Annotated in this window: 48 protein-coding genes and 3 pseudogenes (1 of these 51 cut by a window edge); 23 read left to right on the top strand and 28 right to left on the bottom strand. The window is 59.7% G+C overall.

Features of this window, described 5'->3' with window-relative positions; translation table 11 throughout:
- The first annotated feature begins 153 nt into the window (after positions 1 to 153).
- Positions 154 to 861 carry a TetR/AcrR family transcriptional regulator gene (locus tag JTY93_RS18110; RefSeq protein ID WP_169992513.1) on the top strand — a complete coding sequence of 236 codons (708 nt, stop codon included), beginning with the start codon at positions 154 to 156 and terminating at the stop codon, positions 859 to 861.
- A 152-nt stretch (positions 862 to 1013) separates the two neighbouring features.
- Positions 1014 to 2012, top strand: coding sequence for a beta-N-acetylhexosaminidase (gene nagZ / locus JTY93_RS18105; protein WP_205477427.1), 999 nt, complete (start codon positions 1014 to 1016; stop codon positions 2010 to 2012).
- 60 nt (positions 2013 to 2072) lie between these two features.
- Here the strand turns inward: nagZ and JTY93_RS18100 are convergent, their stop codons facing one another.
- From JTY93_RS18100 to mfd, 3 genes are read right to left on the bottom strand one after another with little or no spacing between them, the layout of a single operon-like run.
- The gene (locus JTY93_RS18100; RefSeq protein WP_205477416.1) at positions 2073 to 4766 is read right to left on the bottom strand and encodes a DEAD/DEAH box helicase; all 2694 of its coding nucleotides are present in this window, start codon (positions 4764 to 4766) and stop codon (positions 2073 to 2075) included.
- Positions 4767 to 4775: 9 nt separating this feature from the next.
- Positions 4776 to 5345 (bottom strand): CsiV family protein, encoded by a 570-nt coding sequence (locus tag JTY93_RS18095; protein WP_205477415.1) that lies wholly within the window; start codon positions 5343 to 5345, stop codon positions 4776 to 4778.
- A gap of 10 nt (positions 5346 to 5355) precedes the next feature.
- Positions 5356 to 8805 carry a transcription-repair coupling factor gene (mfd, locus tag JTY93_RS18090; protein WP_205477414.1) on the bottom strand — a complete coding sequence of 1150 codons (3450 nt, stop codon included), beginning with the start codon at positions 8803 to 8805 and terminating at the stop codon, positions 5356 to 5358.
- Positions 8806 to 9143: 338 nt separating this feature from the next.
- Here mfd and JTY93_RS18085 point away from each other — a divergent pair, with 338 nt between their 5' ends.
- Positions 9144 to 10607, top strand: a complete 1464-nt coding sequence (locus tag JTY93_RS18085) for a glyceraldehyde-3-phosphate dehydrogenase (RefSeq protein WP_169992503.1) — start codon at positions 9144 to 9146, stop codon at positions 10605 to 10607.
- Positions 10608 to 10769: 162 nt separating this feature from the next.
- Here the strand turns inward: JTY93_RS18085 and JTY93_RS18080 are convergent, their stop codons facing one another.
- A complete protein-coding gene (locus JTY93_RS18080) occupies positions 10770 to 12068 on the bottom strand; it encodes an MFS transporter (RefSeq protein ID WP_205477413.1) in 1299 nt (432 codons plus the stop codon).
- Positions 12069 to 12330: 262 nt separating this feature from the next.
- On the opposite strand from JTY93_RS18080, the gene JTY93_RS18075 reads away from it, so the two are divergent.
- Both JTY93_RS18075 and sthA read left to right on the top strand, forming a co-directional pair.
- Positions 12331 to 13344 carry an FAD:protein FMN transferase gene (locus JTY93_RS18075; protein WP_205477412.1) on the top strand — a complete coding sequence of 338 codons (1014 nt, stop codon included), beginning with the start codon at positions 12331 to 12333 and terminating at the stop codon, positions 13342 to 13344.
- Positions 13345 to 13534: 190 nt separating this feature from the next.
- A complete protein-coding gene (sthA, locus tag JTY93_RS18070) occupies positions 13535 to 14929 on the top strand; it encodes a Si-specific NAD(P)(+) transhydrogenase (RefSeq protein ID WP_029300105.1) in 1395 nt (464 codons plus the stop codon).
- A 42-nt stretch (positions 14930 to 14971) separates the two neighbouring features.
- Here the strand turns inward: sthA and JTY93_RS18065 are convergent.
- Positions 14972 to 15695: pseudogene (locus JTY93_RS18065) on the bottom strand (glycerophosphodiester phosphodiesterase).
- A 42-nt stretch (positions 15696 to 15737) separates the two neighbouring features.
- Positions 15738 to 16322, bottom strand: coding sequence for a PilZ domain-containing protein (locus tag JTY93_RS18060; RefSeq protein ID WP_205477410.1), 585 nt, complete (start codon positions 16320 to 16322; stop codon positions 15738 to 15740).
- Between the two features lie 94 nt (positions 16323 to 16416).
- Here JTY93_RS18060 and JTY93_RS18055 point away from each other — a divergent pair, with 94 nt between their 5' ends.
- Genes JTY93_RS18055 through JTY93_RS18045 form a run of 3 tightly spaced genes read left to right on the top strand, consistent with a single transcriptional unit; the run spans position 16417 to position 19663 of the window.
- Positions 16417 to 17667: a lipoprotein-releasing ABC transporter permease subunit gene (locus JTY93_RS18055; protein WP_205477409.1), complete on the top strand. Its 1251-nt coding sequence runs from the start codon at positions 16417 to 16419 to the stop codon at positions 17665 to 17667.
- Between the two features lie 7 nt (positions 17668 to 17674).
- On the top strand, positions 17675 to 18358 hold the full coding sequence (lolD, locus tag JTY93_RS18050; RefSeq protein WP_169992491.1) for a lipoprotein-releasing ABC transporter ATP-binding protein LolD: 684 nt from the start codon (positions 17675 to 17677) through the stop codon (positions 18356 to 18358).
- 60 nt (positions 18359 to 18418) lie between these two features.
- Entirely contained in the window at positions 18419 to 19663 is a 1245-nt protein-coding gene (locus tag JTY93_RS18045) for a lipoprotein-releasing ABC transporter permease subunit (protein ID WP_205477408.1), read from the top strand.
- 105 nt (positions 19664 to 19768) lie between these two features.
- Here JTY93_RS18045 and JTY93_RS18040 read toward each other — a convergent pair.
- Positions 19769 to 21134, bottom strand: a pseudogene (locus tag JTY93_RS18040) (heavy metal sensor histidine kinase).
- Positions 21131 to 21811: a heavy metal response regulator transcription factor gene (locus JTY93_RS18035; RefSeq protein ID WP_205477406.1), complete on the bottom strand. Its 681-nt coding sequence runs from the start codon at positions 21809 to 21811 to the stop codon at positions 21131 to 21133. Before JTY93_RS18035 ends, JTY93_RS18040 begins: the two are co-directional and overlap by 4 nt.
- 156 nt (positions 21812 to 21967) lie before the next feature.
- On the opposite strand from JTY93_RS18035, the gene copI reads away from it, so the two are divergent.
- A complete protein-coding gene (gene copI, locus JTY93_RS18030; RefSeq protein ID WP_205477405.1) occupies positions 21968 to 22492 on the top strand; it encodes a copper-resistant cuproprotein CopI in 525 nt (174 codons plus the stop codon).
- A 67-nt stretch (positions 22493 to 22559) separates the two neighbouring features.
- Entirely contained in the window at positions 22560 to 23390 is an 831-nt protein-coding gene (queF, locus tag JTY93_RS18025; protein ID WP_205477404.1) for an NADPH-dependent 7-cyano-7-deazaguanine reductase QueF, read from the top strand.
- A 130-nt stretch (positions 23391 to 23520) separates the two neighbouring features.
- Here the strand turns inward: queF and JTY93_RS18020 are convergent, their stop codons facing one another.
- Positions 23521 to 23787 (bottom strand): DUF4404 family protein, encoded by a 267-nt coding sequence (locus tag JTY93_RS18020; protein WP_038442151.1) that lies wholly within the window; start codon positions 23785 to 23787, stop codon positions 23521 to 23523.
- Positions 23788 to 23897: 110 nt separating this feature from the next.
- Entirely contained in the window at positions 23898 to 24491 is a 594-nt protein-coding gene (gene pcrP / locus JTY93_RS18015) for an HAD superfamily inactivated hydrolase PcrP (RefSeq protein ID WP_205518891.1), read from the bottom strand.
- 215 nt (positions 24492 to 24706) lie between these two features.
- Here pcrP and JTY93_RS18010 point away from each other — a divergent pair, with 215 nt between their 5' ends.
- Positions 24707 to 25393: an MlaA family lipoprotein gene (locus JTY93_RS18010; RefSeq protein ID WP_205480879.1), complete on the top strand. Its 687-nt coding sequence runs from the start codon at positions 24707 to 24709 to the stop codon at positions 25391 to 25393.
- 226 nt (positions 25394 to 25619) lie between these two features.
- Here the strand turns inward: JTY93_RS18010 and JTY93_RS18005 are convergent, their stop codons facing one another.
- The gene (locus tag JTY93_RS18005; RefSeq protein ID WP_205480877.1) at positions 25620 to 25916 is read right to left on the bottom strand and encodes a PilZ domain-containing protein; all 297 of its coding nucleotides are present in this window, start codon (positions 25914 to 25916) and stop codon (positions 25620 to 25622) included.
- A gap of 277 nt (positions 25917 to 26193) precedes the next feature.
- Between JTY93_RS18005 and rssB the strand changes: the two genes are divergently transcribed.
- A complete protein-coding gene (rssB, locus tag JTY93_RS18000; RefSeq protein WP_169992469.1) occupies positions 26194 to 27375 on the top strand; it encodes a two-component system response regulator RssB in 1182 nt (393 codons plus the stop codon).
- Positions 27375 to 27857, top strand: coding sequence for an anti-sigma factor antagonist RssC (gene rssC, locus JTY93_RS17995; protein WP_029293846.1), 483 nt, complete (start codon positions 27375 to 27377; stop codon positions 27855 to 27857). Before rssB ends, rssC begins: the two co-directional genes overlap by 1 nt.
- 117 nt (positions 27858 to 27974) lie before the next feature.
- Here rssC and JTY93_RS17990 read toward each other — a convergent pair.
- The 4 genes from JTY93_RS17990 to JTY93_RS17975 all read right to left on the bottom strand — a co-directional run bounded on the left by JTY93_RS17990 (position 27975) and on the right by JTY93_RS17975 (position 32916).
- Positions 27975 to 29197, bottom strand: a protein-coding gene (locus tag JTY93_RS17990) for an IS3 family transposase (RefSeq protein ID WP_205480962.1) whose coding sequence is annotated in 2 segments (ribosomal slippage) — positions 27975 to 28846 and positions 28846 to 29197 — 1224 coding nt in all. Because the reading frame shifts where the segments join, the coding sequence is not laid out codon by codon here.
- Positions 29198 to 29308: 111 nt separating this feature from the next.
- On the bottom strand, positions 29309 to 30235 hold the full coding sequence (tal, locus tag JTY93_RS17985) for a transaldolase (RefSeq protein ID WP_205478694.1): 927 nt from the start codon (positions 30233 to 30235) through the stop codon (positions 29309 to 29311).
- Positions 30236 to 30491: 256 nt separating this feature from the next.
- The gene (dusA, locus tag JTY93_RS17980; RefSeq protein WP_205478692.1) at positions 30492 to 31478 is read right to left on the bottom strand and encodes a tRNA dihydrouridine(20/20a) synthase DusA; all 987 of its coding nucleotides are present in this window, start codon (positions 31476 to 31478) and stop codon (positions 30492 to 30494) included.
- A 250-nt stretch (positions 31479 to 31728) separates the two neighbouring features.
- Positions 31729 to 32916, bottom strand: coding sequence for an MFS transporter (locus tag JTY93_RS17975; protein WP_092231583.1), 1188 nt, complete (start codon positions 32914 to 32916; stop codon positions 31729 to 31731).
- 490 nt (positions 32917 to 33406) lie between these two features.
- Between JTY93_RS17975 and mqo the strand changes: the two genes are divergently transcribed.
- Complete coding sequence (gene mqo / locus JTY93_RS17970) at positions 33407 to 35053, top strand: malate dehydrogenase (quinone) (RefSeq protein WP_169992455.1); 1647 nt, start codon at positions 33407 to 33409, stop codon at positions 35051 to 35053.
- A 108-nt stretch (positions 35054 to 35161) separates the two neighbouring features.
- Here the strand turns inward: mqo and JTY93_RS17965 are convergent, their stop codons facing one another.
- Positions 35162 to 36010, bottom strand: coding sequence for a LysR family transcriptional regulator (locus tag JTY93_RS17965; protein ID WP_205478691.1), 849 nt, complete (start codon positions 36008 to 36010; stop codon positions 35162 to 35164).
- 125 nt (positions 36011 to 36135) lie between these two features.
- Here JTY93_RS17965 and JTY93_RS17960 point away from each other — a divergent pair, with 125 nt between their 5' ends.
- Genes JTY93_RS17960 through JTY93_RS17950 form a run of 3 tightly spaced genes read left to right on the top strand, consistent with a single transcriptional unit; the run spans position 36136 to position 39022 of the window.
- Complete coding sequence (locus tag JTY93_RS17960) at positions 36136 to 37128, top strand: hypothetical protein (protein WP_205478687.1); 993 nt, start codon at positions 36136 to 36138, stop codon at positions 37126 to 37128.
- Between the two features lie 56 nt (positions 37129 to 37184).
- Positions 37185 to 38102 (top strand): 2OG-Fe(II) oxygenase family protein, encoded by a 918-nt coding sequence (locus tag JTY93_RS17955; RefSeq protein ID WP_240357225.1) that lies wholly within the window; start codon positions 37185 to 37187, stop codon positions 38100 to 38102.
- Positions 38099 to 39022, top strand: a complete 924-nt coding sequence (locus tag JTY93_RS17950; protein ID WP_205478684.1) for a DMT family transporter — start codon at positions 38099 to 38101, stop codon at positions 39020 to 39022. Before JTY93_RS17955 ends, JTY93_RS17950 begins: the two co-directional genes overlap by 4 nt.
- Positions 39023 to 39045: 23 nt before the next feature.
- Here the strand turns inward: JTY93_RS17950 and JTY93_RS17945 are convergent, their stop codons facing one another.
- From JTY93_RS17945 to ppnN, 4 genes are all read right to left on the bottom strand, one after another.
- Positions 39046 to 39420 carry a hypothetical protein gene (locus JTY93_RS17945; protein WP_205478683.1) on the bottom strand — a complete coding sequence of 125 codons (375 nt, stop codon included), beginning with the start codon at positions 39418 to 39420 and terminating at the stop codon, positions 39046 to 39048.
- 72 nt (positions 39421 to 39492) lie between these two features.
- Positions 39493 to 39888, bottom strand: a complete 396-nt coding sequence (locus JTY93_RS17940) for a type II toxin-antitoxin system VapC family toxin (protein WP_205478682.1) — start codon at positions 39886 to 39888, stop codon at positions 39493 to 39495.
- A complete protein-coding gene (locus JTY93_RS17935) occupies positions 39885 to 40142 on the bottom strand; it encodes an AbrB/MazE/SpoVT family DNA-binding domain-containing protein (protein ID WP_205478681.1) in 258 nt (85 codons plus the stop codon). The genes JTY93_RS17940 and JTY93_RS17935 overlap by 4 nt, the downstream gene beginning before the upstream one ends.
- A gap of 174 nt (positions 40143 to 40316) precedes the next feature.
- Positions 40317 to 41690, bottom strand: coding sequence for a nucleotide 5'-monophosphate nucleosidase PpnN (ppnN, locus tag JTY93_RS17930; protein WP_169992438.1), 1374 nt, complete (start codon positions 41688 to 41690; stop codon positions 40317 to 40319).
- A gap of 328 nt (positions 41691 to 42018) precedes the next feature.
- Between ppnN and fabV the strand changes: the two genes are divergently transcribed.
- Together fabV and JTY93_RS17920 are read left to right on the top strand one after the other, a co-directional pair.
- Positions 42019 to 43212 carry an enoyl-ACP reductase FabV gene (gene fabV / locus JTY93_RS17925; RefSeq protein WP_169992436.1) on the top strand — a complete coding sequence of 398 codons (1194 nt, stop codon included), beginning with the start codon at positions 42019 to 42021 and terminating at the stop codon, positions 43210 to 43212.
- Between the two features lie 209 nt (positions 43213 to 43421).
- Positions 43422 to 44045 (top strand): HAD family hydrolase, encoded by a 624-nt coding sequence (locus JTY93_RS17920; protein ID WP_205478680.1) that lies wholly within the window; start codon positions 43422 to 43424, stop codon positions 44043 to 44045.
- On the opposite strand, the gene JTY93_RS17915 is transcribed toward JTY93_RS17920, so the two are convergent.
- Positions 44042 to 44947, bottom strand: a complete 906-nt coding sequence (locus JTY93_RS17915) for a LysR family transcriptional regulator (RefSeq protein WP_205478679.1) — start codon at positions 44945 to 44947, stop codon at positions 44042 to 44044. The genes JTY93_RS17920 and JTY93_RS17915 overlap by 4 nt on opposite strands.
- A gap of 98 nt (positions 44948 to 45045) precedes the next feature.
- On the opposite strand from JTY93_RS17915, the gene JTY93_RS17910 reads away from it, so the two are divergent.
- Complete coding sequence (locus JTY93_RS17910; protein ID WP_205478677.1) at positions 45046 to 46212, top strand: aspartate aminotransferase family protein; 1167 nt, start codon at positions 45046 to 45048, stop codon at positions 46210 to 46212.
- Here JTY93_RS17910 and punR read toward each other — a convergent pair.
- Positions 46204 to 47121: a DNA-binding transcriptional activator PunR gene (gene punR, locus JTY93_RS17905; RefSeq protein ID WP_205478672.1), complete on the bottom strand. Its 918-nt coding sequence runs from the start codon at positions 47119 to 47121 to the stop codon at positions 46204 to 46206. The genes JTY93_RS17910 and punR overlap by 9 nt on opposite strands.
- Before the next feature lie 122 nt (positions 47122 to 47243).
- Here punR and punC point away from each other — a divergent pair, with 122 nt between their 5' ends.
- Positions 47244 to 48428 carry a purine nucleoside transporter PunC gene (punC, locus tag JTY93_RS17900; protein WP_205478671.1) on the top strand — a complete coding sequence of 395 codons (1185 nt, stop codon included), beginning with the start codon at positions 47244 to 47246 and terminating at the stop codon, positions 48426 to 48428.
- On the opposite strand, the gene JTY93_RS17895 is transcribed toward punC, so the two are convergent.
- Both JTY93_RS17895 and JTY93_RS17890 read right to left on the bottom strand, forming a co-directional pair.
- Entirely contained in the window at positions 48425 to 49258 is an 834-nt protein-coding gene (locus JTY93_RS17895; protein WP_205478670.1) for a nucleoside-binding protein, read from the bottom strand. The genes punC and JTY93_RS17895 overlap by 4 nt on opposite strands.
- A 140-nt stretch (positions 49259 to 49398) precedes the next feature.
- Positions 49399 to 50349 carry a LysR family transcriptional regulator gene (locus tag JTY93_RS17890; RefSeq protein WP_205478669.1) on the bottom strand — a complete coding sequence of 317 codons (951 nt, stop codon included), beginning with the start codon at positions 50347 to 50349 and terminating at the stop codon, positions 49399 to 49401.
- 172 nt (positions 50350 to 50521) lie between these two features.
- Between JTY93_RS17890 and JTY93_RS17885 the strand changes: the two genes are divergently transcribed.
- Complete coding sequence (locus tag JTY93_RS17885; RefSeq protein ID WP_205478668.1) at positions 50522 to 52033, top strand: nucleobase:cation symporter-2 family protein; 1512 nt, start codon at positions 50522 to 50524, stop codon at positions 52031 to 52033.
- Between the two features lie 163 nt (positions 52034 to 52196).
- Here the strand turns inward: JTY93_RS17885 and JTY93_RS17880 are convergent.
- The 4 genes and pseudogenes from JTY93_RS17880 to JTY93_RS17865 form a co-directional block, all read right to left on the bottom strand.
- A pseudogene (locus JTY93_RS17880) lies at positions 52197 to 52940 on the bottom strand (alpha/beta fold hydrolase); the annotation flags it as partial.
- A 142-nt stretch (positions 52941 to 53082) separates the two neighbouring features.
- Positions 53083 to 54357, bottom strand: a complete 1275-nt coding sequence (locus JTY93_RS17875; protein WP_205480933.1) for an MFS transporter — start codon at positions 54355 to 54357, stop codon at positions 53083 to 53085.
- Between the two features lie 183 nt (positions 54358 to 54540).
- Positions 54541 to 55695 carry an acyl-CoA dehydrogenase family protein gene (locus JTY93_RS17870; RefSeq protein ID WP_205478235.1) on the bottom strand — a complete coding sequence of 385 codons (1155 nt, stop codon included), beginning with the start codon at positions 55693 to 55695 and terminating at the stop codon, positions 54541 to 54543.
- 69 nt (positions 55696 to 55764) lie between these two features.
- Positions 55765 to 56541, bottom strand: a complete 777-nt coding sequence (locus JTY93_RS17865) for an IclR family transcriptional regulator (protein ID WP_375373162.1) — start codon at positions 56539 to 56541, stop codon at positions 55765 to 55767.
- Between the two features lie 361 nt (positions 56542 to 56902).
- Between JTY93_RS17865 and JTY93_RS17860 the strand changes: the two genes are divergently transcribed.
- Positions 56903 to 56999: the 5' end (the start) of a CaiB/BaiF CoA transferase family protein gene (locus tag JTY93_RS17860; protein WP_205478237.1), read on the top strand. Its footprint extends 1136 nt past the window's final position; only the first 97 of its 1233 coding nucleotides appear in the window; its start codon is at positions 56903 to 56905; its stop codon lies beyond the right edge, outside the window.

Genomic DNA, 56999 nt, shown 5'->3' with positions numbered 1-56999 from the left:
AAGCCTGGAGATAGCGCTGCCTACAGGCCGCTGAAGATGTGATTAAATAGGTACGAATCGGGTGACTGCCCGGCCGGAAAACGGACCTGCAGGCTTGACATTGCACAGGGTGAAACGTATGTTTCAAACAAGTGTTTGTCAGGCGGAGTACCCATGGCCCAGTCGGAAACCGTTGAACGCATTCTCGATGCTGCCGAGCAGTTGTTCGCGGAAAAAGGATTTGCTGAAACTTCATTGCGGCTGATCACCAGCAAGGCTGGGGTCAACCTGGCGGCAGTGAACTATCATTTCGGCTCGAAAAAAGCCCTGATCCAGGCAGTATTCTCACGTTTCCTGGGGCCGTTCTGCATCAGTCTCGACCGTGAGCTGGAGCGGCGCCAGACCAAGCCCGACAGCAAGCCGAGCCTGGAAGAGCTGCTGGAAATCCTCGTCGAGCAAGCGCTGGTGGTACAACCACGCAGTGGCAACGACTTGTCGATCTTCATGCGTCTGCTGGGCCTGGCGTTCAGTCAGAGCCAGGGCCACTTGCGGCGTTATCTCGAAGACATGTATGGCAAGGTATTCCGTCGCTACATGCTGCTGGTGAATGAGGCGGCTCCGCGTATTCCCCCGATCGAATTGTTCTGGCGCGTACACTTCATGCTCGGCGCCGCAGCGTTCAGCATGTCCGGGATCAAGGCTTTGCGCGCCATCGCCGAGACGGATTTCGGGGTCAACACCTCCATCGAGCAGGTCATGCGCTTGATGGTGCCGTTCCTGGCTGCTGGTATGCGCGCCGAAAGTGGTGTCACCGACCCGGCCATGGCTGCCGCTCAGTTGCGCCCGCGCAGCAAGTCCGTCCCTGTGGCTGCCAAGGTTTAACCACTGGCGTCTGGGCGCCACCGCTTGCATCCGCTAAGCTAGCCGCCCATGCCGATTTCAAATATTTACCCGTACCCCACCGCCTTGCCAGGCTTGACCTGGCGAGGTAGTGGAGTGCGCGCGTCATTCAAGGAAAATTTATGACTGCTGCCCTGCAAGGCTCTTTGATGGTGGACGTCGCCGGCACCTGGCTGACGGCTGAAGATCGCCACTTGTTGCGCCAGCCTGAAGTGGGCGGCCTGATCATTTTTGCGCGCAACATCGAGCATCCGCGCCAAGTGCGGGAGTTGAGCGCCGCCATTCGCGCGGTGCGCCCGGACCTGTTGCTGGCTGTCGACCAGGAGGGTGGCCGTGTCCAGCGCCTGCGCCAGGGGTTTGTCCGCCTGCCGGCCATGCGTGCGCTGGCAGACAATCCCAATGCCGAATACCTGGCCGAGCAGTGCGGCTGGGTCATGGCTACGGAAGTGTTGGCCGTCGGCTTGGACCTGAGCTTCGCCCCAGTGCTGGACCTCGACTACCAACGCAGCGCGGTCGTAGGCACGCGCGCGTTCGAAGGTGATCCCGAGCGTGCCGCGCTGTTGGCTGGCGCCTTTATCCGGGGCATGAACAGCGCCGGCATGGCGGCCACCGGCAAACACTTTCCGGGTCACGGTTGGGCTGAGGCAGATTCCCACGTCGCCATTCCCGTGGATGAACGCAGCCTGGAGCAGCTTCGCAGCCGTGACCTGGTGCCGTTCGCGCGCTTGAGCAAGCAATTGGCCGCCGTCATGCCGGCCCATGTCATCTATCCGCAGGTCGATAACCAGCCGGCTGGCTTCTCGCGTCGCTGGCTGCAGGACATCCTGCGCGGTGAGTTGCAGTTCGATGGGGTGATTTTCAGTGATGACCTGTCCATGGCCGGTGCCCATGTGGTGGGGGATGCGGCGAGCCGTATCGAGGCGGCCTTGAGCGCAGGTTGCGATATGGGTCTGGTGTGCAATGACCGTGCGGCCGCCGAGTTGGCCCTGAGCGCCGCCCAGCGCATGAAGGTTACGCCGTCGGCACGGATTGCCCGGATGCGTGGGCAGGCGATTGCCTCGACTGACTATAAGCAGGACCCGCGTTGGTTGGCAGCGCTCTGTGCGCTTCGGGAAGCGCAGTTGATCGAATAAGCCTGAGACAGGTGTCTGTGGCGTTCCGACAAGCCCGCTCGCCACAGGGACGGCTGACCGTCAACGCTTCTCTTGCTTATTGGGCAACGGCGCAAACAGCGCCTCGATATCTTCGTTGCCCAGCTTCCAGTCGCCAGTGGTGCGACCATCCAGCACGCCCGCCGCCAAGTCTGACTTCTCCTGCTGCAACGCCTGGATCTTCTCTTCCACAGTGCCGCGGGCAATCATCTTGTACACAAACACCGGCTTCTGCTGGCCGATGCGATACGCACGGTCAGTGGCCTGGTTTTCTGTGGCCGGGTTCCACCACGGGTCGTAGTGGATCACGGTATCGGCTTCGGTCAGGTTAAGCCCGACGCCGCCAGCCTTGAGGCTGATCAGGAAGATCTGCAGCTTGCCGCTCTGGAAATCCTTCACCGGCGTGCGCCGATCGCGAGTCTGGCCGGTCAGCAAGGCATAGGCGACTCCGCGTTTTTTCAGCTCGATCTCAATCAGGCTGAGCATCGAGGTGAACTGGGAGAACAGCAGGATCCTGCGCCCTTCGGCAAACAGTTCGTCGAGCATCTCCATCAGGCTGTCGAGTTTGCCGGAGCTGCTGCCGCGCGCCGGCAGGGTTGCATCGTTGACCAGGCGCAGGTCGCAACAGACCTGACGCAGCTTAAGCAGCGCTTCAAGGATGATGATCTGGCTGCGAGCCACGCCCTTGCGCGTGATCTCGTCGCGCACCTTCTTGTCCATGGCCAGGCGCATGGTTTCGTACACATCACGCTGGGCTTCATTGAGATCGACCCAATGGATGATCTCGGTCTTGGGCGGCAATTCGGTGGCCACCTGTTCCTTGGTGCGACGCAGCAAGAACGGTTTGATCCGACCATTGAGGTGCTGCAATCGCACGTCGCTGCCGCGTTTTTCGATGGGCACGCGGTAATCCCGGTTGAAGCTTTTTACATCGCCCAGCCAACCCGGCAGCAAGAAGTGGAACAGCGACCACAGCTCGCCCAGATGATTTTCCAGGGGGGTGCCGCTCAGGCACAGGCGCTGGCGGGCATTGAGCTCGCGGGCGGCCTGGGCGGCCTTGCTGGTGGGGTTCTTGATGTATTGGGCTTCATCGAGGATCAGCACATGCAGCGGCTGCGTGGCCAGTTGCTCGATGTCCTTGGGCAGCAGGGCATAGGTGGTCAGCAACAGGTCGTAATCCTGCAACTGGGTGAAGTGTTTTTTGCGCCCGGCACCGTACAGCGCCAGCACCTTGAGTTGCGGGGTGAAGTGCGCCGCTTCGTCGAGCCAGTTGGGGATCAGGCTGGTGGGCATCACCACCATGCACGGCCGGTCCAGGCGCCCAGCGATTTTTTCGCTGAGAATATGCGCCAGGGTCTGCAGGGTTTTGCCCAGGCCCATGTCGTCCGCGAGAATCCCGCCCACTTCCAGTTGACGTAGGGACTGCATCCAGCTCAGGCCTTCGAGCTGGTAGGGGCGCAACGTCGCGTTCAGGCCTTCGGGTGCTGCGCAGGTGAAGTCCTTGATGTCGCGCAGGCGCTGGGCAAAGTTGCGGATCTGCTCGCCGCCTTCCCATTGCAGCGGCAGGTCTTCCAGCGGATTGAGGCGAATGGCGTCGGCCTTGGCCAGGCGCAAGGCGGTGGTGCCGGGCTCTTGCAGGTAGAACTCGCCGAGGGTGGCCAGCACCGGTTTGAGCCGACCATAGGGCAGCGCCACTTGCAATGGGCCGTGGCCGCCATTGGGCAGGCCGGGGATGTTCACCAGGATCAGTTCGTCGTCGCGGCGGCGCGCGAGTTTTTCCGGGTTGAGGATTTCGGTGTGGGAGCGCATCAGGTTCAGCAGGATCGGCAGCAGGCTCAGGCGTTCGCCATTGACGATAATGCCCAGCTCCAGGTCGAACCAGTCGCGCTCCGGCACTTCATCGACGCTGGCGTACCAGTCGTCGACCGGGCTCAGGTCGAAGCCGAAATCCTCATCGATCTGCAACTCCCAGCCCTCGGCGCGTAGGCTCGGCGATGCGTTGAGGGTGAAGTTCAGCCAGGCACTGTCGTTGACCATCTCAAACAGCTCGCCGGCGCTTTCCGGCAAGGCCTTGCTCTGGCGCGTGGCGATCTTGAAGCCAAGCAGGCGCAGGTGTTCTCGAAAGCCTTGCTCCACCTCGGGGTGACGCTTGATCCGCAGGCTCTGGGTTTCCTGGCGCACAATGATATCGGCGTTTTTCTGGCCGCTGACGTAGTTACCCTGGTAATTGAACGACAGCGCCGCCCGGTGCTGGATATAGCGCTGCATCTTGCCGTTGCGCGGCTCAAAGGCGCTGAACTCGATACTGGCCAGCCACAGCCGGGGAATGGGCTGTACATCCTCGAGCACCACTTGTGGCAACACCACGCGGTTGTCCAGTACGGCCTGGAGCTTTTCCAACAGCTCGGCATCCTTGGCTGCTGCCGGATAGGCCAGGGTTTCCTGGACCTGCAGCAGCACCGCGGCAATGTGTTTGCAGTTGGTGTGTACGGGGCAGGTGCAGCGGCTGTCCACCAGGATCAAGGTGCCTTTGGCCGACTCGCGCAGGGAAATGGTCTGGCGGTAGACATTCCCTCCCGAGCCTTCGCAACTGGCGATGATGGTGCTGTCGCCCGACTCGACGATCCGCACTCGATTTTCCAGAGCGTAGCGCCGGCCACGTTCCAGGCTTTGCTCTTTGAAACGGTTGGCCCAGGAAGGCGCCAGGGGCTTGGTCAGCGACGACGGCAGGGACATGGCGCAGGATCAGTCCGCCAGGCCGGGCGGTGGTGCGCTCGGTGGCTTGGCGGTGAGGGAGGTGATCTTGATCAGCAGAGCCAGGTGGCCGCCGTCCAGGTAGTTGAGCTGGTTGTTCTTGGTGCGCACGTCCGGCTGGCTCAGGTGTTCGCTGGCAATCACGCTGCCATTGTTGTCGAACTGGTTGAGCCAGAAGCTTGCGTCAATACGGGTAAAGCGCCCCAGTTGCAGGTCCAGGGTGCCCTGGATGGGGAACTGGCCGAACTGCTCCTGGCCGTCGGTGATTTTCATCTTCACGGGCTGTTCGCCCAGGTTCTGCTCCCAGGCCTTGTGCAGCAGCACGGTGTAGTCGCCACTGGCCTGGAGTTTTTCGACGATGTTGTTCAGGCGCGGCGGGCTGATTTTCTCGATACTTTGGCGTGGGGCCCCAGAGGCCCAGTCTTCCGGGGCCGGCCGGCTGTTGATGACCGGCTCCGCATTCTGGCGGATCAGGATCATTTCCACCTGGTAGAGGCTGTCGGCAAACGCCGAAGGTGCGACTACCACCAACAACAGGCTCAGGATACGAAGCAGGCGCATGGGGCGTCCTTCAAGCAGATTTTGGGGTGAGGCGTTCAAGCAGCGCCTCCAATGTATTAAAGCGCTCTTCTGCACGTTCCATCGGCACCATGAATTTGAACAGTGTGGCGCCTTCGAATTTGTAGCGGTTGGGTTGGCCCTGGATCAACTTGATCAATACCAACGGGTCCACCGGTGTCTGCGCTTCGAACTCGATACGCCCGCCCTGGGGGCCCGCGTCGACCTTCTTGATCCCCAGTTGCTCGGCCTGCAACTTGAGCAGGGTCAGGCGCACCAGGTTTTTGGTCGGTTCCGGCAGCAGACCGAAGCGGTCGATCATTTCTACTTGCAGGTCCTTGAGACCTTCTTCGTCGGTGGCCGAGGCGATGCGCTTGTACAGGATCAGCCGTGCATGCACATCCGGCAGGTAGTCCTCGGGAATCAACGCCGGCAAACGCAGGTTGATTTCCGGGCCGCCGCCCAGGGGTTGATCGAGATTAGGTTGCTCGCCTTTGCGGATGGCCTTGACCGCTCGCTCCAGCATTTCCATATAAAGGGTGAAGCCCACGGCCTGGATCTGCCCGCTCTGGCCGTCGCCCAGCAATTCGCCGGCGCCACGGATTTCCAGATCGTTGGTGGCCAGTACAAATCCGGCGCCCAGGTCCTGGGTGTTGGCGATGGCTTCCAGGCGCTTTTCAGCATCACCGGTAATCTGCTGGCGCGGTGGCGTCAGCAGGTAGGCGTAGGCCTGGTGGTGACTGCGCCCGACCCGGCCACGCAGTTGGTGCAACTGCGCCAGGCCGAATTTGTCGGCACGCTCGATGATGATGGTATTGGCGCTCGGCACGTCGATGCCGGTCTCGATAATGGTCGAGGCGATCAGCACGTTGAAGCGCTTGTGGTAGAAGTCGCTCATCACCTGTTCGAGTTCGCGTTCGCGCATCTGCCCGTGGCCGATGCCGATCCGCGCTTCCGGCACCAGTTCGGCGAGGTCGGCGGCACATTTCTCGATGGTTTTCACATCATTGTGCAGGTAGTAGACCTGGCCGCCGCGCAGCAACTCACGCAGCAGGGCTTCCTTGATCGTGCTGTTGTTCTGCTCCATGACGAAGGTGCGCACCGACAAGCGTCGCGCCGGCGGCGTGGCGATGATCGACAGGTCGCGCATGCCCGACACCGCCATGTTCAGCGTGCGTGGGATTGGCGTCGCGGTCAGGGTCAGGATATCGACCTCGCTGCGCAGGGCCTTGAGCTGCTCCTTCTGGCGCACGCCAAAGCGGTGCTCTTCGTCGATGATCACCAGGCCCAGGTTCTTGATCTTCACGTCGTCCGACAGCAGTTTGTGGGTGCCGATGACGATATCGATCTTGCCTTCGGCCAGATCGGCGACAGCGGCATTCACTTCCTTGGCCGACTTGAAGCGGCTCATTACTTCCACGGTCACCGGCCAATCGGCGAAGCGGTCGCGGAAGCTGTTGTAGTGCTGCTGGGCGAGCAGGGTGGTCGGTACCAGGATCGCCACCTGGCGGCCTCCATGCACCGCGATAAATGCGGCGCGCATCGCCACTTCGGTCTTGCCGAAGCCCACATCGCCGCAGACCAGACGGTCCATGGGCTTTGGTGCGAGCATGTCGGCGCGCACGGCGTCGATGGTGGTTTGCTGGTCCGGGGTTTCTTCGAAGGCGAAGCCGGCGCTGAAGGTGGCGTAGTCGGCCTTCGGGTCGGCGAACGCATAACCTTCGCGGGCCGCGCGGCGGGCATAGATGTCCAGCAGTTCGGCGGCCACGTCGCGCACCTGTTCGGCGGCCTTGCGCTTGGCTTTCTGCCAGGTCTCGGAGCCCAGGCGATGCAGCGGCGCGAGGGCGTCGTCGCTGCCGGTGTAGCGTGCGATCAGGTGCAGGTTGGCCACCGGGACGTAGAGCTTGGCGCCCTCTGCGTATTCCATGGTGAGGAATTCGGCGGCCTGGTTGTCGATCTCCAGGGTCTGCAGGCCCAGATAGCGCCCCACACCGTGGTCGATATGCACCACCGGTGCGCCTTCGCGCAGTTCGGTGAGGTTCTTGATCACCGCGTCGTTGTTGGCGTCCGCACGTTTTTCACGGCGCCGGCGCTGCATCACGCGTTGGCCGAACAGCGGGCTCTCGGCAATCAGTGCCAGGGCCGGATCATCCAGTTGCAGGCCTTCATCGAGAGGCGCAATGGTGATCGCCAGGCGGTCCTTGCCGGCCACAAAGTCCGGCCAGCTGTCGACGGTTTTTGGCCGCAGCTTCAGGCGTTCCAGCAACTCCAGCAGCACTTCGCGGCGCCCAGCGGATTCGGCGGTGAACAGCACGCGGCCCGGGAAATCGCCAAGGAAGTCGGACAGTGCTTGGAGCGGCTGGGTGGCCTTGGCTTCGATGGCCAGGTTCGGCAGGGTTTGGGCCGGGAAGCGTGCGCGACCGACACCGGCTTCTACATCCTGCTGGCTGGCGACCACGCGCGGCCAGTTCTTCAGGCGGGCAAAGCAGTCTTCCACCGGCAAGAACAGCTCGGCAGGCGGCAATAAAGGCCGGGAGGGATCGACACGGCGCTCTTCGTAACGGTTGCGTACGTCGTTCCAGAAATTTTCCGCCGCCTGTTCGATACCGGGCAGCGAGAACACCTGGGTGTCCTGGGGCAGGTAATCGAACAGGGTCGAGGTTTCGTCGAAGAACAATGGCAGGTAGTACTCGATACCGGCGGGGGTAATCCCGCTGCTCAGGTCCTGGAAAATCGGGCAGCGGCGGAAGTCCACGTCAAAGCGTTCGCGAAAGCGCGCCTTGAAGCGTGTGACCGCGTCTTTTTGCAGGGGGAATTCCCGGGCCGGCAGCAGCTTGATCGATTGCACCTTGTCGATGGAACGCTGGTTTTCCGGGTCGAAGGTGCGCAGGGTCTCGATTTCGTCGTCGAACAGGTCGATGCGGTAGGGTAGTTTGCTGCCCATCGGGAACAGGTCGATCAGCGCGCCGCGCACGGCGAACTCTCCATGCTCGTACACCGTATCGACGCAGCGGTAGCCGCTGGCTTCCAGGCGGGTGCGCATTTGCTCTACATCGAGCTTCTGGCCGATATCCAACACCAGGCTGCTGCCCAGCAGGAACTTGGTCGGCGCCAGGCGGTGCAGGGCCGTGGTGATCGGTACCACCAGCACGCCGTGGGCCAGTTCCGGCAAGCGGTACAGGCTGGCGATGCGCTGGGAAATGATGTCCTGGTGTGGCGAAAACAAGTCGTAGGGCAGGGTCTCCCAGTCCGGGAAGTGCAGCACCGGTAAATCGGGGGCGAAGAAGCTCAGCTCCTGCTCCAGCCGTTCGGCACTTTGGCTGTCGGCGGTCAGCAGCAGGGTAAAGCGTTTGGCTGCACTGGCAGCCTCGGCAATGGCCAGGCTCAGGGCGGCACCGGGCAAATTGCCCCAATGCTGTTTACCTGCCTCGGCAGGGAGTAGCGGTAGACGCAGGACGGGCACGGAAGGTTGAGCTCCAGCGTTGCGACAAAGTCGGTAATTGTAACGGCCTGGAGTGCCGCCTGTCAGTTGCTGACTGTGCCTATTACGGTTTGTAGGAAATGTAGTGGCTAAGACAAACAATGTGCGGTTTTGACTCAATATGTAGTGCCAAAATGCACGTATGTTTCGGAGGGTTACGGACAAGACGTCCAGGTCTTTCTCCGAGGGGGTCGCTGGAAGCCGCGTGTTTACTGGCCTGTAGCGCGGTGAAAAATATTTGAAAGGGCTTTTGTTGCGTGGCGCGCATTGCTCCAGGGGCGGTCGGGCGGCATAATGTAGCCCCTTTTTTCAGCCCCTACATGTGGAAGGTTCCCGTGACTCAGAAGCCCGACCAGTGTCTTGGTGAATGGATCGACCGTGAAGCACTCGCAGAAGCGATGATCCCGCTTATCGGTCAGCTATACCGCAATAACAATGTGGTGAGCTCGATCTATGGCCGCAGCCTGATCAACCAATCAGTCATCGCGATTCTCAAGGCTCATCGCTTTGCTCGCCATCGTTCTGCCGACGATAGCGAACTCTCCGTCCACGAAACATTCCCTCTGCTTAAAGCCATGAGCGAGCTCAAGCTCGGCGCGGCCTCGGTGGACCTGGGCAAGTTGGCGTTCAAATTCCGCGCCCAAGGCAACGGCCGCAGCGCCGAGCAGTTCGTGCGTGAAGAACTGGCCGAAGTGGTTGGCCAGCAGAACGCCGCCGCCCGTAAAGGCACTGACGTTGTGCTCTACGGCTTCGGTCGTATCGGCCGCCTGCTGGCACGCATCCTCATCGAAAAAACCGGCGGTGGCGACGGCCTGCGCCTGCGGGCCATTGTCGTGCGCAAAGGCGCCGAAAATGATCTGACCAAGCGCGCGAGCCTCTTGCGTCGTGACTCGGTACACGGTTCGTTCAATGGCACCATCACCATCGACGAAGAAAACAACACCATTACCGCCAACGGTAACCTGATCCAGGTGATCTACGCGAAGAACCCGACCGAGGTGGATTACACCCAGTACGGCATCCAGAACGCTTTGCTGGTGGACAACACCGGCGTATGGCGTGATGCCGACGGCCTGGGCCAGCACCTGGCCTGCCCGGGTATCGACCGTGTTGTTCTGACCGCGCCTGGCAAGGGCAAGCTGAAGAACATCGTTCACGGTATCAACCACAACGAAATCACCGCTGACGACAAGATCGTGTCCGCCGCCTCCTGCACCACCAACGCCATCGTGCCGGTGCTCAAGGCTGTGAATGACAAGTTCGGCATCATCAATGGTCACGTCGAAACCGTTCACTCGTACACCAACGACCAGAACCTGATCGACAACTTCCACAAGGGCGATCGCCGTGGTCGTAGCGCCGCGCTGAACATGGTTATCACCGAGACCGGTGCTGCCACCGCTGCTGCCAAGGCCCTGCCTGAGCTGGCTGGCAAGCTGACCGGTAACGCGATCCGTGTACCCACGCCGAACGTGTCGATGGCCATTCTCAACCTCAACCTTGAGAAAGCCGCCACCCGTGAAGAGATGAACGAGTACCTGCGCTACATGGCGCTGCACTCCGATCTGCATAAGCAAATCGACTTCGTCAATTCCCAGGAAGTGGTGTCCACCGACTTCGTTGGCTCGCGCCACGCCGGTGTGGTCGATGCTGAAGCGACCATCACCCAGGATAACCGCGTTGTGCTGTACGTCTGGTACGACAACGAGTTCGGTTACAGCTGCCAGGTGGTACGCGTGATGGAAGACATGGCCGGGGTCAACCCGCCTGCGTTCCCGCGCTAAGCATCAGCGCTAAATGAAAAAGCCCCGACTGGTTCGGGGCTTTTTTATGCCTGGGGGGGTTGTGTTGGGTTTGAAGGCCTCATCGCGGGCAAGCCCGCTCCTACAGTTTGATTTGCGAATACATTCAAAGGTGGGAGCGGGCTTGCCCGCGATAGCGATCCATCAGGCGCCACCGACCACCGAAGCCTGCGCAGTGCGTAGTTCATGCCGGTTACCCTTGAACAGCACCAGGGTTGCAACCAACCCCAGCACCGCTGCCCCACTGAGCCAGATCCCCGGTGCTGCCTTGTTATCCAGCACATGGATCAGGTAAGTGCAGGCCGCCGGGGTAAAGCCGCCAAAGGTCGCGGTCGCCAGGCTGTAGGCCAGGGAGAAACCGGTGGTGCGCACCTCCACCGGCATGATCTCGGTCAGGGCTACCACCATGGCGCCGTTGTATGAGCCGTACAGGAACGACAACCACAACAGCACGATCAGCAGGTGACTGAAACTCGGGTTGACCACCAGCCACGACAGCGCCGGGTAGGCCGTAAGAATCGCCAGGATCGTCGCACCGAGCAGCAACGGCTTACGGCCGATCTTGTCGGACACCGCGCCCATCACCGGCAGCCAGATAAAGTTGGAAATACCCACGCACACGGTGACCAGCAACGCATCCAGGTCTGAGAGGTGCAACTCGGCCTTGCCGAAGGTCGGTGTATAGGCGGTGATCAGGTAGAACGACACGGTGGTCATCACCACCAGCGCCATGCCTGCCAAAACGATGCCGAAGTTCTGACCAATTGATCGGATGATTTCCTGCAGGGTAGGGCGGTGTTTGCGCGCCTGGAATTCCGGGGTTTCTTCCAGGGAGCGGCGAATCACGAAGATCACCGGCACGATCAGGCAGCCGATCAGGAACGGCACGCGCCAGCCCCATTCACCCATTTCCTCTGGGCTCAGCCAATGATTCAGACCCACGCCCAACAACCCGGCGAATACCACCGCAGCTTGTTGGCTGGCGGACTGCCAGCTGACGAAGAAGCCCTTGCGCCCCGGCGTGGCGATTTCCGCCAGGTACACCGAGACCCCACCCAGTTCCACACCTGCGGAGAAGCCCTGCAGCAACCGGCCAAACAGCACAATCAGCGGGGCGGCTACCCCGAGGGTGGCGTAGCCGGGTACGCAGGCAATCAGCACGGTACCGGCGGCCATCATGGCCAGGGTGATCACCAGGCCTTTTTTACGGCCGTGGCGGTCAATGTAGGCGCCGAGGAAAATCGCCCCCAGCGGGCGCATCAGGAACCCGGCGCCGAATGTCGCCAGGGATAACATCAGGGACGCAAAGGCGCTGTCGGCAGGGAAGAAGGTCTTGGCGATGGCCGTGGCGTAGAAGCCGTAGACCATAAAGTCGAACATTTCGAGGAAGTTACCGCTGACAACGCGAAAGATCGCCTTGCCTTTGCCCGTGGTGCTGGACATGTCATTTACTCAACTGGCTATCTTGTTGGAAGTCCCTGGTTGTTGTTCGTCCGTGCTGCAGAATCTGGGCGCGCGGCGGCGCCAAAGAGTTTTGTAACCATATGTGTATCCGTGGTGGCGAGCAACAAAAACCGTTAGCAAGCTGGCTATTTTCTGTGTGCCAGCCCTCGCCAGGCGACGACATGCCGCATAATGGCCCGCCCCGGAAATATGCTTGAGTGCGGCTCCATTCAGTTTCAGTAGCGATAAGGTTGTGTGGCTTATGGGCGGTTTGCGATACGCGGTGGTGGGGGGGTTGCTGGCGATCTTGGCGGGCTGCGGCAACGGTGAGGTGCTGGAGGCTTTTGGCGGCCCGACCATGGGCAGCACGTATTCGATCAAATACGTGCGCACCCCGGGCGCGCCGGTGGCCGGGGTGGTCCAGCCGCAGGTCGAGAGCATCCTTGCTGAGGTCGATCGGCAGATGTCGACCTATCGCAGCGATTCCGACATTGAGCGCTTCAACGGCCTGCCGGCCGACCGTTGTCAGCCGATGCCCGAGTCGATCCTGCATTTGGTGCGCACCGGCGAGCAGTTGTCCCAGGCCAGTGGCGGGGCGTTTGACCTGACGGTCGAGCCACTGCTGAACCTGTGGGGCTTCGGCCCCCAGGCGCGACAGATAAAGATCCCGGACCCGATGGCATTGGCCCAGGCCCGCCAGCAGGTGGGTCATCAGCACCTGCGTGTCGACGCTGGCCAGTTGTGCAAGGACGCGGCAGTGCAGGTGGACTTCAATAGCATCGCTGCCGGCTACACGGTGGACCGGATTGCCGAGCGGCTTGGGCAATTGGGCATTGAGCGGTACCTGGTCGAAGTGACCGGCGAGCTCAAGGCCGCCGGGCGCAAATCCGACGGCACGCCCTGGCGCGTGGCCCTGGAGGAACCCCGTGATGACCAGCAGGTAGCGCAGCGGATTATCGCGGTGGACGGTTTCGGAGTGTCTACTTCAGGTGACTATCGCAATTATTTCCAGCAGGATGGTCACCGCTATTCCCACACCCTCGATGCCCGGACCGGCGCACCTATCACCCACCACCTGGCGTCGGTCACGGTACTGGAGCCTTCGGCGCTGATGGCTGATGGCTTGTCGACTTTACTGTTGGTGCTGGGGCCGGAGGAGGGTTGGGACTATGCAGAAAAACAGCGGATCGCAGCATTTTTTGTGATGCGTGAGGGGGATGCTTTCGTCACACGCAGCAACAAAGCGTTCGAACAGCTGACGGCGGTCAAGCCGTAATCAATATTGTGTAGTAAAGGCAAAACTGGCCTACGACGCGACCAAGGGTTAATGTGCGCGGCGTTGAGCCTTATATAGACTGTGCCCCGGCTCACACACCTGAGCCTATTTGATCCTTCATGACCGCTGGCCGCGGCATGATTTAGCCAGGCGCCCAACCGTGCGCCCTGGCCTGTTCTGAGGAGTACGCATGGCTGTCTACAACTACGACGTGGTGGTACTGGGTTCCGGCCCAGCTGGAGAAGGTGCGGCAATGAATGCCGCCAAAGCAGGACGCAAGGTGGCGATGGTCGATAGCCGTCGTCAGGTCGGCGGTAACTGCACCCACCTGGGCACCATCCCGTCCAAGGCCTTGCGTCACTCGGTGCGCCAGATCATGCAGTTCAATACCAACCCGATGTTCCGGGCCATTGGTGAGCCGCGCTGGTTCTCGTTCCCGGACGTACTGAAAAGCGCCGAGAAAGTCATTTCCAAGCAAGTCGCCTCGCGTACCGGCTACTACGCCCGTAACCGTGTCGACCTGTTCTTCGGCACCGGCAGCTTCGCCGACGAGCAAACCGTCGAAGTGGTCTGCGCCAACGGCGTGGTCGAGAAGCTGGTGGCCAAGCACATCATCATCGCCACCGGTTCGCGCCCGTATCGCCCGGCGGATATCGATTTCCACCACCCGCGTATCTACGATAGCGACACCATCCTCAGCCTGGGCCACACCCCGCGCAAACTGATCATCTACGGCGCCGGCGTGATCGGCTGTGAATACGCCTCGATCTTCAGCGGCCTGGGTGTACTGGTGGAGCTGGTGGACAACCGTGACCAGTTGCTCAGCTTCCTCGACTCGGAAATTTCCCAGGCGTTGAGCTACCACTTCAGCAACAACAACATCACCGTGCGCCACAACGAGGAATACGACCGCGTTGAAGGCCTGGACAATGGGGTGATCCTGCACCTCAAGTCCGGCAAGAAGATCAAGGCCGACGCCTTGCTCTGGTGCAACGGCCGTACCGGCAACACCGACAAGCTGGGCATGGAAAACATCGGGGTCAAGGTCAACAGCCGTGGCCAGATCGAAGTGGATGAGAACTATCGCACCTGCGTCACCAACATCTACGGTGCGGGCGACGTGATCGGCTGGCCGAGCCTGGCCAGTGCCGCCCACGACCAGGGCCGTTCGGCCGCTGGCAGCATTGTCGACAATGGCAGCTGGCGCTACGTGAATGATGTGCCGACCGGGATCTACACGATTCCCGAGATCAGCTCCATCGGTAAGAATGAACACGAACTGACCAAGGCCAAGGTGCCTTACGAAGTGGGCAAGGCGTTCTTCAAGAGCATGGCGCGTGCGCAGATCGCCGGCGAGCCGCAAGGCATGCTGAAGATCCTGTTCCACCGCGAAACCCTGGAAGTGCTCGGCGTGCATTGCTTCGGCTACCAGGCCTCAGAGATCGTGCACATCGGCCAGGCCATCATGAGCCAGCCGGGCGAGCAAAATACCCTGAAGTATTTCGTCAACACCACGTTCAACTACCCGACTATGGCTGAAGCCTATCGGGTAGCGGCCTACGATGGCCTCAACCGGCTTTTTTGAGCGGCTCCGGCCGGTGGCCTGAGCCGGCCGGGGAGACCGATTTCAGTAATTCCCGAGAGTGGCAGTGGCCAAACCGGGAAAGTCTGTAATCAGGCTATCTACGCCGAAGTCGGCGAGCCTGCGCATCAGCGCGGGCTCGTTGACTGTCCATACGGACACGTGCAGCCCCTGGCGCTGGGCCTTGGCCAAGCGCTCTGGGGTACACAACGTCCAGTTCAACGCCAGCATCTCACAGCCATAGTTCTGCGCGACCTTCAGCGGGTCGAGCCAGGCGTATTCGGCCACCAGTCCACGGGACAGGTCCGGCGTCAGCTCCAGGGCGGCTTTCAATACTTCCCGCGAGCTTGAGGTTACGGTGACTTTGTCCAGCAGGCCAAAGCGCTGGGCCATTTCCCGAATCGCCAGTACTGTGGTCGCGGCGCGGGTGCGTGAGGCGCTTTTGACTTCCAGTTGCCAGTGGTCGAAATCGCACTTTTCGAACAGCTCTTCCAGGCGCGGGATCGGGCAGGGGGGTGACCCAGCCCGGGCCGCCCTTGCGCGCGTCCATCTTCACCAGGTCGGCGGCGGAGTATTCCACCACCTTTCCACGCCGGTCGGCGGTACGCTTCAAGGTCGGGTCATGGATCACCATCAACTCGCCGTCCATGGACAGGTGCAAGTCCAGCTCGCAACGACGCACGCCGTGCTTGAGGCATTGCTGGAAGCTGGTCAGGGTGTTTTCCGGTGCTTCGCCTTTAGCGCCGCGGTGGCCATAAATCAGGGTCACAGTTGCTCCTTTTCGCCAGATAATGGCTGGGTAATTACGAAATCAGGTGTCTTGGCCGTCGCTTTGTTCCCGGGCCAGGCGCCGTTCCTGGGCCTGTTTTTGCAATATATAGCGAGCCAGCAACTGGCGCTGGGCGTCGGTCATGGATTCGAACTCGGTACCAACATCGAAGCCGCTGCCTTTTGGGTCGCAATGGGTGACCTTGGCCCGCAGCAGAAGGCCAAGGGCCTGGGGCATCAGCACCAGCTTGACCGCCAGGTGGCTGCCGGGCGCGAGCAGTGTGGGGTGCTGGAAGTCGATGCCGCCTTCGGAAATGATCACTGGTTGCGGCGCGCCGATCTCACCCAGCAGGCTTTGCGCCATGACCTGGCTGAGCAAATCCATGCGTTTGTTCTGCACCTTGAGGAAGGCGGCGAGGGTGCGGTCGCGTTCGCCGAGCTGGCGCAGCAGGTGCTGGGACTCGAATTCGCTCAGGTGCAGTTCACTGAGCAGGTTGAACAGCGGGGAATCATCCAGCAACACTTCCTTGCTCGCCGCTTGGGGGGCAGACAGGCTTTTGATTTGGAGTGCGATCATGTCGTCGATACGGTAGTATTCGCGGCGATCTTCTTCATCTAATGTCGTCATGGCGAACCCCAGGTAACGGTAATGGTCTGAGTGTAAAGCTGCTTACCAGACCCCGCCACCGGGACGTCTTCTTTTCCTCCGAACAAGCCCCGACATGTTCAGACCTCTCTTCGTATTTATCGGCACGCGTTATACCCGTGCAAAGCGTCGCAATCATTTTGTGTCGTTCATTTCCCTGACTTCCATGATCGGACTCGCCCTGGGCGTGGTCGTGATGATCGTGGTGCTCTCGGTGATGAATGGCTTCGATCATGAGATGCGCACCCGCGTGTTGGGCATGGTGCCCCACGCGACCATCGAGTCCGGTGAGCCCCTGGGCGACTGGCAAAGCCTGGCCGACAAGGTCAAGCAGAACCCCAAGGTGCTGGCGGTCGCGCCGTTTACCCAAATGCAGGGGCTGCTGACCAACGATGGCAAGGTGCAGAAAGTCCTGCTCAATGCCATCGACCCGGCGCAGGAGCGCAAGGTCTCGATCATTGACCAGTTCATGCAGCAGGGCCAGCTCGACGCCTTGACGCCTGGCAGCTTCGGCATCGTTATCGGCGACCGCGCGGCGGCCAAACTGGGCGTGAGCATCGGCGACAAGCTGACGTTCGTCGCCCCGGAGGTCACGGTGACCCCGGCCGGGATGTTCCCGCGCATGAAGCGCTTTACCGTGGTCGGCATCTTTCATGTCGGCGCCGGCGAGATCGATGGCTTCCTTGGTCTGACCAACCTCACCGACCTGGCCCGCCTGCATCGCTGGAAGCCGGACCAGGTGCAGGGCCTGCGCTTGAAATTCAACGACTTGTTCGAGGCCCCGCGCGGAGCCTGGGAAATCGCCCAGCACCTGGGTGAAAGTCAGTACTACGCCCGGGACTGGACCCGTACCCACGGCAACCTGTACCAGGCGATCCGCATGGAAAAGGCCATGATCGGCCTGTTGCTGCTGCTGATTGTCGCCGTGGCCGCCTTCAACATCATCTCCACCCTGGTGATGGTGGTGAATGACAAGAAGGGCGATATCGCCATCCTGCGTACCCTTGGCGCCACGCCGGGGCAGATCATGGCGATCTTCATGGTCCAGGGCACGGTGATTGGCGTGGTCGGTACCTTGATCGGCACGGTGGTGGGCATTTTCGCTGCGCTGAATGTCAGCGCCGCCATCGCTGGCGTCGAAACCCTGATTGGCCACAAGTTTCTCAATGCTGACGTCTATTTCATCGACTACCTGCCATCCCAGGTGCAGAGCCAGGATGTGTTGATGGTCGGCGGCGCCGCGTTGGTCCTGAGTTTCCTTGCCACCCTGTATCCAGCCTGGCGCGCGGCACGTACCCAGCCGGCGCAGGCTTTACGTTATGAGTGAATCGGGCATGAGTGAAAAAGCAATCCTGAGCTGCCGCAACCTGGGCAAATCCTACGAGGAAGGCCCGGAGTCGGTGGTAGTGCTGTCCAACCTGCAACTGGAACTGCATCCGGGCGAGCGCGTGGCGATCGTCGGCAGTTCCGGCTCCGGCAAAAGTACCTTGCTCAACCTGTTGGGCGGCCTTGATACGCCGTCCCAGGGCAGTGTGTGGCTGGCCGGTGAAGAGCTCTCGGCGCTGAACGAGAAAGCCCGCGGCCAGTTGCGCAATCGCTCCCTGGGCTTTGTGTACCAGTTCCACCACTTGCTGCCAGAGTTCACCGCCCTGGAAAACGTGTGCATGCCGCTCTTGATCGGCAAGACCGCGATCCCGCAGGCGCGTCAGCGTGCCACCGCGTTGCTGGAACGCGTCGGCCTTGGCCATCGCCTGGAGCACAAACCGGCTGAATTGTCCGGTGGCGAGCGCCAGCGTGTGGCGATTGCCCGTGCCCTGGTCAACAACCCGGGCCTGGTGATGCTCGACGAGCCGACCGGCAACCTCGACTCCCATACCGCCCAGGGCATCAAGGACTTGATGCTGGAACTGAGCACCCAGATGCGCACCGCGTTTCTGGTGGTGACCCATGACATGAGCATGGCCCGGCAGATGGACCGTGTGCTGCACTTGCAGGAAGGTCATCTGGTCGCCATCTGACCTGTTTCAAGCCCGGGCGCCTGTGCCTGGGTTTTCTATTTTTTCAGGCGGTGCAAGCGAATGTTCAGACCGTTATCGATTTTCATCGGCACGCGCTATACCCGCGCCAAGCGCCGCAACCGTTTTGTTTCGTTTATCTCGATGACCTCGATGATCGGCCTCGCCTTGGGCGTGCTGGCGATGATCGTGGTGTTGTCGGTGATGAACGGGTTCCAGCGGGAAATGAGTTCACGCATTCTCGGCATGGTGCCGCACGCGACCATTGTTGGCGTCAACCCGATCAGCGACTGGCAACCGGTGGCTGCTGCGGCCCTGAAGAACCCGGAAGTCACGGCGGCGGTGCCGTTTACCGAGATGGAGGGCATGTTGTCCTATAAGGGCTCGATGCAGCCGATCCAGATCAGCGGTATCGACCCAGCCCAGGAAGGCAAGGTGTCCATCGTCACCCAGCATATCGTCCAGGGCAGTCTTGAAAACCTGCAGCCGGGTGAGTTTGGCGTGGTGATCGGGGAAATGACCGCGCGCCGTTTCCGCCTGAATGTGGGTGACAAGCTGACCCTGATCGTCCCGGAAATCAGCACTGCTCCCGGCGGCATCACCCCGCGTATGCAGCGCTTGAACGTGGTGGGGGTGTTCAAGGTGGGCGCCGAGCTGGACGGGTCGATGGCCCTGATCCATGTCGCCGATGCCGCGCAAATGCTGCGTTGGCAGCCCAACCAGGTGCAAAGCGTACGTCTGGCGGTCAAGGATCTGTATGCGGCGCCCAAGGTGTCGGCGGACATTGCCAGCGGCCTTGGCGCAGCCTATAAGGCGGACGACTGGACCCATACCCAGGGCAGCCTGTTCAGCGCGATGAAGATGGAAAAGACCATGATCGGCCTGCTGTTGCTGATGATCGTCGCCGTCGCGGCCTTCAATATCATTGCCACGCTGATCATGGTGGTGAACGACAAAGGCGCGGACATCGCGATCCTGCGCACCATTGGCGCCACGCCACGGCAGATCATGGCGATCTTCATGGTCCAGGGCACGGTGATCGGTATCGTCGGCACGTTGATCGGTGGTGTGCTGGGGGTGATTGCCGCGCTCAACGTCAGCGAACTGGTGGGCTGGATGGAGCGCGTGACCGGGCAGCATATCTTCAGTTCGGACGTGTATTTTGTCAGCAACCTGCCTTCCGAACTGCAAGGTGGCGATGTGCTGCTGATTTGCAGCGCCGGGTTTGTGTTGAGCTTTTTGGCGACGATCTACCCGGCGTATCGCGCGGCGAAGATCGAGCCGGCGCATGCTCTGAGATATTCGTAGGTTTTGAGATCGCTATCGCAGGCAAGCCTGCTCCCACATTTGACTGTATTCACAAATCAAAATGTGGGAGCTGGCTTGCCCGCGATGAGGCCCGTCCAGCTTGCATCAATCCCCCTTGGGTAACTCAATCACAAACCGCGTCCACCCCGGCTGCGACTCACAGAAAATCCTCCCCCCGTGCGCCCGCACAATCGACTGGGTGATCGCCAACCCAAGCCCCGCATGCTCGCTGCTACCTTCATGCCGCGCCGGATCCACACGGTAGAACCGGTCAAACAGTTTGGGCAGTAACGCCTGGGGAATCGCGGTCCCGGTGTTTTCCACACTCAGCGTTACGCACTCGGCGTTTTCGCTGATTCTCACCCGTACTTCACCCCCCAGCGGGGTAAAGCGCATGGCATTGTCCAACAGATTGGAAAACGCCCGGCGCAGCATGCTGCGGTCACCGGCGGTACTGGCGCTGCCGTCGCGCAGCAGGTTGACCTGGGCGTCTTCGGCCAATGGCGCGAAAAACTCCAGCAGTGCGTCCACCTCGTTGGCCAGGGCCAGCGGTTCGCGTCTGGGGTTCAGCAACCCGTGGTCGGCCTTGGCCAGGTACAGCATGTCATTGACCAGTTGGGCCATCCATTGCAGCTCCTCCAAATTGCTGTGCAGCGCTTCGCGGTAGTCCTCCAGCGGGCGGGGGGTGGGTGAGGATCACCTGGGTCTGGGTCAGCAGGTTCGATAACGGCGTGCGCAGTTCGTGGGCGATATCGGCAGAAAACGCCGAAAGTCGCTGGAACGCGTCGTCCAGGCGGCTGAACATAGCGTTGAATGCCTCGGCCAGTTCGGCCAACTCGGCCGGCATCTGTTCCTGAGGCAGGCGCTGGGTCAGGGAATGGGCACGCACGCGGCTGGCCACTTCGGTCATCCGTCGCAGGGGCCGCAGCCCGCTACGTGCGGCCCAGGCGCCGAGGAGCGCGGTCGCCACGGCGGACAGGCCGACCGTCAGCCAGATCAAGTGCTGCATGCGTTGCAGGAAGTGTTGGTGATGGGTGATGTCCAGCATCAACACAAGCTGCGCCGAACCTGGCTTGCTTGGATTCAAGGGGATGTTGTACACCCGGTAATTGGTGCCGGCGTTTTGCAAGCTGTGCAGGCCTGGGGTGGTGGGCAATTCGGCGGGAATGGACGGGGAGCTATCAAACCAGCGCTGGCCGTCTGCGGCGTTGATGCGCACGGATAGGTCGGGTTGATGGCTCAGTTCGTCGGTCAGTGCAGCCACGCGTTGGGCGAACAGCGCCGGGGTATCGGCATCTTGTAAGGCACTGCGCAGGGTCATCAGCTTGCTGTCGAGCAGTTGCTGGTCCAGTTCGATGAAGTGCTTTTCACTGGCCTGGCTGAACAATACGCCCGCCAGCAGCGAGACCACGGCGGTGCAACCGGCAAACAGCAACGCCAGACGGCTGGCCAGGGAGAGGCGCTTGATCAACTGAACCGCTCCTCCAGCACATAGCCCATGCCACGCACGGTGTGGATCAGCTTATTGGGAAAACCGTCATCGATCTTCAAACGCAGGCGGCGGATGGCTACTTCGATGATATTGGTATCACTGTCGAAGTTCATGTCCCAGACCTGGGAGGCAATCAGCGACTTGGGCAACACTTCACCCTGGCGGCGCAGGAGCATTTCCAGCAGGGCGAACTCCTTGGCGGTGAGGTCGATGCGTTGGTTGCTGCGTTCTACGCGACGGCGGATCAGGTCCAGGCGCAGGTCGGCCAGGTGCAGGCTGGTCTCTTGGGGGGGGCTGCTGCCTCGGCGCAACAGGCTGCGCACCCGGGCCAGCAGTTCGGAAAAGGCGAAAGGCTTGACCAGATAGTCGTCGGCACCCAACTCCAGGCCGTGGACCCGATCCTCGACCGCATCCCGCGCGGTGAGGAACAGCACCGGGATTTCCAGGCCGGCACTGCGCACGGCCTGGAGGATTTGCCAGCCGGTGCGCCCGGGAAGCATCACATCCAGAATCAGCAAGTCGTAGTCGCCCGTCAGCGCCAGATGTTGACCGGTGGTGCCGTCGGCCACCAGTTCGGTATTGAACCCGGCTTCGGTCAGGCCCTGGCGCAGGTATTGGCCGGTTTTGGGTTGGTCTTCGACGATCAGCAGTTTCATAGGCAACTCATGGCAACGGGTAGCAGCGGGCTTTATACCGTGTGCACCGGGGGGCTGGCGCAACCTGACAAAGTTGTAATCTAGCAGTCAGGTAGCTGGCAGCGGCGCATTATTAGAGTGTCCCACAGGCAGGTCTTACACCTTTGGAGGATAAACATGTTTTTGCGTAAATCTTGGTGGCTGGCAGGTTGCCTGATGATGTTGAGTGTTCCGGCGCTGGCCGATGGTGGCCACACGTTTGCGTTTGGCCAGGCAGCGCCGGCAACCAAGGCCACTCGTACAGTTGAGGTGGTGCTGCAGGATATTTCCTTTGCCCCAACGTCTCTTGATGTAAAAGCCGGTGAGACGGTGCGCTTTGTGTTGGTCAACAAGGGCCGGTTGCTGCACGAATTCAACCTGGGTGATGCGCGCATGCATGCCGATCACCAGAAGGAAATGCTCAAGATGCAGGCCAGCGGCATGCTGACCGCCACCGGCATGGGCCAGATGGACCACGCAGCGATGGGGCATGGCGATATGGGCGGGATGAAACATGACGATCCCAACAGTGTGTTGGTGGAGCCAGGCAAGACCGCCGAACTGACCTGGACCTTCAGCAAGGCTGGCGCGCTGGAATTTGCCTGCAACCTCCCAGGGCACTACCAGGCGGGAATGGTTGGCAAGCTGCACGTCAGCCCGTAAAGGTGATGCTCAAAGGCGCGAGCAAAGGCTGGTAGACTGGCGGGGTTTATTTAGCCAGGTTTCCGCCATGCATCCCGCAGCCGAACATTCGCCGCTGGGCAAGTCCAGTGAATACATCTCCACTTACACACCCTCATTGCTATTTCCCATCCCTCGCGCCGCCAAATGGGCCGAGTTGGGCCTCACCGCCGAAACGCTGCCCTACAACGGCGTGGATTTCTGGAACTGCTTTGAACTGTCCTGGCTGCTGCCGTCCGGCAAGCCGGTGGTGGCTATCGGTGAGTTCAGCATCCCGGCTGACTCGCCGAACATCATCGAGTCGAAATCCTTCAAGCTCTACCTCAATTCGTTGAACCAGACGCCGTTTGCCGAGGTGTCCGACCTTGAGGCGACCTTGCGTGCCGACTTGAGCGCGGCGGCCGGCAAGCCGGTGGGCGTGCGCATCCGCAGCCTGGCCGAGGTGGAAGACGAAGGTGTGGTATGCCTGCCGGGTGTGTGTATTGATGACCTGGATATCAGCGTCAGCAACTACGAGCACCCGCGCCCGGAACTGCTGCGCTGCGACGATTCCCGTGTGGTCGAGGAGAGCGTGCACAGCCATTTGCTCAAGTCCAACTGCCCGGTGACCAGCCAGCCGGATTGGGGTAGCGTGGCGGTTGAGTACCGCGGCGCGGCGTTGGACCATGCCAGCTTGTTGGAATATCTGGTGAGTTTCCGCCAGCACTCGGACTTTCATGAACAGTGCGTGGAGCGGATCTTTCTCGATCTGCAGCGCTTGCTCAAGCCTGAGAAATTGACGGTTTATGCGCGGTATGTGCGTCGGGGCGGGTTGGATATCAATCCTTACCGCAGTACCGAGGCTGTGCAGTTCCAGAACTTGCGCCTGGCCCGGCAGTAAGCTTCAAACCAAACAAATGTGGGAGCTGGCTTGCCTGCGATAACGGTCTTTCAGTCAACAATCAGGTGACTGATACACCGCCATCGCAGGCAAGCCAGCTCCCACATTGGGTTCTGGGCTTGGCTTGGGGTCAGATGCCCATATTGCCCAGGGTCACCACAATATTGCGCAATGTTCCGGCAATGCCCGGATGCTCCAACTCGAAGCGTTCTACCGCCAGGTTTACACCGTCGGCAAGGCTGGGGTTCTGGGTGGCAGGCTCCAGCTCCAGTTGCACTTCAAACTTGGCAATCAATGCTTCCAGCGCTTCGCGTTTTTCCAGTGGCAGAGGCGGGTCCTGATTCAATTGCTCGCGCAGGATGGAAACCTGTTCTTGCAGTTTTTCGCGGGCAGGCATGGCGTTCTTCCTTTTATCGATAGGCACTGGCATAGACCACGGCACGCCGAGAAAGGTCTACGGGATGACCTGTAGATTAATCCACTGGCGGCGACTGTGCATGATCTTGATCAGGGCTTTTCGCCTTTGAGCCGGCGCAGGCGGATGTCCGCAAGGCACGTGCCCAGCTCACCCAAATGATCGATCACCGAGTGCACACCAAGCCCGTATAGCGCGACGGTGGCTTTGGCGCGCTTGTGTTCGCGTGCCTGTTCGTCCAGCGCTTGCCATTGGTCCGGGGAGAGCCCGCACAAAGACCCGCAGGACGCCAAGCCAATCGTCCAGAGCCCCGCATTGAGCCCCGATTGCAGCAGTCGGGGTTCTCCACTGACCAGCACGCAGCCGTCCAGGCGCTCAATGTTCAGGTCCATCAAGGCTTGCCAGCAGGCATGGGGCGCAGGCCAGGGGACGGTTGCAGGGCGGGTACCTTGGACCCAGCCAGGCAGGGCTGTGGCCAGTGCCGTGGTGACGGTGGAGGGCAACTCATCCAACCAGGCGCAGGGGGTGCCTTGTTGACTGAGCGATTGCAGGATATTCAGGGCGCCAGGGGTGGCCAGGGTTTCGCCAGCGGGGATGGTTCCGGCGTGGGCCATGGAACCGAAGTCCACCAGGCAGCCACTGAGCCCAAACAATACGGCGGTGAGGGCGGGGGGCGTTCTCTGCAACGATCTGGGGGTGGGGGCATTGGGACGTCCCTGAAAATAGCTGTGACGCTATCGAAGGTCCGTGACAGGCAGATGACACCTGACTAGATTGTGGGAAAATTGTACATTTTCTGAATGACAATTCCGTCAAGCTGCCTAATCCTACACTTCCGTCATATACTGCCGCCTTATTCAGGGCATAGCGCCCATGACAGATCATTCAAGGAGTTCAAGCTATGCGCTGGAGCCAGTGTCTTGCTCAACTATCGGTGTGTGCCAGTGTCCTGCTGGTACCTTTCGCCGCCCAGGCTGCGGAAGACGACCCATGGGAAAGCATCAACCGCCCGATCTTCGTCTTCAATGACACCGTTGATACCTACGCATTGAAGCCATTGGCCCAGGGCTATCAGTTCATTACTCCGCAATTTGTCGAAGACGGTATCCACAACTTCTTCCGCAATATCGGTGATGTGGGCAACCTGGCCAACAACGTGCTGCAGCTCAAGCCACAAAAGGCGGGTGTCGACACCGCGCGCTTGCTGGTCAACACCACGTTTGGCGTGTTGGGCCTGGTTGATGTCGGCACCAAAATGGGGCTGCAACGCAGCGATGAAGACTTCGGCCAGACCCTCGGTTACTGGGGCGTGGGCAGCGGTCCTTACGTGATGCTGCCTTTGCTGGGCCCAAGCACCCTGCGTGACGCACCATCCAAGTATGTCGACAGCTACACCGAACCGTACCGCTACATGAACGACATTCCTACGCGTAACAGCGCCATGGGCCTGGATATCATCGATACCCGTGCCAGCCTGCTGTCGGCTGAAAAGCTGATCAACGGCGACAAGTACACCTTTATCCGCAACGCCTACCTGCAGAACCGTGAGTTCAAGGTCAAGGACGGCAATGTAGTGGATGACTTTTAAGGTTAAACCTTGAACGAAAAAGGCGGCCCTCGAGGCTAATGCCAGTCAGTTAAGCCTTTTTGTAGGAGCGAGCTTGCTCGCGAAGAACTTGAGAGCGCCGCGTTTACCTAGCAAACACGCGTTATCGTTGACGTCCTTCGCGAGCAAGCTCGCTCCTACAGAAAACAGAATCCGCTTAACTGACTGGCATTAGCCCTCGAGGCCGCCTTTTTTGTGTGCATTGATTTCAGTACATCTTGAGAATTTTCAGGCCCAGGTGTTGGTCGTCGCCTTCTTTCTTGGCCCACACCACCTCGGTGTCCGCTTCCAGGCCTTTGAGTGCGGCATGTTCTGAGTCGATACGCACCTTCAGTTGGTCACCCACGTTGAACGGGTGCTGCGCCTGGACCTGCATTCCAGAGCTGGAGAGGTCCAGGCAGACCCCGGTAATCTCTTGTCCGGCATGGATCAGCGACACGTCGGCCTCCACCCGCATGCGGATGAAATCGCGCTTTTCTGCGTAGTCACGTTCATTTGCGCTCATAGCTTTCATCCTTCCATTGCGTTGTGGTTTTGCCTGTTCTTATAACTCCCGGTGATTTGCGGTGTAAAGACGTCTAGCGACCATCGGCATGAGCTTGAAACCCCTGGCGGATGGGAGTACCGTCTGCGCCTTAGAAGGGCACCTCTGCTTTACCTTTGTGCGTGGGCCAACAGCTCATGTTTTGTAGGACAGAGAGGCTAGAAAGCGAATCCAGTAGTGCGAGCCGGGCCATTGCCTGACTGCCTACGCCAACCTAATTCTGGCGCCGTTTGCCCACATGCAAAAAACCAGTGCCACGCTGCTGATAATCGATGACGACGAAGTAGTGCGCGCGAGTCTCGCGGCCTATTTGGAAGACAGTGGCTTCAGCGTCCTGCAGGCCGGCAATGGTCTTCAGGGTCTCCAGGTATTTGAGCGCGACCAGCCCGACCTGGTGATCTGCGACTTGCGCATGCCCCAGATGGGCGGCCTTGAGCTGATCCGCCAGGTGACCGAGCTTGCCCCGCAGACGCCGGTGATTGTCGTATCCGGTGCCGGGGTGATGAACGACGCCGTGGAGGCCTTGCGCCTGGGCGCCGCCGATTACCTGATCAAACCCCTGGAAGACCTGGCCGTATTGGAGCATTCGGTGCGCCGCGCGTTGGATCGTGCCCGCCTGCTGTTGGAAAACCAGCGCTACCGCGAGAAGCTCGAAACCGCCAACCGTGAACTCGAAGCCAGTCTCAACCTGCTTCAGGAAGACCAGAACGCCGGTCGCCAGGTGCAGATGAACATGCTGCCGGTCAGTCCCTGGAGCATCGACGAGTTCCAGTTCGCCCACCAGATCATCCCGTCGTTGTACCTGTCGGGTGATTTTGTCGACTATTTCCGCGTGGATGAGCGCCGCGTCGCGTTCTACCTGGCCGATGTCTCTGGACACGGCGCATCCTCTGCATTCGTGACCGTGTTGTTGAAGTTCATGACCACACGGCTGTTGTTCGAATCCAAGCGCAACGGCACCTTGCCGGAGTTCACTCCCTCGCAAGTGCTGGGCCACATCAACCGGGGCTTGATCAGCTGCAAGCTGGGCAAGCACGTGACGATGGTCGGCGGCGTGATTGACGAAGAAACCGGTCTTTTGACCTATAGCATTGGCGGTCACCTGCCATTGCCGGTTTTATACACTCCAGACAGTGTGCGTTATCTGGAAGGGCGTGGTCTGCCGGTTGGCTTGTTCAATGAAGCCACCTATGAAGACCATATCCTGGAGTTGCCACCGGCCTTCAGCCTGACGCTGATGTCTGATGGCATCCTGGACCTTCTTCCAGAGCCTACACTCAAAGAGAAAGAAGCCGCCTTGCCTGAACGGGTAAGGTCGGCGGGCGGCAGCCTGGATGGCCTGCGGCAGGTTTTTGGATTGGCCACGCTAGGGGAGATGCCGGATGATATCGCCCTATTGGTGTTGAGCAGGAATCTTTGATGAGTACCGGAAGAATCCAATTCGCCGAGCAAGACGGGACCTTCGTCCTGAAGTTTGTCGGTGAAGTGCGCCTGACCTTGTGTTCGGCGCTGGATGCAACGATTGAGCGGATTTTCACTGCCTTGAACTTCTCGGCGATCGTGATCGATCTGACCGAAACCCGCAGCATCGATAGCACCACCCTTGGGCTGTTGGCCAAGTTGTCCATTCTGTCTCGGCAGAAGGTTGGGCTGCTGCCGACCGTCGTCACCACCCACGAAGACATCACCCGGCTGTTGCAGTCGATGGGCTTCGACCAGGTGTTCAACATCGTTGACCGCCCGATCCCGTGCCCCGAGTGCCTGACCGACTTGCCGTCCCAGGATCAATCCGAGGAAGTGGTGCGGCTCAAGGTGCTGGAGGCGCACAAGATCTTGATGGGCCTGAACGAATCCAACCGCGAAGCCTTCCACGACCTGGTCAACGCCCTCGAGCGGCACTGACCTCACGGTTGGAGCACGGTCAAAATGTGGGAGCTGGCTTGCCTGCGATAGCGACAGCCCAACCAACACAGACTGAACGGTGTCTAGTCCTGAAATAGGTTTACACCTGTTTCAGTCTCAAAACGCCCGATGCACCGCATCGGGCGTTTTGTATTTCAGGGACAGGTGTGGCCGTTCCCCGTTGTAGATCAGCACCGATTCATCCACCATTTTCACTGCTTCCGCCAGGTTTTTAGGGCGGCACAGCAAAAGCTCGGTCTTCAAGATCCCGTTTATCCTTTCTGCCAGAGCATTCTGGTAGCAGTCATATCCGTCGGTCATTGAGCATCTAACGTTATGGCTAGCGTGCAAGCGCTGGTAAAGCTCGGAGCAGTATTGGGCTCCACGGTCTGAGTGATGGATCAGTGGCAGCTTGCTTCGACGTTTGCTAATTGCTTTTTCCATCGCTTTGATCACCGACTCGGTATGCAAGCTCTCATGCACATGATGGCCTACGATCTTGCGCGAGTAAGCGTCTGTCACGAGGCTCACGTAGGCGACGCTTTCCTGTGTCGGAAGGTAGGTTATATCTGCGACCCAGACATGCTCGGGCCTGCTGGCAACGATTTGTCCTGGACCCTCTTTGAGCAAATTCGGATGGCGGCGAAAGCGGTGATGGCTGTCCGTCGTTTTGTGGTAAGCCCGTTTGCGCACCACCAGTTCTCGAGCGTTGCGCAAGATGCTAAACAGGCGGTCTCTACCGACCCGCACTGGCGCGCCAACTTCGACGCTCATCAGGTAATGCAGCTTGCGCGTGCCTATCCTGGGCTGGCGGCGGCGCTTTTCAAGAACAAAGTCCATGACCTCTTGATCTTGACGAGTCCTTGCGTCAAAAGCTCGATTACGTTGGTAATACGCTTGGCGCGAAATGCCCATGAACAGGCAAGCCCTGGTGATGCTCAGGTCTTGGATTTGCCCTTGCGAGAGGACTTGCCGAGTCGCTTTTTTACGACGCAAACACCGTAGTCATTCTTCAGAACATTCACGACGGCTTCGAAGAATTGCGCCTTCTGATTGCTTAGCGCCAGCTGTTCTTCGAGCTCTTTGATCCGCTGCTCGGGTGTCAGCGGGAGGGTTTGCTCGGTCATGGACCTGCTCCTCGGCTCTCGAATTGAGGCGCCTTGGCTCCAGTCCTGCCGGCCATGCTTGCGTAGCCAGACCAGTACCGTGGACCGGCCCTGAATGCCGTAGCGCCGTTGAGCCTCTTTATAACTCAACTCGCCCTTTTCGACCTGGTCTACGACCGATAATTTAAAGGCTAGCGTGTAGTCACGCTGGCTCCGCCTTTTGCCCGAATCCATTGGTTCCTCCTGAAGATAGGTCAGAAGGTGTAAACCTTATTCAGGACGGGACACGGGTACAAAAAAGGGCGGCATCCTAACGGATACCGCCCTTTTTACCGCGCCCGCTTTTTACAGCTTGGCGCTCAACAACGCCTCCAGCTTCTCCTGGTCACGAGCAAACTGACGAATGCCCTCAGCCAGCTTCTCAGTGGCCATCGCATCCTCGTTGGACTCCCAACGGAACTGCGCTTCTGTCATATGCACACGAGGTTCACCGGCATGGCCTGGCGCCAGCTTGCGTTCCAGCTTGCCATTGTTGGCCGCCAGTTTCTCCAGCAAGTCCGGGCTGATGGTCAGGCGGTCGCAGCCGGCCAACTCTTCGATCTGGCTCAGGTTGCGGAAGCTCGCGCCCATCACCACCGTCTTGTAGCCATTGGCCTTGTAGTAGTTGTAGATGCGCGTTACCGACTGCACGCCTGGATCATCGGTGCCGGTGTAGTCGTTGCCATTGGCCTTTTTGTACCAGTCGTAGATACGACCGACAAACGGCGAAATCAGGAACACCCCGGCTTCAGCGCAGGCCACGGCCTGGGCGAAGGAGAACAGCAGGGTCAGGTTGGTCTGGATGCCTTCCTTTTCCAACTGCTCGGCGGCGCGAATGCCTTCCCAGGTGGATGCAATCTTGATCAGCACGCGGTCGCGGCCAATACCGGCCTTTTCGTACAGGTCGATCAGGCGATGCGCACGCTTGAGTACTGCGTCAGTGTCGAACGACAGGCGGGCATCCACCTCGGTGGAAATGCGCCCTGGCACCACTTTCAGGATCTCTTGACCGACAGCCACCGCAAAACGGTCACTGGCCAGGCCCACATCACCGTTGCAATCCTGCACGCAGGCATCCAGCAGCTTGGCGTAGGCTGGAATTGATGCAGCCTTGAGCAACAGGGAAGGGTTGGTGGTGGCATCCTGCGGCTTGACGCGAGCGATAGCTTCAAAATCGCCAGTGTCGGCAACTACAGTGGTGAATTGCTTGAGTTGTTCCAGCTTGGAAGTCATGGGCGTGCTCTGTCCTATGGGTCTGATGACATTACCCGAGGGCTGCTAGCCGCTCAAGGGCGCAAATGCGTTCGATCGTTTGCGAGGGCAACAACCTGAAAACAGCCGTTTGAATGACCGGCTTTGCTGGTAAATAGGAGGGCAGAATCGCTATCAGGTTCAACCCGATGCAATAAACGCTGAGATCAAAGGTGGGAGCGGGCTTGCCCGCGATAGCGATGGACCCGTCACCGAATAAATCGACTGGCACCGTCCATCAGCGACCCTCCAGCAACGCCCCAGCCTGATCCAACAAAGCCAACGGATCCGCAGCCTTGTGAATATCTACCGACAACAACTGCCGAAACCTGCGCGCCCCAGGAAACCCGGTGCCCAGCCCCAACACATGCCGCGTAATGTGATGCATCGCCCCACCCGCAGCCAGGTGCTCGGCGATATATGGCCGCAACTGCGCCAACACCTCGGCTCGACTGATCACCGGCGTCGTACTGCCAAACAACCGCTGATCCACTTCTGCCAGCAAATACGGATTGTGATAAGCCTCACGACCCAGCATCACCCCATCAAACACCTGCAGGTGTTCTGCGCATTGCTCCAGCGTCTTGATCCCGCCGTTGAGAACAATCTCCAGCTCGGCAAAATCGCGCTTCAACTGCGCGGCCACGTCATAACGCAGCGGCGGAATGTCCCGATTCTCCTTGGGTGACAGCCCCTCCAGAATCGCAATCCGCGCATGCACGGTAAAACTGGTGCAACCGGCGTCCTTCACTTGCCCGACGAAATCACACAGTTGGGCATAACTGTCCCTCCCGTTGATCCCGATACGATGCTTGACCGTCACCGGAATCGACACCGCATCGCGCATTGCCTTCACACAGTCCGCCACAAGAGCGGGGTGCCCCATCAGGCATGCGCCGATCATATTGTTCTGCACCCGGTCGCTGGGACAGCCGACGTTCAGATTCACTTCGTCATAACCCGCGTCCTGGGCCATACGGGCACAAGCGGCCAAATCCGCTGGAACACTGCCGCCCAACTGCAACGCCAACGGGTGCTCGGCTTCGTTGTGACGCAGGAAACGCTCGCGGTCACCATGGAGGATGGCGCCAGTGGTGACCATTTCGGTGTAGAGCAGGGCGTGCTTGGAGAGCAGGCGCAGGAAGTAGCGGCAGTGGTGGTCGGTCCAGTCCATCATCGGCGCGACAGAGAAACGGCGTGAGAGTGCAGCAGTTTGTAAGGACATTGGGAGTCTGAGTCAACAAGGCGAGTGGCGCGCAGTTTATCAGGGATGGATCTTGGGTGTCGGGAGAGGCGAGTGCTTTCATGGCGCACGCAGGTCTGGAGTATTAATGCGGTTGTACGGATTTCGGTGGTCGAGAGTCCCTGGAAGTGTGGGAGAAAACCCTGCGTGATAGGCGCAGCCATCAGCTGCAGAGCTTTGTGAGGACCGGCGTTCCCATATTGGCGCGCCGGTGGGTTCAGTAGCGTGGGCGTTAGTGCCCGCCCTTCATGCGGCGGGCGATCAGGTAGAGGCCTAAACCGACCAGTGCTGTCGCTGCGCCTATGTAGCCGGTGCTGGTCCAGCCATACCCTGCGGTAATTGCCATTCCGCCAAACCACGGTCCCAGGGCATTCGCCAGGTTGAACGCGGCATGGTTGGAAGCCGCGGCCAAGCTCGGTGCTTCATGGGCGATGTCCATCAGGCGGATCTGCAACGGTGCGGCCAAGGCCACCATGGTGCCGACCAGACCCATGCTCAGCAGCACGCCCCATAGCGAGGACGCCGCGAAGGGGAAAAACAGCAGCACCGCCATCGACCACACCAGAATCAAGCCGACTGCGCGAAACTGCATGCGATCAAACAGTTTGCCGCCCGCGATGTTGCCGATAATGCCGCCCACGCCAAACGCGGCGAGGCCGAATGGGATCCACTGCGGCGACACCTTGGTCACTTCCAGCATGGTCGGGGCGAGGTAGCTGAATACGCAGAACATTCCCGCAAAGCCAATAGCGCCAATGGACAGCGCCATCCACACCTGCGGCTTGGTGAAGGCGCGCAGTTCCTTGCGCGGGTCGCTACGTTGTTCATCATGGCGGTGGGGGACGAACTGCCAGACCAGGGCGATGGTGAAGAGGGCGATCACGCTGACCAGGGCAAACGCTGAACGCCAGCCCAGATGCTGGCCGAGGAAGGTGGCGATGGGGTTGCCGAGCAGCATCGCCAGGGTCAGGCCCATCATCACGCGGGCGACGGCACCGGCGCGTTTGTCGTTGGGCACCATACTCGATGCCACCACGGCGGCAATGCCGAAGTAGGCGCCGTGGGGCAGGCCGCTGATAAAGCGGAATGCCACCAGCGAGCCAAAGGTCGGGGTGAACGCGGTGGCCAGGTTGCCCAGGGCATACAGCCCCATCAGCAACAGCAACATATGTTTGCGCAGCAGCTTGGCGCCGAGGATGGCCAGTAGCGGAGCTCCGACCATTACGCCCAGGGCGTAAGCGCTAATGGCGTGGCCAACCTGAGGTTCGCTTAAACCCAGATTGCCGGCGATGTCGGGCATCAGGCCCATGATGGCGAATTCGCCGGTGCCGATCGCGAAAGCGCCCACGGCCATGGCAGCTTCCATTTTGGCGGCGCTGCGCGCGGGCAGTACGTGCCCGGGTGTTTGGTGGATAGACATGGATCGCTCTGTTTGAGTGGATTGCACGAAGGAACGCCGCCGATCCTACGTAAGCAGCGGCGAAAGTGTCTAGAACAGGCTTTTTTCACAGAGTTCCATGTGGATGGCGGCCCTGTGACTCCACGTCGCGTCTCCCGCGCTTGACACTGGCGCGTTAAAACCCTCGATTTAGAGCTGTCAATTGGCCAAACGGCGCATAAACGCCTTTTGCCGTGATATTCTGCGCGCCGTCTTGGTCTAGTCTTTCTCTGGTGCGTACATCCGCATACGTCCCAGCGATTGGCTGTCGCCGAGGTAGCTGAAGCCAATAATGATAAGAAGTCAGCGCAGAAGGGACATAAAAGTGAGGTCGATACGTCGGCCTTGTGTGCCCACCCTGCAGTTCTTGCGAGTACGGGAACCAGCAAAACATTGCCTGATGTTTTGCGCACCACGGTTGCCGGAAGGTCGAGGGCGGTAGGGCGGAAGGCGTTTTATCATAGGTGCTACGATGTTTAAAAAAGTGAACACCGCCCTGCTGGGGTTGGCTTTGTCGATGGGGATTACTTCCGTCCAGGCGGAAGAGGCAAAGAAAGTTGATGTGCTGCTGATCGGCGGCGGCATCATGAGCGCGACCCTGGGTGTCTGGCTCAATGAGCTGGAGCCGCAATGGTCGATGGAGATGGTCGAGCGCCTGGACGGCGTCGCCGAAGAAAGCTCCAACGGTTGGAACAACGCCGGTACCGGTCACTCCGCGTTGGCTGAGCTGAACTACACCCCGGAAAACAAGGACGGCACCGTTGAGATCCCGAAAGCGGTCGAGATCAACGAAGCGTTCCAGATTTCCCGCCAGTTCTGGTCGTGGCAGGTTCAGCAAGGCGTGCTGAAGAACCCGCGCTCGTTCATCAATTCCACTCCGCACATGAGCTTTGTGTGGGGCGATGACAACATCAAGTTCCTGAAGAAGCGTTACGAAGCGCTGCAGGCGAGCCCGCTGTTTGCTGGCATGGAATACTCCGAAGATCCGGTACAGATCAAGAAGTGGGTTCCGCTGATGATGGAAGGGCGTGACCCGAACCAGAAAATCGCGGCTACCTGGTCTCCGATCGGTACCGATGTGAACTTTGGCGAGATCACCCGCCAGTTCGTCGCTCACCTGCAAACCACGCCGAAGTTTGATCTGAAACTGTCGAGCGAAGTGCAGGACATCACCAAGAACGCCGACGGTTCGTGGCGCGTCAGCTACAAAAACCTGAAAGATGGCACCAAGACCGAGACCGACGCCAAGTTCGTGTTTATCGGCGCGGGCGGCGGTGCCCTGCACCTGCTGCAAAAGTCGGGCATTCCTGAAGCCAAGGAATACGCTGGCTTCCCGGTTGGTGGTTCGTTCCTGGTGACCGAGAACCCAACGATTGCCGAGCAGCACCTGGCCAAGGCCTACGGTAAAGCTTCGGTCGGCGCGCCACCGATGTCGGTGCCGCACCTGGACACCCGTGTGCTGGATGGCAAGCGCGTGATCCTGTTTGGCCCATTCGCGACCTTCTCCACCAAGTTCCTGAAAGAAGGCTCGTACCTGGACCTGCTGACCAGCACCACGACCCACAACATCTGGCCAATGACCAAAGTCGGTATTCGTGAATACCCACTGGTCGAGTACCTTGCCGGCCAACTGATGCAGTCGGATGACGACCGCTTCAAGGCGCTGCAAGAGTACTTCCCGAACGCCAAGAAAGAAGACTGGCGCCTGTGGCAAGCCGGTCAGCGCGTGCAGATCATCAAGCGTGACGAAGAGCAGGGCGGCGTCCTGAAACTCGGTACCGAAGTGGTCAGCTCTGCCGACAACACCATCGCGGGTCTGTTGGGTGCATCGCCAGGTGCGTCCACCGCAGCGCCGATCATGCTGACCGTGCTGGAAAAAGTGTTCAAGGACAAGGTCGCTACTCCGGCCTGGCAGGAAAAGCTGAAGCAGATCGTGCCTAGCTATGGCACCAAGCTGAACGGCAGCCCTGAGCGTGTTGCGCAAGAATGGGCCTACACCGCCAAGGTTCTGCAACTGACGCCTCCGCCAGCCATTCCTGAAATGGCAGCGCCTCAAGCGACCGAGGCTGCCAAGCCTGCGGCCGAGCCTAGCAAGCCGGCGGCTGATATCGCGCTGTAAGCGGTTGAGACAGTCCTGATCCAGGGCTGCATCGACACTTGAAAACCCGCTGAACCGGTAACGGTCAGCGGGTTTTTTGGTTGTGGCGTTTCGATGTATTTACACCGGTCAAATACGGAAACCTTTTTTGACCTGTTCATGCAGATGAAGCGCCAGGTGATTGCCGCTATCAGACAGTAGATAAACCTGATGCGGCGACAACCCCGGTAACTGAACGCCAGGAATGACCTGGGTCAGCCCTGGGACCATGCGTTCCTGCTCGATCAGCCCAACCGCCAACCCACACATGATGGCGGCTTCTACGGCTGTTGAACTGGCGCTCTCAAGCAGGATTCGGTAATACACCCCGTGCTCTTTCAGCACACGCAGAGCCGACTCCCGGTATGGGCACCCGCTCAACTGGACGGCGATGGGAAGCGGTGCCTGTTCAGGTCTCTGGAAGTGCTCGGCCACGACCCACACCGGCTGTATTGCACCCAGCCGCTCGCCTTGTTCCAGCGGTTGCGCGCTGACGATCAATGCCAGGTCAACTTGCTCACGACTGAACATCGTGGACAGTTCGCCGCTGGACCTTGCCTCCACTTCCAGTTCGAGCAGCGGGTTGTCTGCAATCAGTTGTGGAAGAAAGTCACGCATAAACGCCGGCGCATAGGAGTCAGGTAAACCCAGGCGGATTTTGCCCTGCATGCGCTGTGGGGTTAGCGAGGCGAGTAAACGGTCATGGCTTTTCAGGAAGTCGGTGGTCTCACTCAGCAATTTCTTGCCATACATCGTCAGTTCTACGCCCTGGTTGTTGCGGCTGAAGAGCCTTTGGCCTACTAGGTTCTCCAGCTTGTGAATTTGTGTCGTGACGGTCGAGGCGCTGCGATGCACATGGTTGGCGGCTTCGTTGAAACGCCTGAAGCGGGCAACAGCATGAAAGGTACGCAAGAGGTCAATGTTCAGTTGCTTGTTCATGATCCCTCTTTTCGGAATTAGTTATGCAGATTATTCAAATATACAAAATCATGCCGTCATCCTAGTCTTTGGGTCAAACAGGAGCGCGCCTGCATACCGAATAAAAAAAGAGTCGGAGCGTACATATGGATATCAACACGCTGGTTGTCGCATCTTTGCAGAGTAATCATGAGCTTGGCGGGCACATTTGGACGATTGAAAACGCTGAGAAATATTCGACATTGCCTGGGTATACCTCGGCCCTGAATCAGCAGCTCAGTGAAGAAATACTGGCACTGATGACGACGTTGAACACTGAGGGCATAAGCGGTGCAGGCTTGTGTGCTGCGCCTTGTGGGTCAGGCTCCTTGGGCGAAATCCTGTATTCGGTTGCCTCTGATTTGGTTGATCTTCTGGGACCGGGGAGCTTGCATTACGTTGAGCTGGGTCCGGAACCGGTGAAGACGTCTGCGCTGATGGGCTATTTGCTTGACTGCGGCAGCGAACCGCAACACTACACAGCAGTGGATATCAACAGCGCTTCGCAGGCGGTCATGCGTCGAGTGATAGAACCGCTGCTGCCAACTCCCCAAGGGTTTTCCTACCTGGCCACTGATTTTCGTGACCTGCACAGGCATCAGCTCGAACGGGGGCAGGATGTAACGCTGATCACCATGCTGGGGTTTCAAGAAGGCAACGAGTTGCCCGACACCATTGGCGAGATCATCCGCCGGGTAGGCGGTACGCGAACGTACGTCTTATCAGAAATGCAGCTGTCCACCGCTGATGGGGACGCTCATATCCATCGTTTTTATGGGCACGATTGCATGAGCCGGTTTTCTGACCTGATCGGTTTGAAACTGGGCTTGAAGAAAATGGATGACCATCGAGTGGTCATTTCCGAGATTGAGCACCACGACGATTGCTACCGCGTCGCCGCAACGTTGCTCCCTGTCAATGACGGTCACAATGACGGCTATCTGTTGACGAATGTCTGCCTGAAATACACCCGTGAGCAATTCATCCGTGTGCGGCAGGAATACGGCAGTTGCCGGGTCATTGGCGAGTATTGCAGTGGTGATGGCAGTGTCATGTATCAGTTGGCTGAGTACTGCGTGGACCACGAGGGAGGTTTATAACGATGAGGCGAGACAGTGACCTACCCGTCTTTGCACAGGGGGCCGGACGGCTGAAGTTGGCATTGCAGGCATCGCTTTCGCCATCATCGTTGCGCTGCAAGCATCCTGGTGCATTGCTGGATACCTTGCAGCATTGGAATGATGGCTACTTGAACAAGACGGCCCCTTTGCTTGGGTACCACCGAAGCCTGGCCGAACTTGGCTATGCCAGCTCGTCGGTGGATATTGCCTCGGCTGAACAGTTGACAGCAGTGGCACAGGTTTCGGGGTTGTTCAGTGAAGAAGGCGTCGTGCAATTACGCCGGGCCTGTTATCAACTGGAAGCAGGCTCTACCACCAGCGATTGGATTATTTCCAATCGTACTCGGGCGGCTACCGAGTCTTCGACCCTGCTGCGGGAAATGATGGGCAGTCGCGCCTTCTTGTTAGCGGTGTCACGGATTGCAGGCGTTCCCTTGGTGCCTCATCCGTTTTTGCGGGCGTGTTCGCAGGTTAACTATTTTTACCCGCCTCAAGCCCCCGAGGCCAAGGCCCAAGTCGGGATGTGGCATACCGATGGTACGAGTTTCGTACTGAATATCCTGCTATCGGCCCCTGGCGAGTATGAGGGTGGGGAGTTTGTCTTTTTTGAAGGGCCAAACGAGCTCTTTGATGTAAATGACTTGGGTGAACGTCTTTGCACCAGTGTGGCCAAGGCCTGCGGTGATGCTGTTTATATCTACGGCAGTCGTGTGTTTCATGGGGTTCGCCCACTCATGTCCGGTAGGCGCATGTCGCTGGTGCTTTCATTCCATTGTCCTTACAGCGCAGCGGATGTGAACAAGTTCTGGCACCTTGCCTCCGATGATGGTGTGTTGAGGACGATCAGGCCATGGTTTCAACTTAAGCGCGACTTGGCCTTACCTGCCGATGAGCAATACCGGCGGCTCGGCATTGAGCCTATTACTTTTGCCGACCTGGCGGTTCGCCTATGAGGTTTCTCAAACTCACGAGCCTGGATGCGCTGAAGCTACTGCTATTGCAGGTTGTCTTTGTCCTGTCTTGGAGTTCCGGTTTCATTGGGGCCAAGATGGGCGCCCAGGATGCAGGCGCGTTCAACTTGCTGTTCTGGCGTTTCTTGCTGGTGTCAGTGTGCCTGGCGCTGTTTTTGAACGTCGCACTGCTGAAGATTTCCTGGGCGCAAATCCGCCATCATGCGGTGATCGGTTTCTTGTCGCAGTTTCTCTATTTAAGTTGTGTCTATGTGGCCATTCAAAACGGTTTGCCTCCAGGCATTGCGGCGATCATCGCTGCCCTACAGCCCCTGATGACAGCGGCCCTTTCGTCAGGCAGTACAGTGGAGCGCAGCGGGGGCTGGCAGTGGTTGGGGTTGATGATCGGTTTTTGTGGCGTGTCGATTGTGATCGCTGGGCAATACCGCAATAGCGGTGCCGAGGTCGGGCTGGTCATGTATCTACTGCCGCTTGTTTCGGCATTGGGGCTGACGATGGCAACGCTGTATGAGCGCCGCGCAGCACTGACGCAAACTCATGGCAGTACGCTGAGCCTGTCGCTGTTCATTCAGTCGCTGGTTACCTTGATCGGCTTTACCGCTGCTGTGCTCTATACCGACACGTTGAGTGTTCCGCAGGGGGCGGGCGTCTTGATCTCGATCGTTTGGTTGACGGTTTTTTCAACGTTTATCGCGTATCTGAGCCTTTGGATGCTGCTACGGGTAATGACGGCCACCCATGTGGCGGTCCTGGTTTATCTGGAGCCACCCGTGACGTTGGTCTGGGCAGCACTTATGTTCGGCGATGTGATTTATACGTCGACCTATGTGGGCATTGTGGTGGTGGTGGCGGGGCTGATTCTGGTGCGTTTGAAACGACAAACCATGGTGTGTACGCCATAAGCCGGGAGCGCTTTTTTGCCCCACTAGGTCGGTTTTTTCGTTCCCAGCAACCGCAGTTCCTTGAGCAACGCTGCCCCCAGTTGTTCGGTACCCACCTCCTTGTACCCCACAGCCTTGATCTTGCCATTCTGTTCCGCCTGGATGATGACCACCGGGGTCTCCTTAAGGGTACCTGCCTCGATGTGCATGGCGTATTGGGGAATGTCCATTTTGATCGGTGTACCGGCTGCCTTGCCCTTCACATTGATCAGAAACGCCGCGCAACCACTGTCGACATCCTCGTTGGTGGCGGACCGCCCACTGACAAAACAGGTCTCCGGCAGGTCGGGCCAGGCGATGGTTTGCGCCAAGGCCAGGGTGGGTGTCAGGAACAGGACAGCGAGCAGAAGCGTACGCACGTTGGGCAGTCTCTCAAGAGGCAATGGAACACAGGTTTTACCAAAGCAGGCCCGTTGCAGCAACGCCAGGGTTCAGCCCAGGCGTCGCATACCAGCGGCTTTCGCCGCGTCTAGATCAAAGGTGGCGGTGTATTCGCACCCGGCGGCGTGGGCACAGCGCTCGATCAGGCAGTCGGCGAAATCAGCCTTGGTCGTGGTGAATCGGCGCACGGCCTGCCAGATGATTTCGGCATGCTCGATGATCAGTTCGCGGGTACGCAACAGGGTTTCCAGAACCGCTACCACTTGCGTCTTGGTGCATGGGTAGCAGCTCTGTAATACCCATACCAACTCCACTACCGAAACCAGGCTGACGAAACCCGGCGCAGCAACGGTCAGGGATTCGATCAGGTGCGAGGCCTTGGCCGATTGCACGGGATCATCCTGGGTGACGTAACGCACCAGCACATTGGTATCCAGGCCAATCATCCAGCCTTCGCTCCCTGCGCGGCGATTGCCTGGTTCATGTGTTCAATGCTGACGGCATTCGCGGGTTTGCGGATCAGCCCCTTGAGTTCCTGGATGCTGTGGTTGGCGGCGACGATGGCAAACTTGCCATCTTCTATTTCGACAAATTCCACCCGGTCTCCGGTGTCCAGGCCCAATGCGGTCCGGACTTGAACGGGGATGGTGATTTGCCCTTTTGAGGTGAGTGTGGCGGTGGCCATAATGAAGGTCTCCATCGGGATGTTCCTTACCTTAGGGTAAGGAATAATGGAGGACAAGATCCGTTGGTCCATAGGTTGCTCTTCTGTGGGGTCAGTGATCGGAATAGTTAAAACCCTAGTCCGCTTTCATTCCCTCGGCACCCCGCAGACAGCCCTAAAGCAATACAACCTATGACCTGGCAATTGGCCTTATTGCACGACGCGATAGCACGGCACATACGCTGCGCCGCCGGGCAGCTTCATCCGGTGCTGCTCCACGAACGCTTTCAACAACTCATCCAGCGGCTTCATGATTGTCGGGTCGCCGTGGATCTCATAGGGCCCGTTCTGTTCGATCAGGCGGATGCCCTTGTCCTTGACGTTACCCGCCACGATCCCCGAGAACGCCCGGCGCAGGTTGGCCGCCAATTCATGGGGGGGCAGGGCGTGGCTCAGTTGCAGGCTGGCCATGTTGGCGTGGGTCGGGTCGAACGGGCGCTGGAAGCCTTCGTCGATCTTCAGCAGCCAGTTGAAGTGGAAGGCGTCGTTGCGCTCGCGGCGGAACTGTTTGACCGACTTCAGGCCCGCGGTCATCTGCCGGGCGACTTCAGCGGGGTCATCAATGATGATCTGGTAGTGGGCCTGGGCCGCTTCACCGAGGGTCGCGCCGACAAACGCATGCAACTGTTGCAGGTACGGCGCCGCTTGTTTTGGCCCGGTGAGGATGACCGGGAAGGGCACCTCACGGTTGTCCGGGTGCATCAGGATGCCTAGCAGGTACAAGAACTCTTCGGCCGTGCCAGCGCCGCCCGGGAAGATGATGATGCCGTGCCCGACGCGCACGAAGGCTTCCAGGCGTTTTTCGATATCCGGCAGGATCACCAGTTCGTTGACGATCGGGTTCGGTGCTTCGGCGGCGATGATGCCCGGCTCGGTGAGGCCCAGATAGCGCCCGCCGGTGATGCGTTGCTTGGCGTGGGAAATGGTCGCGCCCTTCATCGGGCCTTTCATCACGCCTGGGCCGCAACCGGTGCACACGTCGAGGCTGCGCAGGCCCAATTCGTGTCCGACTTTCTTGGTGTATTTGTATTCTTCGGTATTGATCGAGTGCCCACCCCAGCACACCACGATCTTTGGCTCGACCCCGGGCCGCAGCGTGCGTGCGTTGCGTAGCAGATGGAACACGTAGTCAGTGATGCCCTGGGAGGTGCTCAGGTCGATGCGTTGGCTGTCGAGTTCGTTTTCGGTGTAGACGATATCGCGCAGGGCGCTGAACAACATTTCCCGGGTGCTGGCGATCATTTCACCATCGACGAATGCGTCGGCGGGAGCGTTCAGCAGTTCCAGGCGTACGCCGCGATCCTGTTGATGGATACGGACTTCAAAATCCTTGTAGGCGTCGAGGATGGTCTTGGCATTGTCGATATGGGCGCCGGTGTTGAGGATTGCCAGGGCGCATTGGCGGAACAGCGTATAGATGCTGCCCGAACCGGCTTCGCTCAGTTGCTGGACTTCACGTTGCGACAGCGTTTCGAGGCTGCCCTTGGGGCTGACGGAGGCATTGATGACTTGGCGTTGAGGCATTCTTATTCCCTGAAAGCGCAGCCACCGGGCGATGAATAGCCAGTGGCATGAGGATGACGAGCGCCGAATACGGTCGCACAGGACGGGCATTTTCCCTGCCCTACAGGCAGGACGCAAACTCCGTACAGCCTCATCATGCCGCACAATTTGCTGAGTTCGCGTCCTTATTGGAAAAATATAGTGCCTTTCCCCGCTGTGGATTGGATTTTGAGAACAGAAGAATTGCGACTATCGTGACGCTTCGGTTTTTCGGACGTCATAGACCAGTACGATTGACGCCGTAATGGCCACCATTGGCCATCGGCACCTTGGAAGAGGCAGAAATTTTATGATCATCAAACCGCGGGTTCGTGGCTTTATCTGTGTGACCGCCCACCCTGTTGGCTGCGAAGCGAACGTCAAAGAGCAGATCGACTACGTGACCGAGCACGGTGCCATCGAAGGCGGCCCGAAGAAAGTCCTGGTGCTCGGTGCGTCCACCGGCTACGGCCTGGCAGCACGTATCAGTGCCGCTTTTGGTTGTGGCGCCGATACCCTTGGCGTGTTTTTTGAAAAAGAAGGCGAAGAAGGCAAGCTCAGTTCTGCCGGCTGGTACAACAGCGCCGCTTTCCACAAGTTTGCTGCCGAAAAAGGCCTGTACGCCAAGAGCATCAATGGCGATGCGTTCTCTGACGAGATCAAGCGCCTGACCATCGAAACCATCAAGAAAGACCTGGGCAAGATCGACCTGGTGGTTTACAGCCTGGCCGCGCCACGTCGCACCGACCCGCAAGGCGTGGTGCATAACTCTACCCTCAAGCCGATTGGCAAGGCTGTGACCCTGCGCGGGATCAACACCGACAAGGGCGTTGTGGTCGACACTACGCTGGAGCCGGCGACCCAGGAAGAAATCGACGGCACCGTCAAAGTGATGGGCGGCGAAGACTGGCAGCTGTGGATCGACGCCCTGCGTGACGCCGACGTGCTGGCCGAAGGCGCCAAGACCACTGCGTTCACCTACCTGGGCGAAAAGCTGACCCAGGATATCTACTGGAACGGCTCCATCGGCGAGGCCAAGAAAGACCTCGACAAGAAAGTCCTGACCCTGCGCGACAACCTCGCCGCACTCAAGGGCGATGCCCGTGTCTCGGTGCTCAAGGCCGTGGTTACCCAGGCCAGCTCGGCGATCCCGATCATGCCGCTGTACCTGTCGCTGCTGTTCAAGGTGATGAAAGAGCAGGGCACCCACGAAGGCTGCATCGAGCAGGTCTACGGTCTGTTCAAGGACAGCCTGTACGGCAGCCAGCCGAAGCTTGACGCCGATGGCCGCCTGCGTGCCGACCTGGCTGAGTTGGAGCCAAAGGTCCAGGACGCCGTCGCGGCGCTGTGGAATCAGGTGACCGACGACAACGTCAACGAGATCAGCGATTTTGCCGGCTACAAGGCTGAGTTCCTGCGTCTGTTCGGTTTTGAGATTGATGGCGTGGACTACGAGGCTGACGTCAATCCGACCGTGAAGATCGAAGGTCTGGTCCAGGCTTAACCCTTTGTAGGAGCCGGCTTGCCGGCGAAAATCGTCAACGATTACGCGGGGTGCCTGGCGCCCCGTGGCGTTCTCGGGTTTTTCGCCGACAAGCCGGCTCCTACAAAAGCTCACATTTGGGAACCGTCCTACCTTTCCTTGCTTGCCCCTTCTTGACCTCGATGTGCCAGACTGCGTCCGTTATCACACTAGGCTAACGGAGGATCTTCATGACGATTCGTGCAGTAGTTTTTGATTTCGGCGGTGTCCTGTTTGATTGGAGCCCGCAGCATCTGTACCGCAAACTGATTACCGGTGACGAGGAACGCCAATGGTTTCTCGATAACATCTGTACCCAGGCCTGGAACACTGAACAGGACGCTGGGCGCACCCTGGCTGAGGCTACCCACAGCCTGATCGCCGAACACCCGCAACATGAGGCCTTGATCCGGGCCTACTACGACCGCTGGCATGAAATGCTGCGCGGCCCGCTCGCCGATGGCGTGGCGATTCTTGAAGACCTGCATGAAGCCAAAGTCCCGTTGTTCGGCTTGACCAACTGGTCCGCAGAAACCTTCCCCTATGCCCGCGCCAACTACCCATTCCTGAAATACTTTCGCAACATCGTGGTGTCCGGCGAGGTGAAACTGATCAAGCCTGATCCCGCGATCTACCGCGCCAGCCTCGAGCAGGTGCGTGCCCATCTGCCGGATATCCAGGCCGAAGAACTGGTGTTTATCGATGATGTCGCCGAAAACGCCAATGCCGCCATTGCTCTGGGCTGGCGGGGTATTCACCACGTATCACCCGAGCAGACCCGGCGCCAGTTGCAGGCTTTGGGGCTGGGCGTCTAGCGCGCCCATTGTTCGATCGCGAAGTCGACAAAGGCCCGCAGCTTGGGCAGGCGATAACGGTCCTGCGCATATAAAAGGTGCATCGAGCGCGAAGGTGACTGATAGCTTGGCAGCAGCGCCACCAGCCGGCCCGCCAGCAGGTCGGCGCCGACCAGGGCGTCGGGCAGCATCACGATGCCCATGCCTTCGACAGCGGCACGGTGCAGCGCCTGGGAGCTGTTGATGGTCATGGGCCCGGACACTGCGACCTCGACTTCACCCTCGGCTCCCCGCAGGCGCCAGAGTTTGTCGGCGTTGCGCCAGTCATCGGTCGATGGGTAGGCGAATGCCAGGCAGTCATGGGCCTGCAAATCCATGGGCTGCTGGGGCGTACCCCGGCGCGCCAGGTACTCCGGCGACGCGCATAGCGTCATGGTGTAGTCCTGCAACGGCCGGGCGATCAGGCTGGAAGGCTGCAGCTCACCCAGGCGGATCGCCACGTCGAAGCCGCTGTCGATCAGGTCCATGGCTTGATTGCTCAACACCACGTACAGCTGGATCTTTGGATAGCGTCGGGAAAACTCGCTGAGCGCCGGTGCCAGGCGCTCGGCACCGAACGCGGGCGGGGCGGTGATGCGCAGCAACCCTTGTGGCGCCTCGCTGTGGATTTGCTCAGCCAACTGCTCGGAGTTGGCCACCAACCCCAGCACCTCCAGGCAGCGCTGGTAATAGAGGCCGCCGAACTCGGTCAGGCTTTGCTTACGGGTGGTGCGTTTAAGCAGGCTGACGCCCAGGCGTTGCTCCAGGGCGCGCAGGTGGTTGCCGACCATGGTGGTCGACAGGCCGCAAGCCTGGGCCGCTGCAGTCATGCTGCCGGCCTCTACCACTTTGACGTAGACGGTCATTGCCTGGAACAAATCCATTATCAACCCTTGATTCAAAGTCATTGCAGATGTGCGCAGTTTATCCAGCTTGAGTGGCTAACGATACTAAGGCCCTGACCCCTATGGAGCCCGATGCCATGACCGCCGCTTGCCTGATGACCACCTATCAACCCCTGGCCCTGAGTTTTACCCGTGGTTTGGGCACGCGCCTGTGGGACCAGCAGGGCCGTGAGTACCTGGACGCCGTGGCCGGAGTCGCTGTGACCAATGTCGGTCACTCCCACCCGCGGCTGGTGATGGCAATCAGCGAGCAAGCCGGGTTGCTGTTGCATACCTCCAATTTGTACAGCATCGACTGGCAGCAGCGCTTGGCCCAACGGTTAGCCCAGTTGTCTGGCCTGGATCAGGCGTTCTTCAACAATTCCGGCGCCGAAGCCAATGAAACCGCGTTGAAACTGGCGCGCCTGCATGGCTGGAAAAAAGGCATCGAGCAGCCGCTGGTGGTGGTCATGGAGAACGCCTTTCACGGCCGCACCCTGGGCACCATGGCCGCCAGCGATGGGCCATCGGTGCGCCTGGGGTTCCAGCGCCTGCCGGGGGACTTCATCAAGGTGGGCTTTGGTGATCTGGCGGCATTGGACGCGGTGACCCGTGAGTTCGGCCCCAGGATAGTTGCCGTATTGCTGGAGCCGATCCAGGGTGAAAGTGGTGTGCAACTGGCTGCGCCGGGCTACCTGAAAGCCTTGCGCGCCCATTGCAGCCAGCACGGTTGGCTATTGATGCTCGATGAGATCCAGACCGGCATCGGGCGTACCGGCACCTGGTTTGCCTTCCAGCAGGAGGGAATCGTCCCGGACGTCATGACCCTGGCCAAGGGCCTGGGCAACGGTATCCCGATCGGTGCCTGCCTGGCACGCGCCGCGGTGGCCAAGCTCTTCACCCCCGGCAGCCATGGCAGCACCTTTGGCGGTAACCCGCTGGCGTGTCGCGTGGGCTGTACGGTGCTGGATATCATTGAGGAACAAGGCCTGCTGGAGAACGCCGCGCGTCAAGGCGAGCGGCTGCTGGCGCGGCTTCGGGCGGAATTGAGCGAGCATCCGCAAGTGCTGGCGATCCGTGGGCGCGGCTTGATGATCGGCATTGAACTGGCCACGCCGCAGCGTGACCTGGCCGAGCGGGCCGCACGGGAGCAGGGGTTGTTGCTCAATGTCACACGGGGCAAGGTGATTCGCCTGCTGCCGCCCCTGACCCTGGATAACAAGGAGGTGGAGATGATTGTGCGGGCCATCGCACGGTTACTGTGACCCTGGCCCGTTCAGCCACTCCTGGTTCATCGTCTCGCTATCCCCCAGGTAGTCCAGCAGCCAGGTCATGGCCGGGGACAGTTTGTTCTGCGCCCAGGCCACGCAGGACGGGCTGGCCGGGAACGGCCGTGACAGTTGCAGCGCCGCCAACTCGCCACTGTCGATCAACGGTTGCACCAGATGCGCCGGAACCATGCCGACGCAGAGCCCATCCTGTAGACAATCCATGGCTGATGCCCAGTTGGGGACCACCAGGCGCCGTTGGTTGTCCAGGGTCCAGGTGTCGCGCTTGGGCAGGTTGCGCGAGGTGTCGGTCATGCACAGCGACGCAAAGGGTCGCAGTTGATCGTCACTGAGCAAGCCCTCGACCTGTGCCAGCGGATGCCGGGCGCTGACCACGCATAACCAGTTCAACAGCCCCATGTCGCGAAAGGTGAAGTGGCTGGCCACCGGTACCGCGCTGGTGGCGCCGATCACGATATCGGTGCGTTCGTCTGCCAGGGCGTCCCACACGCCGTTGTAAACCTCGTACTCCAGCAGCAGTTCAACGTCGGGGAACTGGCGATAGAAATCCAGGACCAACTGCCGGCAGCGCTGTTGTTTGACGATGGAGTCCACCGCCACTTTCAACTGGCCGCTCCAGCCATTGGCCACCTGCTGGCACAGGCGGCGGGTGCTGAGCATGGTTTTCATCACGCCACGGGCTTCGTCGATGAACAGGCGGCCGGCAGGTGTCAGTTCCACATCACGGTGGCGGCGGACAAACAACGGCACCGCCAGCCATTCCTCGATTTGCCGTACGGTGTAGCTGATGGCCGAGGGTACGCGGTGCAGTTCCTGGGCGGCGGCGCTGAAGCTGCCATGGCGGGCTACCGCATCCACCACATCCAGGGAGTATTCGGACCACATGGGAGTTGCCTTCAAAAATATTGATAAGAGTGTTCAATTATTATCGCTTCACAGCGCAACTGTCAGCTTCATAATAGGCGCCAGTCAGCAAATTGTTTGATGGCAGTACCTACAAGGCTTCAATGAAAAATTCTTTTGGTTTTACCTGGTACCTGGCGGGGCTGAGCATGCTCGGCTACCTGGCCATGGATATGTACTTGCCGGCGTTCGGCGCCATGGGCGAACACCTGCAAATTTCCCCCGGTGCGGTGGGCGCCAGTCTGAGCATTTTCCTCGCCGGTTTTGCCGTGGGGCAATTGCTTTGGGGGCCGCTATCTGACCGCCTGGGACGCAAGCCAATCCTGCTGGCCGGCCTGAGCCTGTTTGTGCTCGGCTGCCTGGGGATGTTCTGGGTCGAGACCGCGCCGCAACTGCTGGCCTTGCGCTTTGTGCAGTCGATTGGGGTGTGCAGCGCTGCCGTCAGTTGGCAGGCGCTAGTGATTGACCGTTACCCGGCCGACAAGGCGCACCGGGTCTTCGCCAGCATCATGCCGCTGATGTCCCTGTCACCGGCGCTGGCGCCGCTGTTGGGCGCGGTGGTGTTGAATCACTGGGGCTGGCAGGCGATTTTCGCCGTGTTGCTGGGCGTCTCGCTGTTATTGCTGGTACCCACGCTGTTACTCAAGTCCATGCCCAAACGCCAGGCCGCCGACGGCGAAAAGGCTCGGTTGGGCTACGGCCAACTGTTCAAGTCGCGGGTGTTCACCGGCAATGTGATGATCTTTGCCGCGTGCTCCGCCAGTTTCTTCGCCTGGCTGACCGCATCGCCGTTTATTCTCGGTGGCATGGGCTACAGCCCCAATGACATCGGCCTGAGCTACGTCTTGCCGACCCTGGCGTTTCTGGTAGGGGGCTACAGTTGCCGCAGTGCCTTGCAACGGTTCCAGGGCAAACTCCTGTTGCCCTGGTTGCTGGTGGCGTACTGCATCAGCATGGTGGCGTTGTACCTGGTGGCGACATTGACGGTGCCGACACTGACCACCTTGCTGATTCCGTTCTGCCTGATGGCCCTGGTCAACGGCGCCAGCTACCCGATTGTGGTGGCGAATGCGCTGATGCCTTTTTCGGAAAACTCCGGCAAGGCTGCCGCGCTGCAAAACACTCTGCAATTGGGTTTGTGCTTCGTCGCCAGCCTGCTGGTGTCGTCGCTGATCGAAGAGCCCTTGCAGATCACCGCCATCGTGATGCTGGCGACCGCGCCGCTGGCGGTGTTGGGTTACTGGCTGGCGCGGCCCAAGTCGGATGAGTCGCAGTTGGCGGCCGCTTAAAACGTCACTTCCATGTTCACGGTTGGCGTCGAGGTACGGCTACCTCGGCCGCCATCCACACCGAATTTGTTATGCCAGTATTCGTAGCCCACCCCCAGGTACAGGTTGGGCTTGACGCTTTTACCTGGCCGTACGGCAACCATCAGCGCGGTGCGCATCAGGGTTTCGGCGGCGGTGTCGCGACTGTTGTAGTCATGGCCCTTGTCACCGACATGGTTGATGAACCCCTGGAACTTCGCGCCATGGTTGCCAATTTCGAACGGGCGCATCCAGGTCAGGTTAAGCATGTAGGTGTCGTCGAAGGTGTGGTTCGGATCCTTCGCACCGGGGATGCCAGAATGGTTGTTTTCCTTGTAGTACATCAGGCTCAGGTCCAGCACCCCGACGGTATTGAACTTCAGGGTCGGCCCGAGCACCACGGCGCGTTTTTTGGCCGACGCCAGGTTGTTGTTGCGGTTGGCATCGAAGCCCAGGGTCAGCGCGTAATCCTTGATCAGCCCGGTGCCCACTGGCCTGTCGAATACCCGTGATGCATACAGTTGGTGCCGGTAGACCGCATACACTTCGCTGCCACCGTGGTCGGTGCCCTTGCGCGGGTCGCGGCTGTCGGAAAGGAATACGTCGAGATGGAGAAAGTTGCTGCCGTACTGGTAGCCGCTGGCATGGGTGAAGCTGTAGATGCGTTTGCTGAAGTCGTTGGGGTTGTTTGGGTTGGTGAACTGTTGCCCGTAGCGAAATCCTACGCTGTTGTTCATCCATTCCACCGCGACAGCCTCCCCGCCGCCGAGGAGTGTGAGTAAAACGGTTGCGCCGTGCAGTGCCTTTTTCATTGTTTTAGTTCCTTGCGTTTGGCTCATGGCAGCCGTGCAGGGCCGCCGGGCGCAGTATCGACACAACCGCCGTGATGCTCAAAGAACAGAATGTCGACTGGCCTGCTGCCGAATCGGCAGCGCATAAGCTGGCCTGCAGGTCAGGAAATACGCGGCGTACAGGCGGATTCTTCGCGTTCGCGCAAAGCGATTTCCTCGCTGATCAGATGGGCCATCGACTCGACTGCCGTAGGCAAATCCCGACCCTTGCGCGCATACAGCCCCAGGTCGCTGAACATTCCGCCCTGATCGTTCAAGGGGATATGCAGCAGCTCACCCCTGGCCAAGTCGGCCTCGATCCCGATCCGTGTCTGGAACGCCACCCCCAACTGCTGGCGCGCCAACTGCCGCGCCAGTTCCATGGAGTTGCTTTGCAGCAACGGCTTGTGCGCAGTTGACGAGCGCCGGTGCAGCGGGGCGATCAAGTGGTGGATCGACAGCTCGCTGTTGGCTTGGATCACCCCATGTTCAGCGCACAGGGTGTAGCTGACGCTGGCATGGGAGGCCAGTGGATGCCCTGGTGCCACCAACGCACCGAGGCGGAAATGGCCGACACACAATTGCGTGGTTTCCGCACTGCGCGGCAGGGCAAAGGCCAACCCCAGGTCTGCCTGGCCGTTGATCACCGCTGCCGGAATCGATTGTGAGCCCTGCACCGTTACACCGATGGTCACCGCCGGGTAACGCTGGCGCATGCGCTTGAGTACGGCGGGCAGCAACTCCACCGTCGCGCCTTCCACCGTGGCGATTTCCACATGCCCGGTCTGTACCTGGTTCAGGCCTTCCAGTTCGCCGCGTACCCGTTCCACATCCTGCAACACCAGGGTCACATGCCGGGTCAGGATTTCTCCGGCAGCGGTCAAGCGCAGCCCGCCGGGCAGGCGCTCGAACAGGGTCGCGCCCACTTCGTCTTCGAGTTTGAGAATCTGCCGGTTCACCGCCGACGAGGCGACGTTCAGTCGGCGCGCGGCTTCACGGATCGAATGGCAGCGGCGGACCATATCGAAGTAGCCAATGGCCGCAGAGTGGATACGCAGCGTGCGGTTGAGCATTTTTTTCTGATCCTTGTGGGCACGGCTTCGAGCCTTGGGGCAGGGCGGCTGAATGGATTTTTGTAACGTCGATGCCAGGTATCTTGTGCAAATGATTGTATACAACTCTATGGACATCCAATCTTTCTATTGCATACAGTGAGCGCACAACAAAAACAGAGATCCCCTCACCATGACTATCCCGAAGGCGTCACCGCAACGGCCAGAAGACGAGAATCTTGGCGTCGCTGCCAACATGGCTTACGGCCTGCAGCATGTACTGACCATGTACGGCGGTATCGTTGCCGTGCCGTTGATCGTCGGTCAGGCGGCCGGGTTGTCCCCCGCCGATATTGGCCTGTTGATCGCCGCGTCACTGTTTGCCGGTGGCCTGGCCACGTTGCTGCAAACCCTGGGCCTACCGTTTTTTGGCTGCCAGTTGCCCTTGGTCCAAGGGGTGTCGTTTGCCGGTGTGGCAACCATGGTGGCGATTGTCGGCAGCGACGGTGCGGGCGGTGTGCCGGCGATCCTTGGCGCGGTGATGGCCGCGTCGCTGATCGGGTTGCTGATCACCCCGATATTCTCGCGAATTACCAAGTTCTTTCCGCCCCTGGTGACTGGGATCGTGATTACCACCATCGGCCTTACGCTGATGCCGGTCGCCGCCCGTTGGGCCATGGGCGGTAACAGCCGCGCCGCCGATTTTGGCAGCATGCCGAACATTGGCCTGGCGGCCATCACCCTGGTGCTGGTGCTGTTGTTGAGCAAGGTGGGCAGCGCCACCATCTCGCGCCTGTCGATCCTGCTGGCGATGGTGTTTGGTACGTTGTTCGCGGTATTTCTGGGCATGGCGGACTTCTCCACCGTGACCCAAGGCCCAATGATCGGCTTCCCCACGCCGTTCCACTTCGGCATGCCGACCTTTCATGTGGCCGCGATCCTTTCCATGTGCATCGTGGTCATGGTGACCCTGGTGGAAACTTCGGCGGATATCCTGGCGGTGGGCGAGATCATCGACACCAAGGTTGACTCCAAGCGCCTGGGCAACGGTCTGCGTGCGGACATGCTGTCGAGTATGTTCGCGCCGATCTTCGGTTCGTTCACCCAAAGTGCCTTCGCCCAGAACGTGGGCCTGGTGGCGGTGACCGGGGTCAAGAGTCGCTACGTGGTGGCCACCGGCGGCCTGTTCTTGGTGATCCTTGGCCTGCTGCCCTTTATGGGCCGGGTGATTGCGGCAGTACCGACCTCGGTGCTGGGCGGTGCCGGGATCGTGTTGTTCGGCACCGTGGCGGCCAGCGGGATCCGCACGCTGTCCAAGGTCGATTACCGCAACAACATGAACCTGATCATCGTCGCTACCTCCATCGGCTTTGGCATGATCCCCATCGCCGCGCCGAGCTTCTACGATCAATTCCCTAGCTGGTTCGCCACCATCTTCCACTCGGGGATCAGTTCCTCGGCAATCATGGCGATCCTGCTGAACCTGGCATTCAACCACTTCACCGCCGGCAACTCGGACCAGCAGTCGGTGTTCGTCGCTGGCACCGAGCGCAGCCTGTGCTTCCAGGATGTGGCGGCACTGCGGGACGGGGACTACTTCAGCAAAGGCAAATTGTTTGACGCCGAGGGTAAGGAGATACCGGTGGTGGCGCAGCCGCAGGAGAAAGCAGCGGTGCCGGGTAGGGCTGAAACCAGCGAGGTGTAGCGAAAATACCACGCACTAAATGTGGGAGCGGCGGTGCGACGATTCGACTTGCTCGCGAAAGCGGTTTTTCAGTCGCCGGATGTACCGACTGATCCACCGCTTTCGCGAGCAAGTCGAATCGTCGCACCGCCGCTCCCACATTTGATGTGTGTGGTTTCAAAATCGGGGGGCGACAGGCCTCATCCAAAAACTGCACCACCGTGCCCATGCAAGCCTGGCGTTCTTCGACATGGGGCATATGGCTGGAGTCCTCGAACAACGCCTCGCGCACATCGGCGATTTCATCGAGGAACGCCTTGAATTCCAGCGGCGTGGCTTGGTCATGCCGCCCGCAAATCATCAGGGTCGGTACTCGGATCTGCGTTAACCGGCCAATGCTGATCGGGCCGTGCAAGGCGTTGTACACCGTAGGGTCGGCTGTCATATGGGCGAAGGTGCGCGCCACTTCTTCGGGCCACGGGTTGATTCGGCATAGAGGCTGGTCATCGAAGCCGGCAGCCAGGTTGGCGGCGATAAACGCGCGCAGGCCCTTGGGTTGGCGAATCGCGTGCTCACTGCCAAGTCTGCCGCCCCAGGCATGTCCAAGGATCGCGTAATGCTCGCTGATGTGCAGGTGGCCGAGCAGGTTGTCCAGTTCGTCGAGAAACAGCTCAACTGTCCAGAAATCTGCGGGCTGGTGGGGCAGGTGGGTGGAGTGGCCATTGCCCAGTTGATCGTAGTGAATCACCGCATGGCCACTGGCAGCCACGTCCTTGAAAGCGTCCAGATAGTCATGGGTACCGCCGGGACCGCCATGGAGGATGACCAGTGGGGCCTTGCCGCTGTCGAGGTTGCCTGTCACGCGATACCAGGTCTGGTAACCGCGAAAGGCTGCATAGCCCTGGCGGATCTGTTCGATGAATTCCATTTCCGGCCCTGCCATCAAAAATTGGTCGGGTACACGATAGTTTGAACGAAACGTTTAAGTAACTGGCAAAACGGCTAGGTTTTTTAGCGGGATCTACGCTAGCGCCCTTTGCAGGAGCCGGCTTGCCGGCTCCTACGGAGGGTTATTGTTTTTGCGGATCAAATTGCTTGTCGCGGATAAACAGCGCCGGGATCACCCCGCAGATAAAGTACGCCGCGCCCATCACCAAAAAGCCCACGCCAATCGAGCCATGGGACGCCAGGAAGCCAATGGCCGCCGGTGCGATCGCCGCGCCAATCCGCCCAATGTTGTAGGCACCGCCCACGGCTGATCCGCGAAATTTCGCCTCGAAACTCTCGGTCATGTAGGTCGCATTCACGCCGTAAGGAATGCCGTACAGGAAGCCAAAGGCAATCAGCAGCCAGAGGATATTGTCCGGGCTCTGATACAGCACGATCACCGGCAGGAACACCGCCGTGCCCAAGGCGCCGAAGGCAAACACCACGCGCCGACCCAGGCGATCAGCCGCGAGGCCGGCGAGGATTTTGCCGAAGATCATCGCGGCGTAGGTGCCGACCATGTAACTGGTCATCGACTTGAAATTCATCCCCAACTCGCCTTCCAGGTAGGACGGCATCCAGTTGTTGACCCCGTAGTAGCCGAACTGCAGGAAGCCTGCGGTCAGCGCCCAGAGCAGGAACATGCGGCTGGCCTTGGGGTCGCTGAAGATCAGCTTGAACATGCCATCGGGCTTTTTCGCCGAGACGCGTTGGATGCCTTCGGCTTTTTCCCGTGCGCGTGCGGCCTGGGCGTTGAGCCAGGCCTGGGGTTCCGGCACCAGGCGCTGCATCAGCACGGCGAGGATCACCGGGATGATCGCCACGTAGAACAGCCAGCGCCAGCCGTGGTCCGGCAGGATCCAGCCGGCCAACAAGGTGGCGACGATATAGCCCACCGACCAGCCGGCCTGCAGGGTGCCGAGCACGGTGGTGCGGTAGCGGGTCGGTACGTATTCGGCCATCAGGGTGTTGCAGGCGACATACAGCGCGCCCAGCCCGAGGGAGGCGAAGAAGCGGGTGACCGCAAACTGCCAGTAGCTGTGGGTCAGGCCGAGAATCGCAGTGCCTACCGAGAACAGCAGGATGCTCCACACCACGGTCTTGACCCGACCAAAGCGGTCGCAGGCCCAGCCTCCGTAAATCCCGCCGACCGCCATCCCGGCCAGGGTGAAACTGCCCAGGCTGCCGGCCTCGACACTGGTCAGGCCGAACTCGGCTTTCAGGCTGCTGAGGCTGTAGGACAGGAGCATCAAGTCTGCGCCATCAATCAGAAGACCGAGGAAGCAGAAGATGAACACAATGATCCACAGGTTGTTTTTTGCGGGCGACAACGCACCCGTCGATGTGGCGACTTCCATAGCGATACCTTGTTGTAGTTGTAGGGCACTGGTTATGGGTGTTGCAGATTGCATGAACAAAGAAGATCTACTGTGGGAGCGGTTTGCTCGCGAAAGCGCAGTGTCAGTCAACTATTTATTAACTGACCCAGCGCTTTCGCGAGCAAGCCCGCTCCCACACAAGCCCGGTTTCCAAACAGGGTTTTAGTGCCGGGCCTCGCGAATCATGTTGCGTGCAATCACCAACTGCTGGATTTGCGTGGTGCCTTCATACAACCGAAACAGCCGCACATCGCGGTAGAACCGTTCGATCGCATACTCACTCACATACCCCGCGCCGCCGTGGATCTGCACGCAACGGTCAGCTACCCGGCCGCACATTTCCGTGGCGAACATTTTCGCGCAAGAGGCTTCGGTGCCGATGTCCAGGCCGTCGTCACGCTTGCGCGCGGCGTCCAGCACCATGCAGCGGGCCGCATAGATTTCGGCCTTGCTGTCGGCGAGCATGGCCTGGATCAACTGGAACTCGGCAATCGGCTGGCCGAATTGCTTGCGCTCGATGGCGTAGCGCAGGGCATCGTCGAGCATGCGTTCGGCGGCGCCGACGCTGACGGCGGCGATGTGCAGGCGGCCCTTGTCGAGTACCTTCATCGCCGTCTTGAAACCTACGCCTTCGACACCGCCGATCAGTTGCTCGGCGGGCACCCGCACATTGTCGAATATCACGTCGCTGGTATGGGCGCCTTGCTGGCCCATCTTATGGTCGCGCTTGCCCAGGGACACGCCGGGTGTATTGCGTTCGATGATAAAGGCGCTGATGCCACCGGAGCCCTTGATGTGCGGATTGGTACGGGCCATCACCGTGAAAATCCCGGCGTGGGGCGCGTTGGTGATAAAGCGCTTGGTGCCATTGATCACGTAATGCTCGCCATCGCGCACGGCGCTGGTTTTCAGCGAGGCGGCATCTGAGCCGGAATCCGGTTCGGTCAGGCAGAACGAACTGAGCAACTCACCGCTGGCAAGCTTGGGCAAGTAGTGTTGTTTCTGCGCCTCGGTACCGTCCAGCAGGATGCCAATGGAGCCGATGCCGTTGTTGGTGCCGAAGTAGGAGCGGAATGCTGGCGAGGTGCGGCCCAGCTCGAAGGCGATATGCACTTCTTCTTCCATGGTCACGCCCAGGCCACCGTAGGCTTCGGGCAGGGTCAGGCCGAACAGGCCCATATCCTGGAATTGCTGGACGATGTCCGCCGGGATCTCGTCGGTCTCGGCGACTTCGTTTTCCCGTGGGATCAGCGCTTGGTTGACGAACTGGCGAATGGAGTCCAGCAGGATATGAAGCGTTTGCGGGTCTCGGATCATGTGCATTCCTCGGCGGCCCGTTCGGCGGGCCGGTTGTATTGGATCTGCCGGGGCCGTGCACCGATCTGTCTAGCGGGCGGCGGCCTCGATGTTATTGACCATGTGCTTGAGACGCGGCCCGATGTGGTCTTCGAGTTTTTCCCGGGAAAGGTGAAAACTCGGCCCGCCACAGTTGAACGTCAACAGCCCATGTTGTGTGTGCAGCATGGGCACGGCGATGGCGTTGACATCGCGGTGCCACTCACCGATCGATATGCAATAGCCGAAGTCGGTGTAATCCCTGAATGCGCGTTCCAGCCCTTTGCGAATCGTCGGCCAATCCTCCAGATGGCGCTGGCGGATATGGTCGAGCATGAACTCCCGCTCACTCTCCGGCATCGCCGCCAGGCAGGCGCGGCCCGCCGAACTCAAGTGCAGCGGCAGGCGCGTGCCGATCTGGCGGCGCATGGTCATGTTCGCTTCACCCTGGACCACGTCCAGGTAGACCATATCCAGGCGGTCCCGGGAGGCCATCGCGACGGCAGCCTGGGCGTACTTGGCCATGGTCTCCATCAGCGGGTGGGCGGCGGCCCGCACCGACAGGTTGGAAAGCATCGCGTAACCAAATGCCATCACCCCCACATTCAACTGGTATCGGCCAGACTGCGGCAGGTGCTTGAGGTAGCCCAGGCGGGTCAGGGTGTGGGTCATGCGCGTCACCGTCGGTTTCGGCAGGCCGGTCTTGCGCGCCAGTTCCTGGTTGCCCAACACGCTTTCGCTGGGGGTAAAGCAGCGCAGCAGTTCCAGGCCTCGGGCCAGCGCGGTGATGAACTGCCGGTCCTTGTCTTCCTCCTCTTCGTTGCTCATTGGATCCAGCCTCAGGTGTTCAAAACCATGGGGGCCTGCAGGTGTCTGGGATGGACTGGGGTCCGGGTTGCGACGGTGCATGGTAATCATCCTTTTTTTCTAAAATCAACAAAACAAAATATGATTTCGCTGTGCGGAATTAACGCTTGTGTTGATTTTTATCGCCGTTACTTAATTAGTCTCTATAAAACAATGAGTTATGTTTTGACTCTGTGAATTATCGTGCTTTTTCATTTACATCCTCCATGTCGAGACATACTATTTTTCTCAATTACGAAATACTATTTCGCACAGCAAAACAATAGCTGGCTGCGCCAGAAAATCCGGCAGCCGGCGACACAGACCTTCAGGAATAACAACAATGGGTGCATTAACAGGTTTGCGCGTACTGGATTTGAGTCGGGTCTTGGCCGGCCCATGGTGTGGTCAGGTGTTGGCGGACCTGGGCGCGGAAGTTA

Origin of the sequence: Pseudomonas hygromyciniae (assembly GCF_016925675.1) — a bacterium.
Taxonomy (GTDB): domain Bacteria; phylum Pseudomonadota; class Gammaproteobacteria; order Pseudomonadales; family Pseudomonadaceae; genus Aquipseudomonas; species Aquipseudomonas hygromyciniae.
This window is presented reverse-complemented; position numbering and strand designations above follow the sequence as displayed.

Coding starts and splice junctions, on each gene's coding strand:
- JTY93_RS18110 (WP_169992513.1), top strand. CDS start 154: ATGGCCCAGTCGGAAACCGTTGAACGCATTCTCGATGCTGCCGAGCAG.
- JTY93_RS18100 (WP_205477416.1), bottom strand. CDS start 4,766: ATGTCCCTGCCGTCGTCGCTGACCAAGCCCCTGGCGCCTTCCTGGGCC.
- JTY93_RS18095 (WP_205477415.1), bottom strand. CDS start 5,345: ATGCGCCTGCTTCGTATCCTGAGCCTGTTGTTGGTGGTAGTCGCACCT.
- JTY93_RS18085 (WP_169992503.1), top strand. CDS start 9,144: ATGTGGAAGGTTCCCGTGACTCAGAAGCCCGACCAGTGTCTTGGTGAA.
- JTY93_RS18080 (WP_205477413.1), bottom strand. CDS start 12,068: ATGTCCAGCACCACGGGCAAAGGCAAGGCGATCTTTCGCGTTGTCAGC.
- JTY93_RS18075 (WP_205477412.1), top strand. CDS start 12,331: ATGGGCGGTTTGCGATACGCGGTGGTGGGGGGGTTGCTGGCGATCTTG.
- sthA (WP_029300105.1), top strand. CDS start 13,535: ATGGCTGTCTACAACTACGACGTGGTGGTACTGGGTTCCGGCCCAGCT.
- JTY93_RS18060 (WP_205477410.1), bottom strand. CDS start 16,322: ATGACGACATTAGATGAAGAAGATCGCCGCGAATACTACCGTATCGAC.
- JTY93_RS18055 (WP_205477409.1), top strand. CDS start 16,417: ATGTTCAGACCTCTCTTCGTATTTATCGGCACGCGTTATACCCGTGCA.
- lolD (WP_169992491.1), top strand. CDS start 17,675: ATGAGTGAAAAAGCAATCCTGAGCTGCCGCAACCTGGGCAAATCCTAC.
- JTY93_RS18045 (WP_205477408.1), top strand. CDS start 18,419: ATGTTCAGACCGTTATCGATTTTCATCGGCACGCGCTATACCCGCGCC.
- JTY93_RS18035 (WP_205477406.1), bottom strand. CDS start 21,811: ATGAAACTGCTGATCGTCGAAGACCAACCCAAAACCGGCCAATACCTG.
- copI (WP_205477405.1), top strand. CDS start 21,968: ATGTTTTTGCGTAAATCTTGGTGGCTGGCAGGTTGCCTGATGATGTTG.
- queF (WP_205477404.1), top strand. CDS start 22,560: ATGCATCCCGCAGCCGAACATTCGCCGCTGGGCAAGTCCAGTGAATAC.
- JTY93_RS18020 (WP_038442151.1), bottom strand. CDS start 23,787: ATGCCTGCCCGCGAAAAACTGCAAGAACAGGTTTCCATCCTGCGCGAG.
- JTY93_RS18010 (WP_205480879.1), top strand. CDS start 24,707: ATGCGCTGGAGCCAGTGTCTTGCTCAACTATCGGTGTGTGCCAGTGTC.
- JTY93_RS18005 (WP_205480877.1), bottom strand. CDS start 25,916: ATGAGCGCAAATGAACGTGACTACGCAGAAAAGCGCGATTTCATCCGC.
- rssB (WP_169992469.1), top strand. CDS start 26,194: ATGCAAAAAACCAGTGCCACGCTGCTGATAATCGATGACGACGAAGTA.
- rssC (WP_029293846.1), top strand. CDS start 27,375: ATGAGTACCGGAAGAATCCAATTCGCCGAGCAAGACGGGACCTTCGTC.
- tal (WP_205478694.1), bottom strand. CDS start 30,235: ATGACTTCCAAGCTGGAACAACTCAAGCAATTCACCACTGTAGTTGCC.
- dusA (WP_205478692.1), bottom strand. CDS start 31,478: ATGTCCTTACAAACTGCTGCACTCTCACGCCGTTTCTCTGTCGCGCCG.
- JTY93_RS17975 (WP_092231583.1), bottom strand. CDS start 32,916: ATGTCTATCCACCAAACACCCGGGCACGTACTGCCCGCGCGCAGCGCC.
- mqo (WP_169992455.1), top strand. CDS start 33,407: ATGTTTAAAAAAGTGAACACCGCCCTGCTGGGGTTGGCTTTGTCGATG.
- JTY93_RS17965 (WP_205478691.1), bottom strand. CDS start 36,010: ATGAACAAGCAACTGAACATTGACCTCTTGCGTACCTTTCATGCTGTT.
- JTY93_RS17960 (WP_205478687.1), top strand. CDS start 36,136: ATGGATATCAACACGCTGGTTGTCGCATCTTTGCAGAGTAATCATGAG.
- JTY93_RS17950 (WP_205478684.1), top strand. CDS start 38,099: ATGAGGTTTCTCAAACTCACGAGCCTGGATGCGCTGAAGCTACTGCTA.
- JTY93_RS17940 (WP_205478682.1), bottom strand. CDS start 39,888: ATGATTGGCCTGGATACCAATGTGCTGGTGCGTTACGTCACCCAGGAT.
- JTY93_RS17935 (WP_205478681.1), bottom strand. CDS start 40,142: ATGGAGACCTTCATTATGGCCACCGCCACACTCACCTCAAAAGGGCAA.
- ppnN (WP_169992438.1), bottom strand. CDS start 41,690: ATGCCTCAACGCCAAGTCATCAATGCCTCCGTCAGCCCCAAGGGCAGC.
- fabV (WP_169992436.1), top strand. CDS start 42,019: ATGATCATCAAACCGCGGGTTCGTGGCTTTATCTGTGTGACCGCCCAC.
- JTY93_RS17920 (WP_205478680.1), top strand. CDS start 43,422: ATGACGATTCGTGCAGTAGTTTTTGATTTCGGCGGTGTCCTGTTTGAT.
- JTY93_RS17915 (WP_205478679.1), bottom strand. CDS start 44,947: ATGGATTTGTTCCAGGCAATGACCGTCTACGTCAAAGTGGTAGAGGCC.
- JTY93_RS17910 (WP_205478677.1), top strand. CDS start 45,046: ATGACCGCCGCTTGCCTGATGACCACCTATCAACCCCTGGCCCTGAGT.
- punR (WP_205478672.1), bottom strand. CDS start 47,121: ATGTGGTCCGAATACTCCCTGGATGTGGTGGATGCGGTAGCCCGCCAT.
- punC (WP_205478671.1), top strand. CDS start 47,244: ATGAAAAATTCTTTTGGTTTTACCTGGTACCTGGCGGGGCTGAGCATG.
- JTY93_RS17895 (WP_205478670.1), bottom strand. CDS start 49,258: ATGAAAAAGGCACTGCACGGCGCAACCGTTTTACTCACACTCCTCGGC.
- JTY93_RS17890 (WP_205478669.1), bottom strand. CDS start 50,349: ATGCTCAACCGCACGCTGCGTATCCACTCTGCGGCCATTGGCTACTTC.
- JTY93_RS17885 (WP_205478668.1), top strand. CDS start 50,522: ATGACTATCCCGAAGGCGTCACCGCAACGGCCAGAAGACGAGAATCTT.
- JTY93_RS17875 (WP_205480933.1), bottom strand. CDS start 54,357: ATGGAAGTCGCCACATCGACGGGTGCGTTGTCGCCCGCAAAAAACAAC.
- JTY93_RS17870 (WP_205478235.1), bottom strand. CDS start 55,695: ATGATCCGAGACCCGCAAACGCTTCATATCCTGCTGGACTCCATTCGC.
- JTY93_RS17865 (WP_375373162.1), bottom strand. CDS start 56,541: ATGAGCAACGAAGAGGAGGAAGACAAGGACCGGCAGTTCATCACCGCG.